Here is a 57,671-nt window from a genome sequence, read left to right as displayed (position 1 = left end):
CCGTGATAAGGCATTAAAAAAGCATGTCAGACATCTGAAACGCGGGACGGTCTTACGGGTTAAGAAGCTGGTTCGGTATCATTTAACCACGCGCTTGGTACTTAATGATGGCAGCTTTGTCACGAGTAATAAAATGAAAGTGTTAGAAAAATAAGGCTCACAAGAGGATCGTGGCAGCGATCATAGATTCAAAATAGCCAGTCTGGACATGTAAAATTCCAGGCTGGCTATTTTTAAGGCCAATAACGACTAATGTTTCATATGAAACAGTGATCGTGACTTGTGGAGAAGTGAATTTGGAGAAAAAGGTTGCGTGATGCTCGCTGTAAAACTCTAGGAACGTTGTCAGCACATTTCGATTCGACCTGCCCATGATCCCAAAACCTCCCCCCTAGTTAGTTTCTCTAGAGAGGAGGTTTTGATAGCTAATGATGACTTAGCATCACCGAATTAGTCTTGATCGTGGCGACGACGGCGTACGCCGAAGAACCAGAAGAAGGCAGCGGCAGCAATAGCGGCGACACCACCTAAAATATAGAGCTGGCGCTTGTCGTTAGCTTTGTTAGCAGCCGATTCGTTGTGTTTAGGAGCAGACGCTTGTTGCGTGGTCGTGCTAGTCGTTGACTCATCTTTGTTTGATTTAGACGACTTATTAGACTTGGCCTTGTTCTTAGAAGTGGTGTTTTTACCAGACTTCTTGGACGTGGTAGCGGCCTTCGCAACGGTCGTTCCAGTGAGTTGGTCGAGGCCACTATTAACGGCTGGGATGATGGCGCTTAAGGCACCTTGGGCTTGATTACCAGCAAAGGCTAAAATGGCTGTCCCTTGATAATTTCCGGACCGAGAAGTCGTTAATGAGGCACGACGGCCATTACTGATTGAAACGCCAGTGGTCGTTTTTGCTTTCTTGTCGGCCTTGGTGGCCTTCTTAACCGTCTTAGCGGGCTTCTTAGCAGGGTCAGTGGGATCCGTCGTCGCTGGGTCAGTGCCTGGGGTGCCTGGCTGAGTAGGCGTCGTAGTCCCGGTTTGACCGCCGTTATTGTGATTGTTATTTGCAGCAATTAGGTCGTCTAATACCCTTTGACGAACAGTGGCCAAATTTTGGTCAGCGGTCGTCTTGTCTAGCTTAGCTTGGTCGAGGGTATCCTTGGCTGTGGATAGGGTCTTCTGGGCCTCATCGAGATTGGTTTTTGCTGTAGCGTTAGCAGCTTTAGCCTTATCGAGGTTATCTTTAGCCGTAGTGACACCATCGTCAGCGTCACTAGCCGCACTCGATGCCGCGTTAAATTTATTTTGAGCGGCGTCTAAGGCATTATTAGCCAGAACGGCCGTTTCTTGAGTACTTTTGACGTTGGCGGCAAGAGCTGCCTGATTTTGATCTGCTGCTTGAGCATCAGTAGCTGCCTTAGCACTAGTAGTAGCGGCGCTGGTGGCTGTCGTCTGTGCTGTATTCGCAGCCTTCAGAGCATTATTGTATGCTGTGATCAGAGCGGCTAAACTGGTTGCGGTCGTTTGATCAGTGCCGACGGTCGATTGGAGAGCGTCTTGCCGGTTTTTTGAGGCGTTGAGTGTAGACGTCGCTGTTTCGACAGCGGTCGAAGCAGTAGCAACAGCCGTCTTAGCATTGGTTGCCGCGGTGTCAGCTTTGTCGCTAGCACTGGAAGCGGCATCCATAATTTTTTTCTTGTCTTCCGAATCCGTGTTGTTATCGTTGTTAATTTTGGTATCTGAGTTAACGACAGCTTGCTTGGCAGCAACGGTCTCTTTGGCTGTAGTTACAGCCTCATTAGCCGTCTCGAAAGCCTTTTGAGCAGTGTCAGCATTATTTTTGGCTTGCGTCTGTTTACTTTGAGCGGTTTCTAAGTCAGTAGCCGCTGTGGTGGACTTAGCTTGAGCATCAGTTGAGGCGATCTTAGCATCAGTCAAAGTCGTTTGTTCCATGCCAAGTTGCGTCTTCAAATCGTCGACCTTTTTCTGTGCGGCGGTGGCATCTGTCGTTGTGTCGATGACTGTGCTCTCAGTAGTATCAAACTTGGAGGCATCCTTAATGTAAGTTGAGGTGCCTATAACTTGTTCAAAGTGAATTTGTCCGAGAGAGTCGATTGCCAACCCAAAATAGTTAGCTGGAGAACTACTATCGTTATCGACGACACCTGCTAACGTGGTTGCACTGCCAAAGGCGGCATTTTGGTCATCAAACATCATCGTTTTAATGGTGTTATAGATACCACGTTTGACATCATCTAATGTTTTTGCACCGGTAAGGGCAGCCTTTGTTCCAGTGATTTCGTAGTAGTTACCACCATTGTTCAATCCATAGTCGCCGGCGGCAGTAGTGATGGCAGAAGTGTCGTGAACACTTGCATTATTGGGGTTGTCAAGGTCCCATTTGTCTGTATCATAGGCGTTCGCAATTTCTTTGGCGAAAGCCATCATGGTTGTTGTAAGTGTAACTGGTGTTTGTGCGAGCTGACTTCTTACCTGATTGATTAAAGAAACTGCATATTTTGCGAGATCTTGTAACTGCTCATTTGTTAATGATCCAGCAGTATATGGGATAGCTGCGTCGGTAGTACTTGATTGATATTGATTATTTGTATCAGTCAAACCAGGTTTGGCTAAGGCCGCTAGATTCGCGGCGGCCATGGTTACAGCGGTTTGATATGGAGACATTTTTGTGGAATCTGCGGACACTACTTTAGCGTAAGAATCGGCCGCGGACTTTGTAGCATCGGTTGAATTTGCTTTATCAGCTGCAATAGCTGCGTTCCATAAGGCGGTGTCTGCGACGTATTTTTGGAGATATGGTGCAAGTACATTATTCGCATCGGCCATATCTTTGAGAGCCTGTGCGGTCAGGCTCTCAGGTAATGTAATCGTGTTTGGCGTTTGAATTGCAGCTTCAGCAGTTGCTATGGCTGCCGAAGTTTTGTCAACGGCCGCTTGAGCAGCGGTTTGAGCGGTAGCGGCGTCTGTAGCAGCCTTGGCGGCAGTTGAGGCGGCTGAGGAATTGGCAGCCAATGTTTTATCAGCGTCAGATAAGGCAGCTTGAGATTTTGTGAGTGCACCACTTGCCAGATTAGCGTTATCAGTGGCTGTTTTTAAGTTGTCCTTTGCTGTGCTTAATAGTGTGTTGGCGTCATCCAGATCTAATTGTGAGCTAGCTGCCTTCTTTTGTGCGTCATTATAGGCATTTTGCGCAGCAGTTAAGTTGTTCTTGGCCTTTTCTAAGTGATCTGCTGTATTTGTAACATTTGTATTGGCTGTATCCAAGTTTGCGTTAGCCTCAGTCAAGGCTTGGCTTTGTTTTGGAATGTCAGTAGCCAGTGCGTTGAGAGTGGCAGTGTTTGTTTCGATATCTTTATTGAGCTTGTCAACTTCCTGTTGTAGGTTAGCAATAGAGGGTGCGTCGGAACCGGCATAAGGCTTATCTGCTGTGAGAGCGGCTTGTAGTGCATTGGAAGCCGCCGTACTAAGACTATCCGCGGTTGAACTCGCATCTGAAGCCGCTTTGGCCGCGTCAGATGCTGCAGTTTGAGCGGCCTTTGAAGCCGCTTCGGCAGCTAAACTACTTTTAACGGCAGTAGAACTGGCGTCATTGGCAGTTTGGGCATTGTTTTGGGCGTTAGTTAATGCTGTATGAGCGTCTGTTTTAGCCTTGGCAGCTGCCGTTTGCTTATCGATCGCGTCACTAAGGGGCGTTTCGGCATCGGCTACGGCCTGTGACGTTTGGCCGGCACTAGTTTGAGCCTTGATAGCGGCGGCGCTTGCCTTGGTTACATCGCCTTCTGCAGCAGTGACGGCTGCGGCCGCTGAGTCGGCGGCACTACTAGCAGTTTTAACTTCTGGTGAAGCCTCAACTTGCGGGTTTAAATTGTCTTGTGCCCCTTGGTTAACAGTAGTCGCGTCATTGGAGGCGGGTGTTGTGGCGGCATTAGCGATCACGTTACTGGTCATAACGGTACCAGCCAGAACTGCAGTTGTTCCCGCGACAATCTGAATAGTCTTTTTCATAAAAGAAAATCTCCCTTATAAATAAAAGTATATAAAACTTACTAGTGAGACGGATGACAACCGTTAACAATGCTAACGGTTACAAAAAAGTATGAAAAGTCCAACTAACTTCTCTAATGTCGGGATACGGCTGATTTCGATAGTTACAGGACAACTTCATGAGCAATACCTGAAAAAATGAATTGAGGCCGTTAGTCGTCACGACTAACGGCGTCCTAGTCGAGATTCCGAGATGATCATCGTGCTGCCGTTCTGACTAACTTAGAGGCTAAAAACATTTGCACTGTATATCACTTTTTGGATAAATATGTTTTGTTCTCAGTGTACACCTTTTATTCTTCATAATAAACACCATGTTTTGGTAACCAGTTGAAGTATTAGCATTCAGGACTGCTTACTATTAGTCTGAACTATGTGGCGAGGAAAGGCAGTCTGCGTCTGGATTATGACCAGTTGTGTGGAATTGGGAAAGTTAAATTGTGATAGTCAAGGGTCTGGTTTCCTGTGATGGCCGAACAAGTGAATGGTGGGGATTAGATAGTGGCTGGTAGATGTCACTGCTAAAGTGATCTCTGTCATCAGGACTGAAAAAGATGAGATGTTGCATGGGACTCTAGTTGTAATGCGATCAATTGCTAAATTATTTTTTTGGAGGGCTTGTCTTAGGTGGTGCCTGAACTGACACCTGTCATCTAAAAGTGGTCGTCCAAAATTTTTGGACGACCACTTGCTGACTATTGACAATGATTTCGTTTAAAAAAGAGTGATGCACATAGGATAAAGTCAGGGGATGGGCGTCTAATAGGGAACGTTCCGAGTTTACCCGAACGTGATCAAAATTCACATCCTAATTTGCAATTCCAAACGATATGTTGTATTATTTACTCATAGCCACTCCCCAAGTTATTGGGGGTGATCCAATATCATTTGGAATTGCTGAAGTATTCCCCACGGATGTAGGGACGAGTCATTGGTAACATGCGAAGTTTTGAGTTAACTTGCAACTTAAGACAGTCGGGGTGTGAGTTAACTTGGAGAAAGTATCAAGGACGGGAAAGGCTAGTCCTTTCCCGTCTGCAGGATTGGATCAATGCCCATAGTTGTATTTTGGTGAAGCTTTGTCTAGGGTCCTAACCGGGCTAGTCAGGCTGAATTCGAGGTGCTTATTAGCCCCAGTGTAGCACATTCACTGACAGTTGCGGGTATTTAGCTTTTAGCAGCGATGTACCCAATACAAGTCTGGACGACAAGTAAGAAGTATTGGAGGAGAGGTTTATGGATCAGGGAACCAAGATTTGTCCAAATTGTGGGACGAAAATGACGATTAATGCGGAAGTTTGCCCGAAGTGTGGCGCGATGCAGGCCCAGCCCATGGGGAGCTATGCAACTGGGCCCGCGTCAGTTCAGGAACAAGTACAATCCCGCAAAAGGGTTGGTATGTTCCTTCTTTGGGGATGGTTATCCGCAGTGGCTTCACTTTTTATTCCGATAATCGGGATCGCTTCGATAGTTTTGGGCGTGCTAACCATTAGGAACAAACACGTGTCCGCAGGGGTCGTTTTGATTGTCGTGGCGGCCATCTTTATCTTCTTGGGGATGACGGGCTTTGCCGAAGGATTTTTCGGGGCCCTATAACCTGAAAGACGGCAACTGAACTTGGGGTAAGATTAGTTGCGGCTTTTGTTACGAATACGGTTAATTCCTGCTGGTATGGTGGGGTGAGTCAAAAAGGGCGTTCAATTCTATTGGATGGCCTTTATTTTTGTTTGCTAAAGACAGGAGTGGCTGTCCTGCAGACTGGCTAATTGTATGGCCAGTGGTGATCAGGACTGATTGGTAGCCCATACTCACGGGAATAGTATGGTAGAAATAAAGGGGAATAACTAAGCCAGCGAGGTATATGTGCACACAATACATTTAATGTGTAACATAGCAACCGGGTTAATGTTATTAGAAAACACATATGGAGTTCATAAGTTTATCACATTTTGCTGTTATTCTAGGACTATTCAAGAAAACGACAGATCGCAACCCACTCGGATATGGAGGATTGCCCCATGAAAAAATGGCTACGAATTATCTCAATCATCGCTTGTCTCGTTGGTTTGACATCGTTATTGCGCATCCAGGCGCAGCAGCGGGACCCAGTCATGACTAAGGCAACTCTCCAGGACCAAACGGGTCGAGTTGCAAAAGAAGTGACCAGCCGCCAGCCACAGGACTTACAACTGGCACTGGACTTGACGCTTCCCGCTGGGGAAACGACCATCACGCTGGCCGAACAGGACCAGGCTAAGCTAGAACCAGGTAAGATCACTGACTTAGAAGTGGCTGAAGATGGCCAGGCTGATAACGTTACGGCAGAAGTTGATGAAAAACACCGTCTTTTGCTCAATAATGATCAAGATGAGGCACAACAGGTGAAGGTCTTGGTGCCAGTGAAGTTAACTGACCCCCTCCTCATCGCGAAGTTCCAACTTGAATTACACGTTGTCGACTCGACTGAAAAATACCAGCTTCGTCGCATCGCCGTCATCGCGGCCGAAGATGACGAAGAAGCCGAAAAGAATCAAGCGGCGAAGACGAGCAAAGTCGTCGACAATTCCCGAGTAGATTCGCAAACAGCGAGTAGCGCGGACGTGGTAACGGCCGACGACAGTAAGACGACTGACAACAAGCAAGCGACTGAAACAAGTGAAGCGGCGAAGGTAGATGATAACACCAAGGCAGATGACCAAACAGCGGATACGAACAAGGCCGACCGTTCGAAACAGCAACGGGTCTCTCTTCCAGCAATTCCCACTGAGGCTGGTGCTATCAAGATTCACCGGGGCCAGGTTAAATCGAATAATTGGTCCAGTGATTTACTGATTGGTGGGACCTTACTAGAGCAAGATGGCGTTAAGAAAATAACTAAAGCGCTCGCTAATACCGAACCTAAAGGCTACTATGGTGGCGATGAAAGCAATTACTTTAACAATTACGAAAAGTACTATCACTCATCCTACATGAGAGCTGACGGGGCGAAAGCCTATGCGATTTCGATGGATGGCGAGAAGCAACCGAAAGCAACTGACAACATTGTTATCTACTACGACAATGTTGGCGCCTACAAGGCTTCACCTACTGAGTCAAGTCTTGACCAACAGATGGGGGTTATCGTTGAAATCTCCAACATCGAATTCAATGAGTCGAAGTATATCCGGGGCGGACGAGCCTACATTGACTTCCCTAACAACTTCTACTCTGGTCTAGTCTACAGCGGGATTAAGTCTTTCACTATCGACATGACATTTACCAACTCAGATTGGACGAAGGCCCTTGAATTCCCAGATAAAGACAAGGATGACGACTATGGAACTTACTTCACGTTTGGATCACTAAACGGTCGTGAAGATAAATTGAACGAATGGGCCGGTACCGGATCAGGGCTACCAGCCAAAATAGCCGAAGGTGCCTTCATCAAACCACACCCAGAGGGCTGGTATGAAGGTATTGGGAATGGATCGGATAAAGGCAAGGAGACTGCGGACACGGACTGGGGCGACTACCTCGGATCTAGTAACTACGAACTTGGTGCCGTTTCCTTCCCCATGGTTGGGGTTAAGCAACCGTTCAAGTTGAGAAGTGACTTTGGCTTCACTTGGCAGTCATTCTCCACGGGGGTTCTCACGCCACTCAAGCCGCCGGCACCAACGAAGACGGTTGATAAGGATGAGGAACTTGATCGAGATAATAACGATTTAGATGGCGAGACGGTTGACCGGGACCATGCGGATCAGGAAACGCTGTTCTACACGGTTTACCAGCCGACGTACAATATTCCTGACCAAACTATCGTTAAGCCGAAGAGCATTACGATGACCGATCAGTTGCCGGCTGGATTAACCGTTGAGGCTGACAATGTTAAGTTGTACAACACGAATGGCCAGGAAATTCTCACAGATGGTAAGCGAACGGGTGAAGTCACTGTCTCTGACACGGGATTAGTCACGTACAAGCTCTCCAAAGCGGAAATCGAAGACTTGATTTTCGATGGCAGCAGCTTTGCTTTCCGAATGAAAGCGAGCGTTCACAAAGACTTCCTCGGCACTTTCAAGAATCGGGCGATGGTTAGCTTCGGACCCGGATGGGATCAACCGACGAATGAAGTGATTACGCACTATATTCGGGGCACGTACCAATTCCAAAAGGTGGATGGCACGACTGAAAAGCCACTGGCCGGTGCCGAGTTTATCATCCAAAACGAGGACCAACAGTACCTGACGTTTGACGACGAGGGCAAGTTCAAAGATGTTGTGAAAGACCAAGCAGCGGCAACGCGCCTAAAGGGCGACGAAAGCGGGAACTTTAAGGTTACGGGTCTCCCATATGGCAAGTACACATTGATTGAAACACAAGCGCCAGATGGCTACGTCATTGGCGATACTCATGACTTCGAGATTTCCAAGGAACAGCAGGCGCAGGGCGTCGATCCTGACCAGATCAAGAATGATCCGTACACGCTACCCGTTACTGGGGGACACGGGATCTTCTGGTTCCTGGTTGGCGGTCTCATGCTCATCCTAATTTCTCTCTCAATTTGGCGCACACACCCTGAAGGAGGTTAAGGCCATGAAATTCACGAGATTACGACAACTAATTGTCGCGACCTTCGCGATTTGCGGTCTCGCGTTAGGTGGCCAAACCGCCGCTCACGCTAGCACCAAGGCTCCAGATAAGGTCACGATTCAACTGCATAAGGTGGACAACGAAGCGACACAGATGATGCAAAACACTGGGGATGAAATGACACTCCAGAGTGGCATGTCCGTCTATGACGCGACCAAGTATGGTGATGTGACCTACAGCATCTACGATGTGAGCAGCCTCCTGAAGGACCGGGGCGTGGAGAATGGAAAAGTCACCAACGAAGCCTTTACCACGGAACGAGACAAGCTGATTCATGAAATAACGGGTGGCAAAACAGACCCAGCCGAAGTGCTCAAAGCGCAGCAGGCTTTCGTTGAGGAAAAGAAGCTGGACGCAGTGGCAACTAAGACATTGCGTGACAAGAGTGGCTTCCTGACGTTCGCCGACCTCAACAATCGCGGCTTCTACCTGATTATGGAAATGGCGGCGCCAACGCATCATTTAACGGGGCTCTCAGCACCGATGATTATCGGGCTTCCACTGAATGAAAAATCAGAGATTCACCTGTACCCCAAGAACCTCATCGCGCGAGATGTCGACCCGGAGATTCATAAGGTGGGGATCGATCCGAACGCGCCAACTAGCGACACGCACATCGCCCTTGGCCTTGTTGAATTCACCCTGGAGCGGGAAGATGGCGCAGGCGAGACACGGACGCTAGTCACTGACGACAAGGGGAACATCGAATTCGGTGGTCTGGAAGTAGGGACGGTCTATGTGTTAACGGAATCCTCAAATGCCAAGCACCCTTGGTACTACCAGAGTAGCGACAAAACACACAAGATTTCTCTGAAGTTCACGGTTGATAAAGCCGGTAATGTCGATCCGAAAGAGATGCTCCCAAGCGAGAAAGACTTCAAGATTAGCGGCACGAAGATTGGTATTTTGAACCACTTGATTCTGGGTGGGGCGCAGTTCCAAAAGGTTGACGCGACTGACACGGCAAAAGGCTTGGCCGGGGCCGAATTCAAAGTTCAAAAGATTGACCACGCCGGCAAGATCTTCTGGGCGGTATTCGATGGACAGACTTTCGTTAAATGGGTCAGCAACAAAGATAAGGCGACGGTCTTAACGTCTGACAAGGATGGTAAGTTCGACTTCAACGGCGTCCCTTACGTGTACGACAAGCGAGATGGCGCGGTGACTTACAATCTTGTTGAAACGAAGGCACCGAGGGGCTACGCGCTCCTGAAGCGGGCCACGAGCTTTAAAGTCAATGAACAGCAAGTCAAGAAAATTAAGAATACGAAGGACGTGGCAACTGGTAAGAATGGGAGCGGCGGTATCGGTGACAAAATCCGACGCGGTTTCCTCCCAACAACCGGAGGCATGGGTATCTGGTTCTTCCTTCTCCTCGGGGGACTCCTGATGGGTGGGGCCGGTTACCTGTACTACCGGCAACGGAAAGCCAAGTAATGACATCAGTCACTGAGCTATTGGCAGAAGGAGGACACTGACATGCGTAAATGGCTAGCGATTCTCATCTTCTGTTTAGGCTTGGGGGTCATCGGCTACCCAGCCGCCAATAACTTGGTGACTGGATGGCGTCAAGAGGGCGTTCTAAGCGCGTATAAGAGTCAATTAAAGACTGCGAGTGCCAGTCAACTCAGAGCACTTAAACGGGCCTTGCAGCGGCAGGAAACGGTCAATAAGAGGCAGGCAAGGGATCCCTTTAAGACCGGAACGGAGCGATTCTTGGAGACCACGCCGCTGGCTCTGGTGGCGATTCCGGGAATCGACGTGGAGTTACCAGTCTTCGAAGGAACGAGTGAAAAGGTCCTCCAGAAGTATGCCGGACTGGTTCAGGGGACGGACATGCCCCAGGGCAAAAAGAACCAGCACAGTCTGATCACGGCGCACCGAGGCTTGACGGGTAACCAACTCTTCACCGACCTTTGGCGAGTTGAGAAAGGTGACCGGTTCTACCTGAAAAATGCCTACGGGATGATGACCTACAAGGTGACGGGGGCTCGCAAGGTGAAGGCCAATACGAGCCGGCCCATCCAAAGAGACGCGACTAAAAACCAGGTGACCTTGATGACGTGTACGCCGTATATGATCAACACGCACCGACTCTTGGTGACGGGGCATAAGATTCCGAATGAAGTTGAAAAGATTCCTGAAGGCAAGCTGGTTTGGGATTGGTACAAGGTGATGTTGGTCGTTCTGGTAGGCATTCTCTTTGTTTGGGGGATGTGGGCTGTTATCCGGTACAATCATCGGGCGAAGGGGGAGATCTAAATGACGCCGCGTAAGCGCTGGGTTAAATGGGGATCCTTCGGGCTACTACTGATGTTTCTGGTTGGGTGCGGGCTGGTGTTGTTAGGCCTCACACAGAATTTCTCGGTGATCCATTTAGGCGATAAGGCCAAGCACGAGATGACAGCTGCAAGTGTTCAAAAGGCAACTAAGCAGGCTCGACGACGCGTGGCACGAGGCCAGACGGCTGCGTTTGACTACGGCAAAACGTCACAGTTAACACCACTCACGGTCGGCAGTTATGGCCTACGAGAGTTATTCGGGAATAGTGCCTATCGTGCGGTCGGTGAGCTACGAGTTCCCGCGGTTGGCCTGGATTTGCCGATCGGGGTTGGTGTGAGCGACGCCGTTCTGGTTCGCGGGGCCGGGACCCTTAAAGCTGATCAACGGATGGGCACAGGCAATTACGCCCTGGCTGGTCACTATATGACTGCCAAGCGCCTCTTATTTTCCCCGCTTGCGGGGGTTCGGGAGGGTAACAATATCTACCTGACGGATAAGCAGCAGACGTATCGCTATAAGGTCACCCGGGTCTGGGTGACGAATCGGTATCATGTCGAGGTTATCGACGATGTTCCTGGTAAAAAAATGGTAACGCTGGTAACCTGTGCCACGGCCAACCGGGGCGAGCAGAACCGCTTGGTGATTCGTGGAGAACGTCAAGCGGTAAAACAGGTCGCGGTGTAGACAGCGATGTTTCATGTGAAACATTAAAACGGTACTGAACACAGTAAAAAGGCATCGAATGGCCGTTAAGTGGTCGTTCGATGCCTTTGCAATGTCATAGGTTTTAATGAAACTTTCGGAGTCGAATGACTTCCTGAATAACAATTATGATGCCCATGCCGACCCCACTCCAGATGGAGACCCAGATGACGTGGGGTTGGGTGAGTGACTGGGTCAGGCTGGTACCATCAAACCAAAGGTTCATGACGGCTTGTTCCAAGTACATGAATAAGCCAAAGTAAATGCCCGTTGAGAGTCCCTTGCGGATGATATGGTGGTAGGCCTGTTTAGTCGTCCTGGCGTCAATTTCGTTATCGGTTAGGTGTGCGCGACGTGAAGCAAACATGATGTAGGTACAGACGATGAGAACGAAATAACCGAGCTGACTCAGCAATAGGACAGCCAACGTCATATCAGGATTCTTAATGGCGAAGATCCCCGCGACCGCGAGTGATAGTAACATGCCGGGAAAGTACAGCATGAAAGCATTCGCCGCAATTCGGTTGACTTCCTGACGCTTGTATTCGTCGAATTCCCCGGAAACGCCGAACCAATGTTTGAAGATCTTGTCGCGTAAATTCTCCCCTTTTTCCATGAGCTATTCCTCCCAGAATAAATGATTTAAGTCGGTCTTTAAGACCTTGGCCAAACGGATGCAGAGATCCAGTGATGGATTATACTTGTCGTTTTCGACGAGGTTAATGGTTTGGCGTGCAACCGCAATGGCCTGGGCGAGTTGAAATTGCGTCATCCCCGCCCGTTTCCGATACTCTTTGACTCGATTCAACTCGACACCTCCTAGGTAAGTGGTTGTTAAGATGTCATATATAATTGACATCATGAGCATAGTCCTTAAATTGAGATGTGTCAACTATATATGACTTTTTAAGCGAAATGGCCATTTTTGTTGACTATCACGCAACACGATAGTGATAGCCTTCAGTGACTTAAGGCGGTAGGTAGGTGGCAATAACCCATTGTATGTCGCACGGTGTTTGGTTCGCTTTGCTGGTGAAGATGTGGAGGAATGCCTTAAATGTGGCGATTAATGTGTTTCAGGTTACTAGAGTGTGATATTCATTTGGTGGAGGCCGTGACTTATCTGTCGTAGCCCCCAGGCCCAATACTAGCCCAGCTATAGAGGATCGTTTCGTAGCGCCCAAGGATCGACTGACCAAGGGCATGAGCGGAATGGAGAGGCTAAAAAGACAGGTGTAAGGGACGGAATTTTTTAATAATTAACAATTAATTACTAAATATTGGCCGCTAGATTAGTAATTAATTATTAATTACATTTTAATTATCAGAAGCTATCCACCGTTGTTAAACCCGTTCTACTATGACTTCACGTTACAGAGGCTAATTCTAATTGCGTGGAAAGAACCATTTAGGGTGGTGGCATGTATAATAAGTGATGACTAAGATCGCGTTAGGGGGAGAGATCATGATTTTTGTGGCGCTAGTGGTGATTCTGTTGTTGGCGGTTGGATTAATTGCAGGGATTCGGCATCGACAATGGTGGTTAGTTGTTTTGACCAGTGTGGTGTTGGTTGTGATTGTGGGCTACGCGATTGCGGGATTTATCGTGTTTGATGTGTTGGATAAATGATGGGACACCTGCTTGTATTTTATGGATAGGTTGCTGGAATCAAATTACGAGAATGTTTCATGTGAAACATTAAAAAGTCGTCACGATCGACTTCCCTTGAGAAGTCAGTCGTGACGACTTTAATGATCAGGTTACTTTTTAGTGATTTCTAGCAGGCGTTTCCGCAGCGCATCGTCGTAAGCCGTCAGGTACAGGCCATACTTACCACGCTTCATCAGCACGTTCAAGACGTTAGCAATGAACGTCCGGTACTCATCTTGCGTGAACTTCATATCCTTACGTTTCTTGAAGATCTCCTTGTGAGAGTACTTCTCGGGGATGATGGTCATGGTATCCGTTTGTGGATCGTAACCAAACGAAGGCCCGATAATCATACCAACGTAGTTCAGGTCGAAGCCTTGAAGTGTGTAAATAGTCCCAACTTGGGTAATGGATCCTTCTCGCTTGGCCCAGTGAGTTCGTTGCGGGTCCCATTCGTCCCATGGCAGGTTGAAGGAGTCCATTTCAACATTGTGCCGGCCATCGATTCGGGGGAAGCCAGAGGTGGCAACCATCCGGCTCATGCCGACTTCTTTGTTGCGTTTCTTGATGGTGTCAAACATCGCCCCAGCGGTATCGAACATCTTGAAGTCGAAGTCGCTGTTGTCAGGGAAGGGCTTCAGAGGCTTTTCAGCGGTCAGGTCGTCCATCCAGGCCACTTGTTCATCGCTAGCCACCATCCGGTACTGGAAGTTCATGTTGAACGATTTGTGGGGGTGAGAGCCAATCGTCTTGAAGAGTAGATCCTTGTCCCAGTACATCTTGGATTGGAAGACCTGATCGAAATCGTAAACCACGACGACGACTTTGGCTAAATCCATCAGGTCGGTCAGTTGGTTCTGCCCACGATAATGAGCGTAGGGTTCTGATTTCGAGTAGAGCAGATGCGCCTCGTCAACGAAAATGACGTCATACTTCTTGTGGTTCTTTTGGGCGTAGTTAATCAATGACGTTGGCCGGCGAATCGAGTTGACTTTCATGTTGGGAATTGATTCGGCGATGTCCTGGTAAGCCTTGTACAACTCGGGGTGGTTAACCACTAGGGAGGTCTTATAACGCTTGTCAGTCATGTATTGGCGAACCAGTTCCATCAAGACAACCGACTTCCCGGTTCCCGCAGCGCCTTCGATAATGGCGACGGAAGAGGTGTCGCCTTGCAGGCCTTGCTTGATGTAGTCGTTGATATTGGTGATGATCCGTTTCTGATCGTCGGATAGATCGTCGACGAAGAACTGGGTTTTTAGAATTTCATTCATGTTAGGGCTCCTAATTTAGTTTTTTAGCGTCATTGGGGCATTAGGCGCCTGGTAAATTCCGAGACATGAGGTGCCTGGTTTAAGCGTTAAAGGTGATGGGCGGACCATGTACTCGGATTTACTTCCAGCGGTGATTATATCATATTTTGGGGCGTGAATAACGGCTAGTGGGTGAGTGTTGGTAGGACAGTTCTAGATGGCCCATCGTAATCTAAAAAAATCTTGTTTAACTAAATCTGTGACAAGCACTCAAAAACTAGAATTCGCTAAAATTTTTCTGAGTGGTTACTTGGGTTATAGAGATGTGGTTGAAATTTACTATGGGGGTTCGAAAAATGCTACGTTTATTGTGATAGCTTAGCGTTCACTAGGAATTGGCATGTTGGCAGTTGAAGCCAGTTAGGTTATGCTATAGAGGTAAGTGGATTGTGAAATGCAAACCAACTAAAATAGGCTAGTTTGCAAATCTGAGATGCTGATATATCAAGGTTCTTTTAGTGTACTCCCCACGTATGTGGGGATGATCCCCACTAATACTGCTACCTCAACGACAACCAATAGTACTCCCCACGTATGTGGGGATGATCCTATCCCGTTGAGGTAAGAACCCCCGTGGGTCAGGTACTCCCCACGTATGTGGGGATGATCCCGAGTCGCCACCTTAGATACGACAACTGATACAGTACTCCCCACGTATGTGGGGATGATCCCTAGCAGTCACTCAGCCGGTTAGTCAGTGCTTTGTACTCCCCACGTATGTGGGGATGATCCCTTTTGGGACGGCAAGCCGCCGCCAAAAGAAAAGTACTCCCCACGTATGTGGGGATGATCCTATTTAGCGGCAAAGTTGTTGGGGACCCGCAGCGTACTCCCCACGTATGTGGGGATGATCCTTAGCGGCATACTGGGAAGAACTCACAGGCACTGTACTCCCCACGTATGTGGGGATGATCCTTTGCAGATGCAGACCCACGTCAGTTATCACAAGTACTCCCCACGTATGTGGGGATGATCCCTCACACCGTCGTCCAGTTCAACGGGCCAAAGTGTACTCCCCACGTATGTGGGGATGATCCTTATTGTCAGAACGATATTTACTTATTCACTATGTACTCCCCACGTATGTGGGGATGATCCCACCATCTTTACCGGCGGCGCCGGTTTCTCCCGGTACTCCCCACGTATGTGGGGATGATCCCCACTAGCTCTTTACACAATGGATTCGGTAATTGTACTCCCCACGTATGTGGGGATGATCCTTAACGCCGGCTGGTTATCCAAGCTGTCACCACGTACTCCCCACGTATGTGGGGATGATCCTTACTGGGCGGCCATTAAAGAGTTGCCAAAGGAGTACTCCCCACGTATGTGGGGATGATCCTAACCCTGACCACTGCCAGTGATTGTGATTACCGTACTCCCCACGTATGTGGGGATGATCCCAAGGATAATGTGACGGTTAGCGGCGCGATGATGTACTCCCCACGTATGTGGGGATGATCCCGTTAAAAACGACCCGTAATTACTTGACAAATTGTACTCTCCACGTATGTGGGGATGATCCCTCGCATCAGTAGCCATCATCCTCGTCAGAATCAGTACTCCCCACGTATGTGGGGATGATCCCCGCTCCAAATGGCTACCAAGTAATGTTTATCCGTACTCCCCACGTATGTGGGGATGATCCCACCAAGGAGACGGCGCTGTCACATATCGCTTTGTACTCCCCACGTATGTGGGGATGATCCTGACGACTACCACACGTCAATGCGTTACTATTTGTACTCCCCACGTATGTGGGGATGATCCTAAGTCAACTGGCTATGCGTCAGTGTAGCGCTGGTACTCCCCACGTATGTGGGGATGATCCTGACGCTGGGACGGCTGAGAAGGCCAACTTTGAGTACTCCCCACGTATGTGGGGATGATCCCGTTTCCATAGAGCGATGTATAATATTTGATTAGTACTCCCCACGTATGTGGGGATGATCCACAGAAGAAAACGGCAAGGTACTGGATGTTATGGTACTCCCCACGTATGTGGGGATGATCCTGGCTAAGGTAATGGACCACGTATCATACGACCGTACTCCCCACGTATGTGGGGATGATCCCGGAACAATCGAAATTGATAGTTCAACCAGTTTGTACTCCCCACGTATGTGGGGATGATCCTGATTGCCATAAGTGGCATCAAAGGCTTTAGGTGTACTCCCCACGTATGTGGGGATGATCCTGGACGAGATGAAGTTGCGTGGCAGTTCTGATGGTACTCCCCACGTATGTGGGGATGATCCTCAAATGTTTAGTGTGTACGTGACCAGCTCGGCGTACTCCCCACGTGTGTGGGGATGATCCCGATAATCAGTTAACCGGTCGACTTCCTAATTTGTACTCCCCACGTATGTGGGGATGATCCTGTAGTGGGCGACGAAATGGGATATAGCCGTTCGTACTCCCCACGTATGTGGGGGTGATTCGAAGTATCTTAATAGCACAGGTTAAAAAATAATATCATTGTATGATTGATAAGGACGTGTAGCTGTGATTGAGGGCCTGTTCATGTTGTTCATTGCCGGGTGTATGCTTTATTTAGCATTTGGTCTATTGTGGTCAACTTTTTTCTAGTCATGAGACATCAAAGGCTCTTTATTAACGAGCTACCAGACATAGAAAACTATGATAAAATAAATGAATACGATTACAAAAATAACAAAGATTAGTAAAAGGCATCAAATATTTTAAGTAATGTTATTTACTATTTTATAAGTCATCTATATTGAATTGGGGAGCGTTGATCTGTATATTCGAGGATATAACGTTCTTGAAATTCCGATTGTGAACCTTGAGGTAATGTGCATAGTTACATATAACACTTAATTGACAAAGGTTAAGAGGCTGTACATATGGGAATGAAAATATCCGATCAAGCAGCAGTGTTGTGGGCGAAGAAACGCAGTGAGGAAGGGTACCAGTATTGGTTGCCCTTGATTGTTCACTTGATGGACACGCAAAAGACGATTAATTACTTATTTACTCACTGGTTAAGCCCTGCACAGCAACGACTACTGGCTGGAGCGATGTCGGAAGAAGAAACACAAAAATTAGTCAAATTTGTCGGGTTTGTTCATGATATTGGCAAAAGTACCACAGCTTTTCAAATTAAAAAATCATACGATCATGACGATTCATTAGATGATGATCTCAGAGCAAGATTGGCCCAAGGTGGATTTCAGGGACTTGATGAGGTGCTGCTAGCCTCTGCAAACAAATCTCCGCATGCTTTGGCTGGTGAGGCCATCATTGAAGATTTAGGTGTTCCTGAGTCTGTTGGTGCCATTATTGGCGGACATCATGGGAAAACAGCTAAAGAAGCACCAGACGACCAAATTGATGTCTATACAGCGAATTACTATCAGGATGATGTCGATGCTAAAATTCAAGAGCCATGGAAGGCTGTTCAGGAAGAACTATTTAAGTATGGTTTGACCACCTCAGGCTACCAAGAGGCAGAGGATGTTCCTGATGTCACACAGCCACAAGCAGTTATTTTGGAAGGGTTGTTGATTATGGCAGATTGGCTTGCGTCTAGTGAATATCTAGATCGTGAGCAGACAAAGCCGTTGTTCCCTTTAATTGCGCTTGATCAGTCATGGCATGATATAGATGTGAATACTCGATTTAGAGATGCACTAGAAAATTGGTCAGTTGATGATGAATGGAATCCACAACGTTTCAATTCGAGTCAACGCAATAACTTCGATGCAATCTATATTGATCGTTGGAAATTCAAGCCGCGTCCGGTTCAAAAAGCCATGAGTCAAGCTATCGGTGAAGCGCTCGACCCAGGTATGGTGATTGTTGAGGCCCCAATGGGATTGGGGAAGACCGAGATAGCTCTGCTGGCAGTTGAACAGCTAGCTTATGTTACTGGTAGTGATGGCCTCTTCATGGGATTACCAACCCAAGCCACAACCAATGCCATGTTTGATCGCGTCGATGACTGGCTGGCCGTTTTAGCTAAATTACAACATGGGAATTTTCAGATTAAGTTGATGCATAGTAAGGCACAATTTAATAAAAAGTATCAAGATTTACCGGATGCTTCAAGCGTTTATGGCGATGAAGACAAACCTGGAGAAGTGGTGGTTAATGGCTGGTTTTCTGGCAAGAAGTCTATCTTGGCTAAGTTTACGGTTGGGACAATCGATAATCTCTTGTTGATGGGATTGAAACAAAAGCACTTGTTTTTACGGCACTTGGGGCTGAGTGGCAAAGTGGTCGTGATTGATGAGGTCCACGCCTACGATTCCTATATGAACCAATACCTGTATAAGGCAATCAACTGGCTAGGTGCATATCATGTGCCCATTGTCGTCCTGTCAGCGACCCTACCAAAGGCTAAACGTAATGAGCTTTTAGAGGCTTATTTAAAGGGAAAGTATGGCAAAAAGTACACGAAGAAACTGATCGCACCTGAAGGATGGAAAGAAACGCAAGCCTATCCATTACTGAGTATTCTAGATGGTAGTCAAATCAAACAGGTTACGTCGTTCCCAGGAAAAAGCGATCAACAGCCAACGCATCTGCAAGTTAAACGATTGAATCTTCCTGATGAAGATCTTATTGCCCATGTGGCTAATAAAATCAGTGATGGCGGTATTGCAGGAGTTATTGTTAATACCGTCAAACGAGCACAGAAGCTGGCACAGTTGGTGCCTGAAGACATTAAATTAATGGTGCTACATTCGGCATTTCTGGCCAATGATCGGGCAGCTCAGGAGACTAAGATACAGGATGCAATTGGAAGGCGTGGCACACGTCCGGAAAAAATGATTGTAATTGGAACGCAGGTTCTGGAACAGTCACTGGACATTGATTTCGATGTTATGTATACGGATGTCGCCCCAATGGACTTGATCCTTCAACGGGCGGGACGGCTTCATCGACACCGGATTGAACGGCCCGCGGCACTACAGAGTCCACAATTATTTGTCATGGGTATTGAGGGAACGAATGAATATGAATCCGGTAGTGGATTTGTTTATGGTCAGTACCTACTCATGAAGACGGACCACTTTTTGAAAGATGAGATCACCTTACCAGACGACATCTCACCACTAGTCCAAGCAGTTTACGATCCCAAGACGGATAGTGAAATTGCAGATATCGATGAGTCTAAAGCTAAATTTAAAGTGAAGCTTGAAAAGGAAAAGAAGAAGGCCCATGTTTTTCAAGTGGGAGAGCCTAAACTCAAAGCTGGTAAGACTATTCATGGCTGGTTAAGTCGTGATCAAGGAAACATTGGTAATGATGAACAGCAGGCTAGTGCAGCGGTTCGTGATATCAAAGAAACCTTGGAAGTTATTCTGGTTCAGCACACGGAGGAGGGGAACTTCTTGTTGGATGGTCGACCTTTGGCAGATGTTCATTCAAAGGAAATCGCCCAGCAGATTATTCGACTTCCCTTTGTGATTACACCGAATTCTGACAAGGTTGATCAGGCGATTAGGGATCTCGAGACGTTAACTAGTCGCTACTTCTCAGGCTGGCAAAGTGATGTCTGGCTCAAGGGGGCACTAGTATTGCCGTTAGACCAAGCCTTCTCAGTAACCTTTGAAGGCTGGCACCTCACGTATTCTTCAAAACTAGGACTTAAGTATGTACAGGAGGACGACAATCGTGGACAATGAAAGTTTTAATTTAACCACGGAACCGTGGATCAAGGTCATCACGCTAGACGATAATCAGGAACAAACGGTATCTCTGATTGATTTATTTGAAAATGCTCATCGCTATCGCCAATTAGCCGGTGATATGCGTAGTCAAGATCTGGCGATCTTACGGCTTCTGCTAGCTATCTTGACAACTGTCTATTCGCGATTTGATGCCGAGGGGAAGCTATACGATTGGTTACAGACAAATGAAAAAGCAGAAGTTAGCATCGACATGGATGAATTTGATGAAGACGATAGCGAAGATGATCTGTTCAAGACTTGGCAGAATTTGAGTCAGGCGGGTCAATTTTCACCAGTGGTGACGCGCTATCTAAAGGCGCACAGTGATGATTTTGATTTCTTTGGTCCTCGCCCGTTCTATCAAGTGACCGCAGAAGATTACGATGCCCTAGTGCCTGAAGCAAAACGTGTTGCCGGAGGTAAAGGTCAGGTTGCTATTAAACAGCTTAATCGTCAGGTCTCAGAGAGTGGAAATACACCGGCTATCTTTGCGCCAAGAGCGGGAGAAACTAAGAACGATTTACCACTGGATGAGCTGGTACGCTGGATCATTAGCTACCAAAACTTTACAGGTGTGACTGATAAATCCAAGGTTGTGACAGATGAAAAGTTCTCAAATTCAGCTGGGTGGATCTACCGAATTAATCCCGTATTTGCTAAGGGAAAGACGCTTTTTGAAACGTTATTGTTGAATTTGATTCTGGTGAACGACTGGCAGGACGAGATTGCATACACCTTGCCTAAGCCGGTTTGGGAATATAAGTCTGTCCGAGACTATGTGTCGCACCGGGAGGCTCAGCTTTTACCAGATAATTTAGCTGAGCTGTATACGACATGGTCGCGAATCTTACATATCGAGTGGGACGAAGCTGGAGCGCCTCATATCTTTAGTGCCGGTATCCCCATATTTGATTATGAAGATGCCTTGATTGAACCGATGACAACTTGGCGTTTTGATAAAAAAGAGCATGCTTATCGGCCGGCAGTTAAGGGATTAAGATCCTTAGGAATCGCGATGTGGCGCAATTTCGGTCAATATGTCAAGGCTCGACAGTCAGACGATGTCCATGAACCAGGAATTGTGGTTTGGCTACATAAACTGAAAAAGAGAAAATTGATTTCACGTGAGACCCCTTTGATTTTGAATTCAGTGGCCCTGATTAGTGACGGCGTTGCGACCTCGCAATCACCAGCGGCAGAAGTAGTTGATGATATGCAGTTACAGGCGGATGTCCTCTTTCCTAGCGATGACCAGAACGAGCCACTAAAACGGTGGCCAATGCGGATTGAAGACACCATTGGCCTCACACAAACGATCGGAACAGATTACTATCATTTTGCCAGTGACATCGGCACGATTCGTAATTTAGACGTTCGGCCGTTTGCTAGTGGAATGAGTGCGAAATTTTATGAACAACTGAATGATCCATTTAAGGAATGGTTAGAAGGTCTGACCGACCAGGATAACCGAGACGAAAAAATTACCTTATGGAAACAGGAACTTCAGGGAATTGTAGTAGCGTCAGTGAATGACGTGATGCAGACCAGTTCACCAAGAGATGTTAAGGGGATCTCTACTAAAAATGGGCCTTTGAATATCTTTACGGCCAAGAATCACTTGATGTCTAGCGTCTGGAAACATCTTGACTTAAAGAAGGAGTGATGAGGATCTATGGCAGATGAACTTAAGCAGATTGCCGGTCGAATAATTCACGCGATTTATCGAGATGGCGCGGTAGACAAGGCAGTGTTAGCAAATTTGAGAAATGCACCGACTGTGGCAAGTCAACGTTCGCAGAAGGTTTGGCCGATCTTAATGGCTAACCTAAGTGAGCAGCAGCTAAGCAAAAATGGCGTACCAACTCGAGAAGAAGTGGCCGTATACACGGCTATTCGGTTCTATGCGATCTACCAACAAGGCAATCAGACGATGTGTGTTTATGCGCCAGCCAGAGGTACGGATGCCAAAGGGCAAATGCTTTTTGGGGCCTTGGGTAACTTGCGAGGAAATGACGACTTACGAGTGGCCATGGATCGTCGTGTACAGCCACTTCTGGCCACTACCAACGTAGCAGGTGTGATCAACGAGCTTTCCCACTTGATTAGTATTTTGAAATCACATGGGAATAACCAGCAGATTGATTTTGCCCAGTTGGCACAGGATCTCTACTGGTTACAAGTGAGTTATGAACAGGCCAGCCGAGTTCGCTTACTTTGGGGACAACAGTATTTCAGACAAGCAGATAAAGCTAAGGGAGAGAAAAATAATGACTAATCAAAACCTATATGTTGATTTGAACGTGTTACAAACCGTGCCATCATCCAACATTAACCGGGATGATACCGGTGCTCCTAAGACGGCTTTTTATGGCGGTGTGACGCGGTCTCGAGTGTCCTCCCAAAGTTGGAAAAAAGCTGTTCGGGACCGATTCGATAAAGAAAATGTGGCTACTGGAAAACGAACGAAAAAGGCTGCTAGCTTGCTTGCTCATGAGTTAAAGACACTGGATCCCGCGCTAGATGACGATGCGGCAATGGGCAAGGTCGGCGACATCTTCAAGGCGGCTTCAATCAAGTTGAACAAGGAAAATGAGACGGGAGCATTGTTGTTTGTTAGCGAGGGTCAGCTTCGTAAGTTGGCACAATATGCCTTAGATAATGAAGAACTAGATAAAAAAGAAGTCAAGAAGGTTCTAAAGAGTGATCAATCACTAGATTTGGCCCTATTTGGTCGGATGGTAGCGGATAATCCAGAGTTAAATGTGGATGCCGCAGCACAAGTTGCCCACGCCGTTTCAACGCATGAAGTGGTTCCAGAATATGACTACTTTACGGCGGTTGACGATGCGCGAGCCGATGATACAGCTGGTGCTGCCATGCTGGGGACAATTGATTACAATTCGGCAACCCTTTACCGCTATGCCAACATAAATATGAATGAATTGGCCTACAATCTTAACCCAGAAGATGCCATTCATGGGGCAGCGGACTTTATTAAGGATTTCGTACTTTCAATGCCAACTGGTAAGCAGAATACATTTGCGAATAAGACCTTACCAAGCTATGTCATGGTTACGATTCGAACCGACACGCCAGTCAATTTAGTCTCAGCTTTCGAGAACCCAGTTCATTCAGACGGTGGCTATGTTGTCCCTTCGATTAAGCGATTGGACGATGAGTACCAACGCACAGAGAGTTTCGTTGAGAAGCCACTCGAAAACTTTATTTTAGGTAAGCCAGATTCACAAATTGGTGATAGCGTGTCCAATTTATCTGAGCTGTTAGACAAGGTCACTGAGACGTTATCGAAGGTGGTTCCAGATGAAAATACTAACGATTAAATTGACTGCGCCCTTACAGTCGTACGGGAATGAAGCCTCATTTACGCGGCGGACAACGAATGATTACCCTACAAAAAGTGCGGTGATCGGAATGATTGCCGCCGCGTTAGGATATCGCCGAAATGACGAGCGGATCTTGGCATTAAACGATCTAAGCTTTGCCGTCAGAATCGATCAAATTGGTCGGAAGTTGACGGACTTTCAGACGGTTGAATGGAAAAAAGAAACACGTAAGATTACCTATCGGGATTATATTCAGGACGCGGTGTTCGTTGTTGCGTTGGGCAGTGACGACGCCCAAATGATTGAAAACATCAATGTGGCCCTGCATCATCCGCGCTTCCAATTATTTCTTGGACGTCGCGCAAATGTTCCTGCAGGTCTTCTAATTACTCAGGTGTTCTCAGACGTGACTCCGGTGGCGGTGTTAAGAAGGTTCCCTTGGCAGGCCAATAAACGGTATCAGAGACGAAGTAAAAGTCATCGTTTAGAAATTGTAGCCGATGCAAGTCTGCTTTCAGACAAGCCAAGTGCCATGGTCAAGGACCGTGTGGTCTCCTTCGATCAACGTGATCGGCGTTACGGATTCCGAGCAATTGCAAGAACGACGGTCGATCTCACGCATTTAAATTCTCAAGAAAGTGAACCGGACACGACACATGACGCTTTCGGTGCTATCTAGGAAGGAGTAAGCATGTACTTATCAAGAGTTGAAATTGACGTGAACAATCGCGCTAAGACAAAAGATTTAACGCACCTTGGTGCCTACCATAACTGGGTTGAGCAGAGCTTCCCACAGGAGATTGAAGCGGGGCAACGAACGCGGCATTTGTGGCGAGTCGATCAACTAGGTGGCAAGAAGTACTTGCTAGTTCTTAGTGAATCAGCCCCAGATCTCGACCAATTGGCGACCTACGGGGTAGCTAAAACGGCGATGACCAAGTCATATGATCGTTTCTTAGACAGCATTCATGAGGGGCAGATTCTCCAATTTCGGTTAACAGCGAACCCCACGTATTCGATCATTAAGCCGGGCCAAAAGCAGGGACGAGTGGTTCCCCACATCACGGTAGCCCAGCAGCGAGGATGGTTGGTGCAAAGAGCTGAAAAAGCTGGCTTTCAGATCGTCAAACAAGAATCTGCTGATTCAGATGATCAAGACACAACGCTGGCTTTTGATATTGTCAATCGGGAGTGGCCGATGCTTCATCGAAAGGCCGGTCGCGGTGTGCGGCTGAGTCGTGTGACCTTTGAGGGCCTTTTGCGAGTGGCTGATGCGGACGAATTTAAACAAACGCTAACCAAAGGACTCGGACGTGAGAAAGCCTTTGGCATGGGGTTAATGACGGTGATTCCGGAGGCTTGATAGAATGGGTAAGCAAGTTGGGGCAGAAAAACCAAAACGACGCGAACTGGGTCGAGTGGGTGATCGAACAACTTTCTTATATTTGGAGCATGCCAAGTTAAATCGACGAGACAGTGCCATCCAGGTGATGGATTCCCGGGGGATTGTCTATGTTCCCGCGGCGATTATCAGTGTACTGATGCTGGGACCTGGTGTGGATATGACCCATCGCGCCATGGAGTTGATTGGTGAAGCCGGATTAGGTGTGATTTGGGTCGGGGAACGCGGGGTGCGGCAGTATGCTTATGGTCGGCCATTGAACCACTCCTCGGCTTTAATCGAGGCCCAAGCTCGGCTTGTTTCGAATAAACGCACCCGGTTAATGGTCGCTAGACAGATGTATCAGATGCGATTTCCTAACGACGATGTTTCGAAATTAACGATGCAACAGTTGCGGGGAAAGGAAGGCGCACGGGTTCGTCGCGTCTACCTAGAACAGTCTCAGGCGACAGGGGTGGCGTGGTCACATCGGGAGTATAATCCAGATGACTTCGACTCAGGGACGCCGATCAACAAGGCGTTGACAGCTGCACATCAAGCTATTTATGGGCTGAGTTATAGTGTCATTTCAGCGTTAGGCGCCTCAGCTGGGCTGGGATTCGTTCATACTGGCCATGATCTTTCCTTCGTTTACGACTTTGCCGATCTTTACAAAGCTGAGTATTCTATTCCGATTGCCTTTCAGGTGACAGCTAAGTTTGGTCATGACCCGGATATTGGGTCCAGAACTCGGCGGGCCATGCGCGATGCCTTCGTGGATGGTAAGTTACTAACGCGCATGGTACGAGATTTAAAAGCCTTGTTGGGCATGACGGAAGATGAGAGCGACATTGACGTCGTGAGCTTGTGGGATGATCGGATGGGACTCCAGAAGTTTGGGGTACAATACCATGAACTTCAGGAAGATGGTCATTCATGATTGTGGTGACGTTAACGAAGGTTCCTAGGTCGTTACGAGGTGACCTAACCAAGTGGTATCAGGAGATCCAGACAGGGGTCTACGTCGGGAATGTGAGCGCCAGAATCCGAGATATGTTGTGGGATAGAATCCTGAAGAATATTGGCCGTGGTGAAGCCACCATGGTCTATAATTCGAATAATGAATTAGGGTATAGGTTCCGTACAACACGTAAAGATCGCTCGGTGATTGATTTCGATGGTATACCATTGATGATGCATTTAAATGAAGCCACTGGCCCGGTTAAACATGGATTCAGTAATGCCGCTAAGTTCCACCAGGCTAAGGTTATGACGCGTAAGCTAGCCAATAAAAAGCCAGTGGGTGTGCCTCAAGCTATGATTGCGATTGATCTTGAGACCACTGGTTTGGATCCAGCCAAGGATGAAATAATGGCGATCGGTGCTGTTAAACAGGTTCAAGGTAAGATTAGCGAGAGCTTTTACCAATTGATTCAGATTGATAAGTCAATTCCTAAAAACGTTGTGCGTCTAACTGGAATAACTTCTGAATTATTAAACGAAAAAGGAGTTAGTTTGGCCGTTGGCCTGCAGGGCCTTAAAACGTTTATTGGGGATATGCCGTTGATTGGGTATAACTTACACTTTGATGAAACTTTCCTGACAGCTAGTTTTAAAAGAATTGGATCGCTGGATCTAGGTAATCGAATGGTAGATCTGATGCCAGTGGTGAAGAAGGCAAATAAATTTTTAGATAATTATCGTTTGGAGACAGTGTTGGATGATTATGGTATCGAGAATAAAACACCTCATCAGGCGTTAGCTGACGCTCAGGCGACGTTGAACCTAGCAATCAAACTGAATGAAACAGGCGTTTTGAAAATTTGAGAATCGCGGTATGACTGCGTTTGTTTAGTGTACTCCCCACGGATGTGGGGATGATCCTCCCAGAACTATCTAATTTTACGTACCCATCGGGTACTCCCCACGGATGTGGGGATGATCCTCCAGACACCAAAAAGTTCCTGGGACAATTTGTGTACTCCCCACGGATGTGGGGATGATCCCTGTGGGGCAGTGACCAAGAGATGGCTATGTCGGTACTCCCCACGGATGTGGGGATGATCCTCATAGAAGCAGTTTGGTAGATACCAGTCATCGGTACTCCCCACGGATGTGGGGATGATCCTTTAAAATAAATAATTTATTATTTATAATTTATGTACTCCCCACGGATGTGGGGATGATCCTCAAATAACCAGTAGTTACCTTCTGATCTAAAAGTACTCCCCACGGATGTGGGGATGATCCCCTCAAAACTTCTCTTGACGGCACAATTACTGAGTACTCCCCACGGATGTGGGGATGATCCCTTAACGTACCCATCGGCTTCACAATCGTAGGTGTACTCCCCACGGATGTGGGGATGATCCGTCTCGTCTAAGCTGTCTTGGGCCCAAATCAATGTACTCCCCACGGATGTGGGGATGATCCTCTCAGCCACCCAGTTGTCATAGACTTTTCCACGTACTCCCCACGGATGTGGGGATGATCCCACTGCTGGATAATGGTTTTGTTGCCTAACCCAGTACTCCCCACGGATGTGGGGATGATCCATAATGACTCTGCGACAGTCGATGAGTCATCCTGTACTCCCCACGGATGTGGGGATGATCCTAAGCATCCAGATAACTTAGATATCTTTAATTTGTACTCCCCACGGATGTGGGGATGATCCCTTTGAAGACTGTACTCTAATTTCATTGGGTGAGTACTCCCCACGGATGTGGGGATGATCCTGACCTAGGTTTTTCCAATGGCACGATAAATAAGTACTCCCCACGGATGTGGGGATGATCCCATCTAGCCTGTAGTTATCAGTCAATAGCGGTGGTACTCCCCACGGATGTGGGGATGATCCTTAGACACCAATGACGAAGAGCTGCAGCCAAATGTACTCCCCACGGATGTGGGGATGATCCCTTGGGCGAGCAATCGGATTTGAATTTTTCGGCGTACTCCCCACGGATGTGGGGATGATCCCCGCTTACGAATTGAGCGCGAAAAAAGAGGCTGGTACTCCCCACAGATGTGGGGGATGATCCCATGAATTAGCCAGGTAACTCTTGCCAAAGTACTCCCATGTCGGGATGTATTTTGTTCTCTCAAGCAGCCTAATAAAATCAGCAGGTAACTTAGATACCACAAAGGGATCTTCTGATGAGAACAGAATAGTTTTAGAAATAAACACAATTACCAGTAAGACTTCTGGATTAATGAAGAAGTTTTACTGGCTTTTTTGTATGTCATGGTAGATTGTCACATTTTACGAAACACGTGTAACTATAATTACGAATTCACTCCAAATTAAATGATGTGAAACATTGATAATGATGAATTGAGTAGTACTGACAGTATTTCATACAAACGCTGTAACAACAGTAAATAAAAGCTAAATTTGACAAAAAATTTCAATTCTTATTTTTTGAATTTAAATTAAATAAAACCCGTCTGAATCCCTGACGTGTCGCTAATTTGTTAATTTGTACTGCTGAAATATATATAAAGTAAGCGTTCACGGTGTTGATTAAAACAGTTAACGGTGTTATATTAAATGTGAGGTTTGAAATATAGTACATATACTGATTGATAGCGACTAGGGCAACGTCATTAATGACAGGGGACTTAGAAATGAAAACAGATCAAAAAAAGGCAAGGAAACAATATCAAAATCGGTGGCTACTCACGAGTGCTGTTGCATTAACTTTGGGAACTGTGGGGTTCACAACGGAAGTGGCCCACGCTGATACCTCGACAGGGACTGGTGATTCAGCGGGGCAGACAGTTTCGGGACAAGAACAGCAACAGCAACAAGCTGTTTTGCGTAAGACTTCCGCTCCGGTTTCTCAGTCTGAATCGGATCCTACTGAGGCGCCAGCCAGTGATGCTGATCCGTCGACGCCTAAAGATGATACGCTCAAGGATGAAGAACCGGGTGAAAAAACGGCTGAAGATCCCGTGGAACCAGCGAAGAAGGTGACTGAGGAATCGTCTGCGTCCGATCAAAACTTGGAGACGACCCCAAAACCTACAGAAGAGCAGCAGTCTACGGGCAAACGAGCGAATACCTTATTGAGATCTATGCCCGTTCCAGAAGCTGCTACACCAACGGTAGACGATCTTATTCCAGATAAGAATCTCCAGCAGGTTGTTTTATATGCCATTCAACAGACGCATCCTGAAATCACGTCTGTCTCACAGATTAATACGGATCTTCTAGGGGAATTGACTAAGATTGATTTGTGGAGTAACGATGCGAAAATTAAGCAACAGGATGATAGAGATTTCTATAATGCGGTGATCAACATTAAATCTCTGGAAGGGCTGCAGTACGCTAAGAAATTAACCACGTTAGCCATTTTGCCTGACGCTACTGCCAGCAAGAATTTTGGCAAAGTTGGCCAACATGGTCAGCTCTCGGATATCTCCGCGCTTAAAGGGCTCACGCAGTTGACCAACTTAAACCTAAGCTGGAATCAAATCACGGATGCAGATACGCCGGCCTTAGCTGATTTGACAAATCTTACATCGTTGAATTTATCTTATAACGATATTACCGATCTCTCATTCATGTCAAAGTTAACAGCATTGAATACCATTAATTTTTCGCAGCCTAAGGACAGTACTTATAAAGTGACGAGCTTGAAGCCATTGGCTAAGCTGGTCAAACTATCGAATATTTCCTTTTCATATAACAACATTTCTGATCTTTCTCCATTGCGTAACATTACGGCGGATCCTGGGTTTATGACGTTTACGGGTAATCATATCTTTGATATTACGCCCTTACTGGGGTTAAATTGGCAACCATTCCTTGGAAGTATTTCTTATATGATTTCCGCAGGTGGTCAGACTTGGACATCGGATCAAGTCGTGCTGAATCCCAATACAACAAAGCTTTCGATGTGGTCTTTCGCCTATGATAATTTGTATAATTTCAATGAGTTTATGGATGGCGATGTCAGCAATATTCTGACCGGGTTACAGTCGACGGGAAAGGCATCATCGATCGGTGCTAGTCGTTGGTGGACTTGGCACAATTTGACGACGGGACCTGACGGTACTGGTTATTTGTACGCTAACTGGGATAGTAGCCGTCACAGTGATCTGTCCGAACCGGAAGCGCCTAACGGGATGACCTTCAATGGGACTGTCACCGTGCCATATACTTTAGATGCGAGTGTGGGGGCGGTTACCGTCGCCTATCAACTCGATGGTGGGGTGAAGATTGCGCCGTTTACCATTCTGAGTGGTAAGACGGGATCGACGCTAGATGTTCTGAATGATCCAGCTATTCAAAAAGCGATTGCGGATCTTGAGGATCGCGGCTTTGCCTACGAAAAGCCAGTTAAATATGTGCCTAATCTTACGGCGACATCCGAGAGTTCCTCGGTGACTTACGATGGCGATGCACAAAACATCACGTTGCTTTTCAGCCCGCTCCAAAAGATCTATCTGGTCGATGAAAATGGCAACGCGATTGGCGATAAGGTTATCAAAGAATCTGGAAAGACGAATACGGTTTGGAACGTTACCTTACCTAAGATCGATGGCTACGACTTCGATCGTGTTGAAGGAGATGGCACATTAACGGATCAGAACCTGAGTGGAACGATTCAGGATATTAACCATGATATTTATGTTTATTACAAGGCTAATGGTAAGCCGGTAACGCCCGTTGATCCGGGACAACCCGTTACGGATGGAACAGTGACGGTTCATTACCAGACAGCAGCAGGCAAGCAACTGGCTCCTGATGACACGTTGACTGGGACGGTTGGTCAGGCTTACACAACAACACCTAAGAAAATCAACGGTTACAAGCTGGTTACAGCATCAGCGAATGCCAACGGTGTTTATACATCGGCTAGCCAAGACGTGATTTACACGTACCAGGCTGTTGAGAACGGTGGCAAACCCGCGGTTGTGGCACCAACTAAGCCGACGAAACCTACGAAACCTGCGAAACCAGCTGCTGGTGGTCAGGCCGATAAAGTCACGGGTCAAACAGTAACGAAGCCGGGGTCCCATGGTGGCCAGGCAGTTCAACTGACAACTGGGAATAATCAAGCGAAGTCACCAGCGACTCAGGCGACAACGTTACCACAAACCAACGATCGCCAGGTTTCTTCCTGGTGGGGGCTGGCATTATTGGCAGTCATTGGATCGTTATTTGGCTTTAAGCGTTCTAAGCGCTCTCGTCAAGATTAAGCGAATATGCTTCTAAAAAAGGATCTTCAACTACGATTAAATTGTCGTAGTTGAAGATCTTTTTTGCAGGCTTTATGAAGTTATTTATGTGGCGTTTTGATTGACGTTGCGCCAGATACTGGGTATAGTGATTCTAACAAATGATTACAGGTGATAATAATTATCTTAATAAACAGACTGGACGTGAGTCTAGGCTTGGAGGCGAAGAGAGTGATTAAATTCGGTAAGGGAATGCTGATGGCGCTGACAGTACTCGTAATCGGTGGTACAGTCCCGACATCAGCTAGTGCATCCCACTGGCATAAGGGGAGTCCCAAAGCGTTACGGGGAAAGTTTCAATATAAAAGGCAATCGACGGCGGAAGGCTTTGGCGCCATGTATGAAGTGACAAAGTGGCATGTTGGAATTGGCATTTCCAACATGCCCAGCCAGACAATTTCTCGACTCAGGTATAAAAAGATTGGGTCACACCTTTATCGACTTAAGGGGCATGTTGCGAAGAATGGTCTGGTTCATGCAGCGAATGTCGACTTTGCTGTTTATCGTAAAGGGAAGACCTTTGCTAGTATTGATTACGGTTATCATAAAAAACACGGATTCACCAAGGGCAGTTATGCCAGACAGGTGAAACATTTTAAGAGTGGTGGACCGGTTATTAAATAAATCAGAAATTAAAAGTGATGACTTAGAAAACAGCAAGTTATCACTTTTTGTTAGGTTAGGCTGAGGACAATTTTCCCTCGAGCATGGCCGGTTTTTAGGGTCGTCAAGGCTTGATCGAGTTCGTGAAAGGGAAAGGTGCGATCGATGATCGGTCGAAGTTCTTGTGCTTCTATTAACCGGGCTAACGTTGCCAGTTCCGCCCCACTGGGCCACATGAAGAGGAAATGATAGGTTGTATCCGTTTGTTTCTGTAGACGGGTTAGGCGGTGTGTGACGACGCCAAACAGGGCTTGTTTCCATCGTGGCAGGCCATATTCCTGGGCAAATTGGCGATCGGGCAGGCCAGAAATACTGACGATTTGACCACCGGGCTTCACAATTGAGAAAGCTTGTTCCAAGGCATGGCCGCCTAAGGTATCGAAGACGGCATCATAATTTGTCAGCAGATCGGCAAAATTCTGCGTGTGGTAATCGATGATCTGCTCTGCCCCGAGACTTCGGACAAAGTCCACATTGGCGGCACTAGTAGTGGTTGCGACGGTGGCGCCTAGCCGCTTAGCAAGCTGAATGGCTAGCGTACCGATTCCCCCGGCCCCTGCTTGGATTAGAACTTTCTGACCAGGGTGAAGCTTTAGAATATCATGAAGTGCCTGATAGCTCGTTAAGCCCACTAAGGGAACCGCGGCGGCTTCTTCATAGCTAAGATTGCTGGGCTTCAGGGCAATCTCTTGGGCATCAATCGCTAAGTATTCTGCAAATGACCCAATACGAGTCTTCCGGGGTCGTCCGTAGATGGCATCGCCAACCTGAAATTGAGTGACTCGTGAGCCAATCGCGACAATCTCACCTGAAAAATCACTTCCGATAATCAGCGGCATGTCATAAGTTAAGAGGGGTCGTAAGCCGCCCGCCATGGTTTTTAGGTCAATTGGGTTGAGACTGGCAGCTTTAATCTTAACCAGCACATCGGTCGGCTGAAGTGTGGGGATTGGGACGGATTTAATCTCTGGTGAAGTTTGTTTATAGTGAGTAATGACGGCAGCTTGCATAAGTTTTGGCATTCTAAACGCACACTTTCTTAGTTCATATTTTTAAACTATTAGGATGGATAATACGTTATTGGTTTAAAATTGTCAACCAATAAAAATCGATCAAATGCCTAGTTCTATCGAGTTGACATCGAACGTGATAAATGATTTAATGGTTTAAAATATTAAACTAAGAAGGTTGAAAATGTCAAACTTAACCAAACTAAAACATGAATTTGCCAATGCGAGTGAGTTTCTCGTGGCGCTGGGTGATCAGAAGCGTCAGGCGATTATCATTGCTTTACTCGATCAGAAGGTCGTTCACCGGGGGCTACAGGTGACCGATCTCATGGGGGTCACGGGACTTTCGCGGCCGGCAGTCTCTCATCATCTAAAGCTACTGCGTGAGGTCAAATTGGTGGATTATCGGCCAGAAGGTACGAAGAACTTCTATTACCTTACGCACCAGACCAAGCAAATCGACCAGTTAAAGACCCTTTTAGACCATGTGATGGAGGTGATGACGTGCAATCAACAACTGTAAAGAAAATTTTGATAGTGTTGACCAATACAACCCGTTATGGCGATCGACCTGAGGCGACCGGTCTGTGGTTGGGCGAGGCAACTGAGTTTGCTTTGATCATGCAGAAAGCGGGTTATCAAGTCGATTATGTCAGTCCCAAAGGGGGATTCGTACCTTTAGACCCCCGCAGTATGAAGTATGTGGATGAGGAGATTATGGCGTTTTACGAAACGACTGACTTCCAACAACGGGCGTTGACCCACTCTCTGAAGCCAGCGCAGGTTGACCCAACAGCGTATGCGGCGATTTACTATGCTGGTGGCCACGGCGTCATGTGGGATTTCCCCGACAATCCCGAGTTACAGGCGATTGCTACCCAGATTTATGCTCAAGGCGGTTACGTCACTTCTGTCTGTCACGGGATTGCCGGATTGTTAAATATTAAGACGGCCGCCGGTGATTATTTGATTGCCGGTCGCAAGGTTACTGGATTTACCAAAGCAGAAGAAGTTTTAGCGGGCAAGAAGGGGATTGTCCCGTTCTTCAATCAAGATGTGGCAGAGCAGCGGGGAGCCAAGTTCCTGAAACGCCGAGCCTATCGTGAATATGCGGTACAAGACGGTCAATTGATTACCGGGCAGAATCCCTTCTCGGCTAAGGCGGTGGCCCGAGTCTTGGTTCAAAATTTAGCAAAGGTTAATTAAAAAAGGCCTTTTCACGGTCAATCCGTGGGAAGGTCTTTTGCGTTGTCCCTGTTTTCTGACTTACGCTGTAGCCGACAGGGACTTGTAAAGAATACGACAAGGTCGCCCAAACTGATCATTTTGGCGGTCGATCAATTGGTAGTCTAAGTGTTCGTAAAGGCCAACGTGCTGGGTCACAATGTACAAGCCGGAAATGTCAGCAACGACTGCCGCCTGTTCGGCAGCCCGGACCAACTTTAGGCTAATGCCCTGTTGGCGGTAGGCCGGATCGACGTAGACCGTGCTGATAAAAGGTGTGTAGTCAGTTGCCGGCACGATATCATTGGCTAGCAGGGCGCAACACCCCACGAATTGGGCACCGTCCGTAGCATAAACGACCCGTTCCCAAGGCTGCCAATCGGCCGTGGTCATCACCTTAGCGAGGTGCGGCCCCGCAGACCAAGAGATGGCGCCAATCTGAGCGGCCGCAGTTGCCCAATTGGGACTTGTCGGAGTTAAGATCTGAATGGTGATCATGCTTTGGCCCTCCCTTCGGCTAGGTTACCCAATGCTTTCGGATCCGCACCATCTGCCACTAACTTATCAAATTCGGCGTGGACCGCGGGATCAACATGGTTGGTGCCTGGAAGGTAGTGAATTTGTTCTGTTCCAGCCTGTAGGGCTGTCTTATAGTACCATTTTTTCCAGCGAAGGAAATCCAAGGTATGTTGCAGACGAGCCATCTTATCTTCTAATTTGGCTTCGTGTTCACTTAAGAAGTCATAGCGATCCTGCAGCGTGGTGTCACCGGTCATACAAAGGTCGATAAAAGTCCCGATCTGTTTGACAGGCACGCCAGCCTCCTTGAGGCAAATGATGACCTCTAAAAAGTTAAAGTCGTTGTCCTTAAACCGACGTCGGCCAGCCTGATTACGATCGACAAAGGGCAGGAGTCCCTCTTTATCGTAGTAACGCAGGGTGTAGGGACTGATCGATAGTTTCTCGGCAACTTGTCCAATTGAATAGCTCATGGCAACTTCTCCTTTAATTTAAATTAACGCTTGACCTAGAGTTAGCTCTAGATTCTATACTACCATTATTGCTTGTGATGTGGTGCTGAATTCATGGCACTCACTGAACTGAAAAATTAGGAGGAGTCAGCTTATGACTAATACGAAACCTTTAATCGTCATCACCGGGGCCAGCTCAGGATTTGGGGCCGAAGATGCCAAACTCTTTAACGCGGCAGGGTACCCGATGTTGCTCTTAGGACGACGGGATGAAAAAATCCGTGACTTACCCTTAAACTTTGACAACATCATGGTTGCTGCCGTTGATGTAACCGATCAGGAAGCCTTAGCGGACGCAATTCATGCTGCCGAAGCCAAGTATGGTGAAACAGATTTATTGATTAATAATGCCGGGGTCATGCTGCTGGGGAATGTCCAACGCCAAGATCCTAAGGAATGGCAAACGATGTTAGATACTAACGTAATGGGCGTTCTCAATGGCACTCAGATCGTCTTGCCAGCGATGGTTAAGCGCCACCATGGTACCATCATTAATATGTCTTCAATTGCCGGATTCAAGGCATTTGCCAACCATGCAGCCTACGTTGCCAGTAAATTTGGGGTGCACGGTTTATCCGAAACGATTCGGCAAGAAGTGGCCAATGACAACGTCCGGATTTCCCTCGTGGCCCCAGGAGCTGGTGAAACGGAGCTGTTGACGCATGTGACTGATGCAGCGGCCTTGAAGGACTACCAAGCCTGGAAAGAGACCATGGGTGGGCTAACCTTAGATCCCAAGTATGTCGCCCAGACGGTTAAATTCATTTATGATATGCCACAAGACGTTAATGTTCGCGAGATTGACCTAGCGGCAACCCGGCAGGATAGTTAAACGCAAGTTGTTTCACGTGAAACAGGACGGTGATCAGCCCTTGGGGGGGTCATCGTCCTGTTTTTAAATCGTTGGTTTTGCGAGCGCCTGCAGTGCGGTCATGGTGCCGGACTGGAACGCTGCCAGGAGGTCGTGCATCGTCATTAACGATTCTTGTTGACCATTGAGTAACCATTCTCGCCAGAGGCGGTAAACTCCGGCAGACATGAACTGAGTCCAATATTTCTGCTGCGTGGGAGTGGCTCCGTCCCAAGTCATCGTAACCGCGTAGAAGTGTTGCATATTAGCCTCAAAGAGCTGTTGAAAGACGGGTTCAAAGCCGCGATCAGCTGCTAGTTTTAGGGTAGGGCCTAGTTTGGAAAAGAATTCGCCGAGCGCGATTAGTTTCTGTTCTTCTGGCGCATGGCGGAGGATATCAGAGAAGCCACTTGCCATGATCGGGGTGAAATGAGCCGTGAGCACGTCAGCTAATGTATCGAAATGGCGGTAGAAGGCCATCCGACTGACGCCAGCACGTTTGACGACCTGAGTAACGGTTAGATCATTGAGGTCATGGTTTTTTAAGAGATCGAGGAGGGCGATTGCAAGGTAGTCTTGGGAATCCTGTTTAATTAATTGGGCATGTTTTGTCGCTGCCATAACACTTGCTCCATTCTGTCAGAGATGCTGATTTTCCGCTTGAAAGGCGGTTAACGCCATTGTATGCTACTGACACAGACGTTACAAGTGAAACGAAAGCGAGAGTGAAAAAATGTCAAAACAATTAGTCGTGGTTACCGGTGGTAGTGGCTTTATTGCCAGTCACATTATTTGCCAATTAGTCCAGCAGGGGTATGCTGTCCGGACGACGGTGCGATCATTAAAAAAACGGCCATTGGTGTTGGAGATGCTGACAGCCGGTGGTGTTCAGGATCTCAGTGCGGTGTCCTTTGTTGAGGCAGATCTCACACACGATGCCCACTGGTCCGAGGTGATGGCGGGGGCCACCTATGCGATTCACGTGGCATCACCGACGCCTAATCGGATCTTCAAGGATGAAAATGAGATGATTCAACCAGCGGTAGAGGGTGTTCGGCGTGTCTTAACGGCAGCCAGAGACGCAGGGGTCAAACGGGTCGTCTTAACCTCGGCTTATGGGGCCATATTTGCCGGGCATCCACACCGGACGACGCCCTACACGGAAGCCGATTGGTCGAACTTAAAGGCTAAGGGCATTCACCCGTACCAAAAGTCCAAGACCCTCGCCGAGCGGGCGGCTTGGGCGTTCATTGCTCAGGAAGGTCAAGGAATGGAATTAGCGACGGTCAATCCCGTTGGTGTTATGGGGCCCGTCTTAGCCAGTGATTATTCGCACTCAAATGTTCAGGTACGCGAGCTGCTCGAAGGCCGGGTGAAGGCAGTTCCTAACGTGTCCTCAGGCTATGTGGATGTGCGCGATGTCGCGAGTTTACACCTACTGGCGATGACCTCCCCCAAGGCTGCTGGCGAACGTTTTCTAGCCACGACCGGCGAGACGTTATCGATGCTCGATGTGGCCAATGTTTTGCGCGCGGCCTTTCCCCAATTCGCGCCACGGTTGCCGACCCGAACCATCCCTAATTTAGCCGTTAAGATGGCGGCGTTAGTCAAACCAGAATTGAAAATGTTGTCAACACTGGTCGGTCAATATGCGGAAACCAGTAATGAAAAATCTCGGCGATTGCTCGGATGGCAACCACGTTCGGCTGCGGAAGCTATCACGGCAACGGCCCAGTCTATGATTGATTTAGGCCTGGTGACGGCTTAGTGGGTGGAACAGGTTGTGCTTGCATGACCGCAGTGAGATGCGCTACAATTTGAGTAACTTAATACACTATCGGAAGACTATTTAGTTAGATAAGATCCCCATCAGGGGTATCGGAGGGTTACGGCCAGATAAGATGATCGTTCATCTTATTTGGCCTTTTTTGTCTTTCAGGGAGGAATAATCACATGCAAACTTCGTACTGGAGTCGTAACTTTATTTTGATCTTAATCGGGAATGCTCTGTTATTCATGGTTTACAACATGCAGGTGCCAGTCCTACCACTCTATGGGAAATATTTGGGGATGTCTCCCGCGCAGATTGGTATTTTCGTGGGGGCAATTATGTTTGCAGCCTTGATTACGCGGCTATTTGTTCCGTGGTTTTCTGGCCGGTTTAGTAAGAAGATCCTACTGGTCGTTGGTATTTTGCTCTATCTCTTAGCGGCGGTGGGGTACCCCTTACTGGGAAGCTTTGGGTTGCTCGTCTTATTACGATTATTCAATGGGTTAGGCCACGGGATCACCACGACCTATTTCGCGACGTCGGCCGCGGCAGAACTCCCCAACAACAAGATTGGTGAAGGGATGGGGTACTTTGGTATCGGGACGATGGTGACGGCTTCCTTGGCGCCGCTCTTGGCTCTGGATCTCGTCCAACGGCACGGGTTTTCCGCCTTTTTCTTAGCCTGCATCGTCATTCTTTTTGCGGCAATGCTGGCCATCTTTGGGACCAGTAAGCCTACGCAGCGTCCCGTTGAGACGGAAGCGAAGGCACCGGTATTTGACAGCCAATTTCTCCCCCAATGTGGGTTGGTCTTCATTCTTGGCGTTCTAATGAGTGGGGTCATGACCTTCACGCCAATTTACGCACAGATGCGTCATTTGAGTGTCATTTCGGGTTTCTTCTTTATCGCGGCAATTGCCGGCGTAGTCATTCGACCAATCGTGGGTCGAACCTTCGACCATCAAGGGCCACGGGTGATTCTTCTCTTGAGCACCGTCTTACTGACTGGTGGGATGGTCGTGCTTGCCTTCATGGATCACAACTGGCTATTGTTAGTCGCAGGGGTTCTATACGGCGTAGCTGATGGTGCCATTTATCCCACGTTACAAGCCTGGATTTTTAAGGAAACGACGCTGGCTAACCGAGACACGGCGACAGGAATGTTTCTGAATTCTTACGATCTAGGGATGGGCTTAGGTGCCGTCGTCTTAGGCTGGGTTGTTGAAGCCGTGGGGTATCAGGCCATGTTTCTGGTGCTCACAGCGGTTGCGGCTGTTTACATTGCCTTAGCGCTAGTGTTGAGTCGGCATTTCCGCGAATTAGGAACCGTTTAAGCACCACCACGTCTCAGGCCGGTCGAAACTTGACCGGCTTTTACTGATCCGACGAGCAAAACCCGGTATAATTGAGAAGATATTGGGATTAACGTCAGAAGATGAGACCATTAAAGAATCAGTAAGAAGAAGGGAGTCATGCCTCATGCCAAAAATCACAGCGGGAATCGTCGCCCACGTCGATGCTGGGAAGACGACGCTTTCGGAGGCCCTGCTATATCAAACAGGAGCTGTACGGGAGTTAGGCCGCGTCGATAACGGCGACGCCTTTCTGGACTCGGACACTCTCGAGAAGCAACGGGGAATTACCATCTTCTCCCATCAAGCCAATTTGACGATGCAAGACTTAACGCTGACACTCCTCGATACCCCGGGACACGTGGACTTTGCCTCACAGACGGAGCAAGTGCTTAGCGTGCTGGATTATGCCATCCTAGTGGTTTCAGCCACCGATGGCGTTCAGGGGTACACACGGACACTGTGGCGATTATTGGATCACTACCACGTACCCACTTTTATTTTTGTGAATAAAATGGATGCCATAACGGCCGATCGCGATCGGGTACTGAACCAACTGCAGACGACCTTTTCACCAGGATGCTTAGCCTTTGACGGTGGGGAGAATGCAGCCCTTCCGGAGGCGACTTATGAAGACGTGGCGATGCAAGACGACGCCGTATTGGCACAATTCTTGGACACGGGAGCGGTAGCCGACCAGACCGTTCGGCAGTTGATTCGCCAGCGTAAAGTATTTCCCTGCTACTTCGGATCGGCCTTGAAATTAGAAGGGGTGTCGGCCCTTCTAGCAGGATTGGACCATTGGACCAATGATCCCGTGACGACGGCAGACTTTGGTGCCAAGGTCTTTAAAATTTCTCATGATGACAAAGGCGTCCGGCTGACTTGGCTGCGACTTACCGGGGGTCAGTTGGCAACTAAGACTGTCTTGCTGGGTGAGCAGAAAGTCAATCAATTGCGGGTGTATAACGGCACGAAGTTTGACGTTCGACAGAGCGTTTCGGCCGGTGAAGTCTGTGCGATTCCAAATCTCACGGGGACGTATCCCGGACAAGGTTTGGGCAATGTCTCTGATGAAGGGACACCGGAAATCCAACCGGTCTTAACCTATGCGGTGGATCCGCGGGGCAACGACCTACATGCCTGTCTCACAATTTTTCAACAATTGGCGGATGAAGATCCGCAGCTGCATGTCACGTGGTCCAGTCATCTGCAGGAGATTCGCGTTCAGATCATGGGGACGGTTCAATTGGAGATTCTTCAACAGATTCTGCATGATCGGTTCCAACTAGATATTGGCTTCGATGCCGGAAGCATTCTCTATAAGGAAACTGTCACGAAGGCGGTTGAGGGGGTCGGTCATTTCGAACCCCTGCGGCATTACGCGGAGGTCCACCTGTTGATTGAACCGGCGCCTCGAGGCAGTGGCCTGACCTTTGCGGCGGATTGTTCCTTAGAAATCTTGGGTAAAAATTGGCAACATCAGGTGTTGTCAAATCTGCGGGCCAAGGAGCAGTTAGGCGTTTTGACAGGAGCACCACTCACTGATGCGAAGATCACGCTCGTGACGGGTCGTGCCAGTATTGTACATTCGGTCGGTGGCGACTTCCGTGAGGCCACGTGGCGCGCGGTTCGTCAGGGCCTAATGATGTTGCGTGAAAATAACGGTCTACAGCTCCTGGAGCCGTGGTATCATTTCCGATTGGAAGTAGGTCAGGAACAAGTGGGTCGTGCCATGACAGATATTCAACGAATGAGTGGCACCTTTGATACACCGACGGCAGCGGGCGAGATGACTGTTTTGACGGGCACGGCGCCGGTATCTGCGATGCAAGATTACGCGCAGGAGGTCAATGCGTATACGCATGGTAAGGGCCAATTAGAGTGTCTGATCGATGGCTACCGGCCGTGTCACAATGCTGATGAGGTGGTGGCAGCACAAGCTTACGATCCAGTAGGCGACTTGCCGAATACGCCGGACTCGGTGTTCTGTGCGCACGGTGCCGGGTACCCCGTTCCTTGGGATGAGGTTCCGAGGATGGCACACGTGGATTATGCCTATTCGGCAGGGATGTTTCATGTGAAACACGACAGTAATTAACAACTTGAAAGGGCCACCACGATTAGTTTGCGACTAGCCGTGGTGGCCCTATTTTTGAGTTGTTCTAAACTAATAATCACATTCCGGATTACTTCTTGTCTGAAACGATCTATGAGGCGTGTCGGATGTGTTGTGTCAGCATTAAGGGGAACCAACACAAAAACCGTCCCAATTGGCTTGCTGCTGATTGAGACGGTGCTAAATGATTTTCACTAATTGAAGGTGACGACCACTTTATCCGCGGCACCAGGGGTTCGCGCCATCTTTAAGGCGTCGAGGGCCTGGTCGAATGGGAAGGTATTGCTGATAATTTTCGCATATTTGTCAGGGTGATCGATAATGTCGTCGGTGACTTCGAAGATTTCCGTCGGGTAGCCCATGGACCAGACCACGTGGAGTTCTGACGTCAGGACGTTGGCGAAATTCAGTTCCACCGGTTTGGTATAGACAGCAACGACCCCCAGAGTGGCGCCGTGCTTGGCAATGTCGAGCACGGTCTGGAAGACTGGGGCGGCCCCAGCGGCATCGAGATAAATATCAGTGGCGGGATGGACGCCTCGCATGAAGCCACTTGCACCGTTCCCTTGTAGGGTTACTAGCCGTTCGCCGACATTTTCCTTGGCGGAATTGATGACGGCGTCGGCCCCGATTTCTAGGGCTTTATCCAAGCGAGACTCGAGAATGTCCACAACCACGACACTGGCAACGCCCTTGCGTTTGTAGCTGAGGAGGGCACCTAGGCCGATCGGACCGGCGCCAAATACCACGACTTTGTCTCCTGGTTTGGGTTGCGTCTGATTAACGGCGTGGGCCGCGACGGCCATGGGCTCATTTAAAGCCGCGACCTGCCATGGAATGTCCTTGGGGATGACGCGGAGCTGTTGCTTTGGCTGGAAGTCTTTGACTAAGACGAAGTCGGAGAGGCCACCCTGAGCACCACCACTCCCTAATAGACCATCCGTGAATTTCAGGGTGTTAATGACCACGTGATCCCCCACGGCAATACCACTGACGTGGGCCCCAATCTGGCTAACCTCTGCCGCGGGTTCGTGGCCTAGAGGGGTGGCACCCTGACGTGGTGGAATTCCACCGATTCGAGTGTACATGGCATCTGATCCACAGATACCACAGGCTTTCATCCGCAACAGCACATCATTTGGGCCCACTTGGGGGTCGTCGATGGTTTTCCAAGCGACTTGACCAGGACCTGTAACATAAACAGATTTCATGCTGAAACCTCCTTAATTGACTAGGGTTGGTGCCTACATGTGAATGTTAGCACAAACGTTTCGACTGTGAAAGGGCTTTCTGATGTGGTGACATGGTTGATATGCTTCGGTTGGTGAGTTTTTTCTTGCATGCTACGTTTCCCTCCCGTAAACTATCCTAATTAGATATTATTTTTGCGGGTAAGTGGTTAAAGTAAAGGAGAATCATCTTGAAAATTAGTAAAATGCTCTGGGTCGATGCCGTCGGGGTCGGCCTCTTCACCTTAGTCTACAGTCTGATCATGAGTGGTTTTTCGCTGTGGATGGGATCGGCGGCCTTTATCGCGGTGTCGTATTTCTTTGGGGCCGGGTTCCCAAAAGACAAGGTTTGGAATATCCTGCTGAGTTTTGCGTTAGGGATTGGTTTTGGGCTGATGACCTATCGCCTCATGCAGATTCCCTTTCTCGGGCAGATGTGGCCCAGTGCCATCATGTTTGGTATTCTGACCACGATTGTCTTGTTACTGCAGGGAACCATCATGAAGTTTACGCTGGTACCGGCCTGGTTGATTGCGTGGGGGACGACGATGCTCATCATTACCAATGTTCCGGTTCATCACTGGGGGCTCTTCGTGGGTCAACTGTACGGGTCAATGATTCTGGGAATCTTTGTGATCGGCTACGCTTCCGATTACTTTTATCGCGCAGTTTTTAAGCTCTTTCCGGATCGGAAGCCGACGGATAGCGACGCAGAATAGCGGTATAATAGGCGCAAAGTGAGGTGCCGTCAATGACTATTCAAGAAGGCTTTATGCCCTTTCACAATTATCAAACGTATTATCGGATCGTTGGAGACCTAAACGCGGGTCAAACGCCGTTACTTTTACTGCATGGTGGTCCCGGGTCGACGCATAACTATTTCGAGGCCTTTGACCAACTGGCCGAGACTACCGGCCGGCCGATCGTGATGTACGATCAGCTGGGGTGTGGGCGATCATCCATGCCAGATGATCCCAGTCTCTGGCGTGCTGAAACCTGGGTCGCTGAACTTAAGGCGTTGCGCGATTATCTGGGACTCAAACGCGTCCATTTATTGGGACAATCTTGGGGTGGCATGTTAGCGATCATTTATCTCTGTGATCACCGGCCACAAGGGATTCAGAGCCTGATTCTAGCCAGTACCTTGTCCTCTGCCAAGCTGTGGCAGCAGGAACAGCATCGGTTGATTGGGTTCATGTCAGCGGCAGACCAGGCTGCGATCGCTCAGGCAGAGGCCAGTGGCGACTTCACGACGCCAGCCTATCTGGCGGCCAATCAACGTTTCATGTTGAACCACGCTGCGGGGTCCGTCACGGCCGATTCTCCCGAATATCTCCGGCGGTCCAAGCAAAGCGGAACAGTGGCTTACACGACCGCCTGGGGCCCTAACGAGTACTGTCCGACGGGTACTCTGGGGCAATATGACTATACAGCCAAATTAGCTCAGGTCACGACACCAACGCTGGTAACCAGTGGGGTCAATGACCTCTGTACGCCACTCATCGCCAAAACCATGGTAGATCAGTTGCCACATGCCGAATGGACGATCTTCGCCCACAGTCGGCATATGGCCTTCGTGGAAGAAACGGTGGCTTATTTTGACCGATTGAGACAGTGGTTAGCAGAACATGACGCTGAATAAAAACGTGGCACCCCGTTATTCTTGGCGGGATGCCACGTTTTAGTAGACTCAAATCTCTGGGATATCCATTTCGCGAATTCTGCCGTGGCGTCGTGCGTAGAATAGGATGCCCATGCCTGAGAAGGCTAGCCCGATGAGGAGCAAGACAGCCATGTCGGGTAAGGCGCTATTTCCAATCATCAATGTTTGACGTAGCCCAGCGACTGAATAGCTCATGGGTAACCATGGATGAAGATCTTTGAAGAAACCGTTAGTCAACTGAAGTGGGTAAGTTCCGGCGGATCCGCCGAGTTGGAGAACCAGAAGGACCATACTGAAGAAGGCACCAGGCTTACCGAAGACCAAATTCAGCCAGTAGACAATACTCATGAAGGCCCCACCGGTAATCAACAACATGAGAAATGTTGCCCATGGGTGAATCGGAGCTAGACCATCAATGCTAGCGAGTAGCCCCGTCATAAAGAGGGCCTCTCCAAGAACGAAAGCACTCATGATGGAGGATTTACCTAACCACCAGCCCCAACCACTACGCGGGTATTTGCGGGGGGTGTACATATCAAACATCAAGTTGAAGGCTAACGCGCCGACGAAGAGGGAGACAGACATCATGTAAGGAGCCATCCCTGTCCCGTTGTCCGGTGCGTCATCGTGATCGGTGTGCGTCGTTGCCGTTGGCTGGGCGAATTGTTGATAGGTTAGATGGGACGGTTGTACGGCGGCCTTGTGACTGGCTTGAGTTAACGACGAGGCCAACTGAGCATTTCCTTGTTGAACGCTATTAGCTCCGGTCATTGCCTGAGTAGCGCCGTTGGCCAGTCGGTTGGTGCCGGTCGCCAGTTGGTGACCCCCATTAGCGGCCGTTTGCATGCCTGCCGCGAGCTGAGGCCCTTTCGTGGCCAAGGTGACGAGGCCGGTATTGAGGGTATTAGCCCCGTCTGCCAGGCGAGTGACGCCGCTGGTCAGTTGTGGTGCCTGGGCATTGAGACTGACGAGGCCCTCTGCTAATTGAGCGGCACCAGTTGTGAGGGTGCCACTCTTGGCAGTGAGTTGTTGGGTTCCCGCGGCGAGTTGCGAGTTGCCATTGGCTACTTGTTGGGTCCCATTGGTGAGCTGAGTTCCTTGAGTTGTTAAGCGTTGGATTCCGGTGGCCAAGGTATTGGCGCCAGTTGCAATCTGGTCAACTCCGGATGCCAACGCTGGTGTCTTAGACCGAAGGGTTTGAATGCCGGTATTCAGGCTAGTCAGAGCCTGATTGGCTTGTTGTAGACCACTAGTTAGGGATGCGGCGTTCGTAACCAGCGTCGCGATTCCCGTGGCTAAGTCACTTTGGGCAGTGGTGGTCGTGGTTAAGGTTCGTTGTAAGCCGCTCAACGTGTTACGCGAGTCGTCAAGATTACCCAGGTCACTATTGAGTTGTTTGGATGCCGTTTGCGTAGCCGTGATGGCGGAACTATCGTTGCTTGTCGTAACCGCTTTAATCATAGCTGCTTTTTGCGTTGCGGTTAGCTTCTGAGCATCGGCCGCCGCCGCAATTTTACTCTGAAGATCACTAGTCTGAGTACTGGTGAGAGCGTTCAAGGCTGTTTGAAGGCGATTGGCATCGTTCTTAATGGTCTGAGTACTCTGATCAGAGGCAGAGAGCTTAGTGAGGGCTTCTTTCAAGGTGGCTTCTTGGGTCTGTGAAGCCTGTAGACCAGCTTGAAGGTGTTGCAACCCGCTGGTAAGGGCGGCACTTCCGGTAGTGAGATGGCCAAATTGGGTGGTTAGTGTTTGGGTTCCAGAACCCAAAGCCGCCACGCTATTTCCTAATTGTTGGGTATTGGTAGTTAAAGAATCCAGGTTAGACGTGAGTTTCTGTGCGCCAGAGTTAGCAGCAGTCACACCGCTCACGTACTGGGTGGTACCATTCAGAGCGGAACGACTCCCATGGGCTAACTGGCCAGCGGCGGTATTGATTTTACCCGCTCCAGTCGTGTAGGCCGTGACGCCGGTAGAAACTTGTTGTCCGCCAGCTGCCAATTGCTGAATGCTGGTGATGAGGCGATTAGATTTGCTGAGAAGCTGGTCGAGTCCAGTTGTTAGCTGTTGACTGCCAGCTTGGGCCTGCTGGACCCCAACGACGTACTGATTGAGCTTGTTGGACAGTGTGTGTACGCCATTGGTCAGCGTCAGAGTGCTCGCCGCAAGCGTGTTAAGACCCTGTGAAATTTGTGCGTTGGCCGACGTCAATTTTTGGCTTCCCTGAGCCAACTTCTGGCTCCCGTTTCCAGCAGCTTTTAGGCCAGTTCCCAGCTGCTTGATGGCTGCAAAGAGGGTCTTGGCATAGCGTTTTGTAACCTCGTCACCCACGGATTGTGCAGCCTGCTTTGCCGCCGTGGCCGTCAGCTTGGAAGCCGTGTAGTTATGGCCGGCACTAGTCTGGTAATGTAGAATCATTTTCTGTGGATGTTTGGCCATTAGCGTGGTTGCATCGTGAGAAAATGCTTTCGGAATGGTTATAACCATATAGTATTTTCCAGCTGTGAGGCCGTGGGTCGCCGAGGCTTCGCTGGCAACCGGCGTGAATTTCATGGCGGTGGACGCCTTGAGGCTTCGCGTGAGCGTTTGCCCCGCTGCTAGGCGAGTTCCCTGATAAGAGACCGGTTGATCTTGATTAACGACTGCAACCGGCAAGTCTGAGAGCTTACCATAAGGATCCCACATTGACTTTAGAAAGGTTACCGCATAAATTGATGGGATTAACATAACTACCACTAAAACAACTAACAATAATTTGTGTTTGATTAAATAGCGCCACTCTGCTTTGATCATCGGCGCCGCCCCCCCGTTTCTATGATATGCTGAAGGTAAATCCACCTCAGGTGTGGCTAAATAATAGCGAGGTTGTGGGTTGTGATCCACAACAAATTAAGTGGAGATGGGGATTAAGCCCCACTTCTGCCACATCTGGGGTCTAATGGGAGGAATTCGATGACTGATCGACGCGTTATCCGAACAAACCAAGCTTTGCGAAAAGCGTTTCGTAAGTTGGCCCAACAATATCGATTTCATGAGCTTACCGTTCAACAGCTCACGGCAGAAGCCAACATTAATCGTAAAACTTTTTATTTACACTATGATTCAATCGACGATCTGGCGGATAGTTTTACTGCTGAGATTGCTGATCATTTGTTGGCCCTGCTCTTGAAGGCGCAAGATCCATTGACCCATCCTGGAGCTTGGTTCGAGCAGCTCAATGACTTCTTTGAACAGGCGCCCAAGTTCTATACCTTTATGCTGAATTCTGACGACTATAGTTCCCTATCGCGGCGGGTGAAGTACCGTGTCGCCAATGGCTTGGTCGCAAGCTTTCAGGCCGAGTATCAGTTAAGCGTGGCTGATGCCAAATTAGGCGTCACTTTCCTAATTGACAGTACATTGACACTGTTTCGGCTATACATCACGGGCCAATTAGACATTTCATTGGCGGATTTTAAGGAGCGATTGGCCACTTTGAACCTTGGGGGTCTACAAAGTTTCTTAGATCAGTACGGAACGAATCGACCTTGACGACGGTGATCGTGAGCGGGTTCGTTTTGACAAGTCTCGAGTCATGGAAGGACCTAACAAATTGTTGGGTAAAGAGGTTGAAAGTAACCAGCGGGTCGCCTAATTTTGGGCGATCCGCTGGTTTAGTCACTTTATTTTATGCTAAGGATCAGTGGCTTGTTAGTGAGTCAGTATCGTCGACAGTCATGACGGACCCATACAGATCCGCGAGAGAAGCGTGTGGGGGACCTGCCAAGTTATGGTCGATGAATGAAGACGAGGCGATTTGTTTGTGATTCGGCTGGGGCGTATTGCCAGTCGGGATGATCGAAGCGGGTCACACCGGAGATGGTCGTCACGTTGTTTTCGGCTAAGTAGCGGACCATGGCACCTCGAGCCATCTTGGCTAGGGTCGCTTTGGTCTTGAGGTGACCATCGACGACGCTGGCAAAGACGACGGTTACTAGCGGTTGGTTGGGCAGTAGGTAGGGTTCTATGGCCTGGGTGTATTCTTGTGAAGCCAGGTTAAGAATAGGACCCGTGTCCTTAGATAGAGCGGTATAGAGACGTTCTCCCCAGAAATCATATAGCGTACGATAGTGATCAACTTTCAGTTTAGTCTGCATCTCTAGGCGGTAGGGGACGACACCATCGAAAGGCCGCAGAATACCATAGAAACCGGAGAGAATTCGTAAGTTGGCGCGGACGTAGTCGAGAGCGGGAGCCGTAAATAAGTCCGGGGCCATGTACTGATATTGAATGCCACTGAAGGCCAGTAAGGCCGGCGTGAGAACACGTGTCAGTTCTAGTTGTTGAAGCCAATCATAGTTTGGTTGAGCGAGTTTGTCGCTACAGTGCCAGAGAGCCTTGACTTCGGAATAAGATAGTTGACGGAGCGTATTTAAAATCTCAGTCGTTTGTGGCAAATATTGGGGAAGCTGCTCAACGGCAAAGGTGTCGGTATCGACGACCATCTTTTTGGCCGGTGCGATAATGATTTTCACGAAGAAACCTTCTTTCACAGAGGTAGTGCCTTTAGCGTAGCATGTCAAGAAGGGAAAGCAACGGTGGATTTTAGTCGGACCAATGTTTTATGTGGACCATCTTAAAAGGGGTCACCCACTGATTATTAATAATTAAATTTAATAATTAAATATAAAAAAACAGCCCTACGCAAAGCGCAGAGCTGGTTTAGTGGTGAGGTGCGGCGACCTTCGGAATGCTTGCGCACCGATCGCGTACCCCCACCTTGGTTTGGCACCAGGAGTAGTATCGCACGTTGACTCCGGCACGTCAACCTTATTTTTTCGGGTCGATCAGATAACGGAGCCAGACGAAGTTGTCATGTGCCTCGACATTCTTCAAGGTAAAGGTCCGTGGCGACGTTGATGAGAGCCCGGGAACCGCGGAGAAGAGCGTTGGGGTATCGGTCGACCCATCGGCGGCGTTGCTTAAGACGAGGCTGAGTTCATCGCAGAGTCCTTGTTGGATAAAGGACCAATTGAGCACGCCCCCGCCTCCCAACATGACGGTTTCCATGTGGAAGAGGTCTTTGAGCTTTTTCATGGCTAGCGGGGCATCTAACTCGGTATCACCCGCGATAATGTAGGGAATGTCGAGTCGGCGCAGAAAGGCCTTGTAGGCGTTGCTGGCTTGGTTGGTCAGGACTTCCAAGACATGAGCTGTCGTGGCCATGAACGTCATTTGATTGGTAGTCCAGGCCAATTTGCCGTGGGGATCAATCGAAATGTAGTATTGTGGCGCGATGGTCGTGGGGATGAAGTCGCCAGCGGGAACCGGTGCAGCATGTTCATCCAGCTGTGGTTTGGCATAATGCGTGAAATTGTCGTCGGTCGTCGTCCGCCCGGACAGCCAGCCCTGGGGATGGTAGTAGCCATCATCGTCAAAGGCAATGTGGTAGAAGAGATCGCCATCACCCTTGTAGTTGTCATCGGCGGCTTGCATAAAGGGACCGGTGATCTTGCCATCTAGTGACGTTTCCATGTGACAAAAAATATAAGGTCGATCCAAATTAATCGACTCCTTTCTATGTGTTTACCCTTTCAGTATAAGGGGTTGAGGCTGCTCTAAGGCAAGCAAAGTGCCCAACCTTTTCGCTGAACTGGGACCTTCGCCAAGATTTTTGGCGAAAAGTGTCTCCGGTCAGTGAGGTTCGTAAGGTCACTCTCCTGAGTGGTGGTCTGGTCTGGGGTCAGCTGATGAGTAGGAGGTTAAATGGAGTTGAGGAGGCGGATCAGAGATGACTGATGAAGAAAAATTACAACGTGTTTATGCTGCGGCGAGTGAACTGTTCATTCAACCGGGCTATCATGAAACACAAATGCAGATGATCGCACAGCGGTCACAGTTGGCAGTGGGAACGCTTTACCGGCTATTTGCCAGTAAGGCGGCGCTGTTAGATTATGTCTTTTTGTCAACACTTCCCACGCAAACACCGGCGACACTAGACTTTCCGTTAATGTCGGTGGACTTACGTGAGTTGGTCAAACAGACCGAACAGGCCTATGCCGTTTGGAATCATCAGTTGGCGGATCAACATATTCAATCGTTGGATGATCTCCTAACGGTACTGTTCGGGGCCTTTCAACGGTATGGACGTTACTTCTTGATTTTAGAGCATAACCCTACCCTTAACCCCGCACTGACGGCTCTGTACCGGCAACAGCGGCAGACCTTGTATCAACGGGTCGGTGAATTTCTGGAACACCTTCAGCCAGACCTGAAGGATCCCTTACGAAATGGGGTTGTTGTGGTCGATCTGATTTTTTGGTGGTGTGCGCACAAACGGTTTGACAGTTTTGAAAAGGAAATGGCAAGTGGCACGGAGACCGAAATGCTGGCAGTTGTACGGGAACTTCTGTTACGTAGTTATCACTAATCATTGTAATTTCACCAACCAAACATGGCCGAATAAAGTCTGAACACGTGAGCTTGGGCTCGTGGTGATTAGACTGATGGCAATTTGAATGAATGATTCGTTCATTCGGTTTGGGAGATGAGAGATATGAAGTTTAAGGAATGGCAGTATTTACGGGAACATCCAGCAGTTTGGCGGATCTTATTGGGAATTATGGTGATTCCACTGGTTTATGCCGCAACTTTCTTGGCGTCAGTTTGGAATCCTTATGGGGAACTTCACCGATTGCCAATGGCGGTAGTGAACCAAGATCGCCCGGTTAAGGGGTTAGAATGGGGGAATTCCGTCACCCGGGCATTGGTCCGAAACCATACGTTACAGTTTCATCGCTTTACTGAAAAGCGCGCCTTACAAGATCTTCACTCTGGCAAGGTTTATCTGATTTTGCGAATTCCGACCGGCGCTTCTTGGCGTCTGAGTCATTTAGGAAGTCGAGCACAAGTCTTGAAAGTTACCTATGAAACAAACGCTGGGCAAAGCGCAGTTGCGGCTAAGATGGGGAACTCGGCGATGCAAAAACTTCAGGCAACGCTCAATCAGGAAGTTGTTCAGACTGAATTCAATCAACTACAGATGGCGTCAGCTAAGCTGGGACAACAGCTCGGTGAGACCTCTAAAAAGTTATCACAAACCACACAGGCCATGGCAGCGGGGATGGTGAGTCCACAGATAACCGCTGCTGACTTGGCAATTAGTCAGGGCCTGCAACAAGGGAGTCGCCAGATTGGCGCGCAGGGGCACACAGTGGCAAAGTTAAAGATCCTGTCCGCCCCAATTAAGTTGGTTCAACATGACGTTGCGCCCATTGCCAACAATGGGACGGGGATGGCACCATACTTTATGGCAATTTCACTATTCGTCGGTTGTATTACATTAAATATTATCTACGATGCAGGTAAACGTCATGGCCACTCACGAAACTTTCTGACGGCCTGGTTGGATAAGATGGCGTTTCTCTGGGGATTTGTTATTTTGGCAGCCTCAGGTATGTGGTTGGGGGTCTGGTATATCAATGGTTTGCGGCCACTAGCACCGGTTAAGACTTATCTATTTGGTCTACTAGTCATCGTGGCTTTCTTCAGCATTGTGACCTGTTTCCGGCTGTGGCTAGGCCTCACGGGGGCTTGGTTGATGCTACTCTTCATGCTCTTTCAAATCGGCTGTTCAGGTGGGACCTATCCGATTGAACTGACAAACAAGCTGTACGAGATCGTTCATCCTTACTTGCCGATGACGATTGCGATGGCGGGGTTCCGCCACACGATCTCATTGGGCGGATCGATTGCGTCGATCGTCGGCATCTTAGTGGGAATTATCATTGTCTTTAGTCTGGGAACGTTGGGATACTTCTACGCACACCGACAAGATCCAGTTGATGATTAGACTGGCTAAGGGATCTCGCATTTGTAGGCATAATATGGAATAATGACGATAAATGACGAGATTGAAAGGAAGACATTCTCATGGATTTGACGACTACCCAGTGGACATCAGAAAACTATACCAAATTTCTCACGTTCCTAGAGTTAAAGCGCAATGATAAGGCCCAGGCACGAGAAGCTAAGATTGTCCGGACTAACTATCCGATTTTAGGGATTTCGATGGCCGAACTTAAAGTCTGGGGAACCGCCATTAGTCAAGGGGATCCGATGGGATTTCTCGCAGTAGCGGGTACTGAGGTTTACGAAATGATTCTGGTTCGAGCCATCGTTATTAGTCGGCTACGGTTTAATTTGGCGGATTTTATCGCGATCTGTGACCACTACTTTGCGACCGCCGATTGTTGGGCCATTTGTGATATGGCGATTCATTTTAAACAAGTCAAACGGTATCCTGCAGAATTTTTGACGACCATCGCGCGTTACCTGAAGAGTGATCACCCGTGGTTTCAGCGAAGTGGGTTGGTGTTCCTGCTAAAGTTCTACCTGACGCCGGAATTTCGCGATCAGGCCTTTACACTGGCTTTAAGTGTGACCAGTGATGACAACTACGTTCAATTGGGACAGGCCTGGTTCTTAGCAGCGGCTTTCAAGGACGATCCGAATCGAGTATATCAGGTTCTAGAAACGATGCCGGTGCCCCTGGTCCAACGAACTGTCCAGAAGATCAAGTCACTCCGGCGAACGACGCCAGAACAAAAGCGGACATTGACGGAAATCTTGGCTCGGCGGCGAGCAGAGTAGGCAATCTAAGATATCAAAAAAGACTGATCAGCTGATCAGTCTTTTTATAAATGTAAGTTATTTGTGATAGCGTTGTGCCAGGATCTTAACGTTAGTGCCTTGCCAAGGACGGCCCATGATGAAACGGTTGACCTTAACCTTCATGGTGTTATCGCCATCGCTGAGCGTGAGCGTGTAACTAAGTCCGAAGCCTTTGAAGGTGATTTTTTCCAAGTCAGCAAACTTAATGAAGGCATTTTCACCCGTAAAATGGGAGGTAAGGTCCATGCCTAAGAAGAGAACCCCATCGTCTTCAAAGCTAATCATGTCATACTGGGTTGCGAGAACGCCGACGACCCCAACGAGCAGGGTCAGACCCGTATCGAGCATATAGCCGTAAACGACGGGGTTGCCTGTGCTGGTGTAACCCAAGGCTTTACGGTAACGATCAATATTTTCGAGATTGGGGGCTTTACCAAAGCTGCGGGGATCGGGGACTTGAGATGGGTTTTGTGAGCCTGATTCGGGTGAGTTAGTCATAGCGAGGTTTACTCCTAAATTAGTTTAGTGAAGTCTGTGAAATGGTTTGATTCGTTTTCAGTATAGCATAGTCGAATGCCGCGACGCCGTTTTTTTCATAAATGACAATGGTTGGAGTTTCTAAATACTAGGCGCGGCCGAGTTATCAGTACTCAGACCGATAGCGATCCGAAAAAGTCGGTGTGCGCGGGCTTACGATCTCATGGTAAGATAAGCAGTGAAAGCATTTCGGGGAAACGGAGCGTCAGGGTGACCCCGGCCCTTGTTCGGTAAATGTTGTAAAAGAGGTAATGCGTCATGAAGAGATTGGCACCCTTATTTGTTGCGGTTGGGGCGGTAAGTTTTGGGATCTCCGCGTCGATTGTGAAGATGGCTGGAAACGCTGGAATCACTAACGGACCACTACTATTCTGGACGTTTCTGAGTTCGGTAGTGTTACTGGGAATCGTCCACGTTGGTCGACAAAATTGGCTCAGTCATCAGCATACAAGTTGGCGACAGGTGATTGCCGTTATCGCCGCCGGCACGACGTCGGGGATAACGGAAACCCTTTACATTGCCGCTCTTCATTATATTTCAGTGGCGATCGCGGCGGTGATGCTGATGCAATCAGTCTGGCTATCTGTTCTAATCGGAGCGGTGGTCCAGCGTAAATGGCCGTCTCGTCTGCAGATTATCAGTATTATTTTGGTATTGGCCGGAACGGTTCTCGCGGCAGAACTCTTCCCGATGACGCAGGCCGTCTCATTGTGGGGGCTGTTCCTATGCTTTTTGTCGGCAGTTTCCTACGCCTTAACGATGCAGTTTACCGCTAGTCTCGGGAACAATTTGGATCCTTTAACCAAGACTTGGTTGATGTGTATTGGGGCGCTGGTTCTGGTCACCGTAGCCTGGGTTCCACAGTTGCTAAGCACGCCGGTCACCTGGTCTGCCGTGGGTTGGGGCGCTCTGTCGTCAATCTTCTCGATGACGTTACCTTTGATGTGCTACTCGATCTTTATGCCAATGCTCAAGTTGGGTGTCGGGCCGATCCTATCTTCATTGGAATTGCCAGCCTCAGTAGTTTTCGCCTTTCTTCTTTTAGGTGAGGGCGTTACTTGGCTACAGATTGTGGGGGTTCTCGTGATTATCGGTGCGGTCATTCTGAGTAATGTCGGAGACAAGGCTATCACAGAACGTGAGATGCAACAGGCTTCGAATGAACAATGATTGAGGAGACGATTCTTTGAAGAGATTAGCCCCATTATTCGTCGCCATTGGGGCGATTAGTTATGGGATTCCGGCGTCCTTATTCAAATTAGCCGGACGAGATGGGGTGGCTAATGGGCCACTCCTCTTTTGGTCCTTTCTGACGTCTGCCGTGGTCCTGACTGTGGTTCATTTGGTTCGCGGGCGACGTCTGTTGACTCAGACCACGGGTTGGCGTCAGATCCTTTTGGTGACGATGGCCGGCACCACCTCTGGGCTGACCAACACCTTTTATATCACGGCATTGCGGTCGATCCCGGTGGCCGTAGCGGCGGTCATGTTAATGCAGTCCGTCTGGTTGTCGGTGTTATTAGGGGCAGTCATTCATCATCGTTGGCCATCGCGGTTACAAGTGATTAGTATTGTTTTCGTTCTGGGGGGCACGGTCTTGGCGGCCGGGCTCTTGCCAATAACGGGAAGCTTGTCGTTGATGGGGATGTTGCTGAGCTTCCTAGCGGCGGTGGCCTATGCCGCTACGTTACAGGCTACAGCTAGCCTGGGCAATAACCTTGATCCTCTGAGTAAGACCTGGCTAATGACCGTCGGGGCCTTCATTCTGATTGCCATTGTTTGGGGACCACAACTCTTGCGAGTCCCTCTGACAGGAATAGCGATAGGTTGGGGTGCGTTGGTCGCGGTGTTCTCGATGATTCTGCCTCTGGCCTGTTATTCGTTCTTTATGCCGCAGTTGCTTCCTGGCGTGGGTCCTATTCTGTCTTCATTGGAACTTCCGGCGTCGATTGTCGTGGCCTTTTTGTTGCTAGGTGAACGGGTATCGATAAGCCAGTTGCTGGGTGTTCTTATTATTATCGGGGCGGTTACACTCAGTAATGTTGGGTCACGACTCTGGCATCATTAACCATAGAGAAAATAAAAAATGGCAGGCCATGTGGTCTGTCATTTGATTAACCAAAGTGGGAGCGCACTCGCAATCGTGCCCCAGTGACGAAGACAGATGCTGGCGGTGGCTCCTAGAATGAGAATAGCCAAGATGAGTTTTATCACCCGCTTATTCACGGCCAGGCCTCCTTCGAGACTTTTGTCTTCAGTATAGCATCTCTGCAGGATAGGGCTAAACGAAAGGTGACTGACGAGTCGTATTTTCTCGTCAGTCATCTTCTTAATTAACCGCTGATACCATCATAACCAATAAACGTATAGTACTGTTTATCATCTATTAGGTATAGACTATTAAAAGTTCCCGCGATTCCGGCATCCTCATTGCCCCAGGTATGTTGTGGGGTATGTAGATTCTTCAAGGTGAGCTTGTACTGCTGATCACCCGTCAGAGACACGTGCTTGAGATGGAGTCCACGAATGGGTTTCTTGAAATAGAGATCACGATAAGGATCATGGAAGTCGGTCCGGGTGATCTTGGCCATCCCGGTTGGTTGCTGCATGAAGCCTAGACCAGGATTGACCGTGTCATCATAGGTGATGTATTCCAAGTAGCCATCGGGAGTGATGCGAATGCTTTGGCTGTCAGGTTCTTGGGAACTGAGCGCCGACTTTGCGCCACCCAAGTAGAGATCACCGTGACTATAGGCCGGCATGTACTTTGGGGCAGGGACGCGTTTGAAGGCTGAGAGCTTGTCCGTGGCTCTCAACGTGACCTGAGCATCGTAGGCACCAGCGCCCGGGTCAATTGTGTAGCCCATGGGTGCTTCACGATGAATCAGAGGGTAACTGAGCCGTGCCAGGTAGAGTTGCAGGGTTGGCACCAGAAAGTCCCCAGACTTGGTCGTCGTGAGAGAACCGGCGACGATTGTTCCTTGGGGCAGGGTCAGCGTTCGCCGTAGCGGATGGCCAACCTTGGTGGTCGGAACGTAGTTAACTTTGACCTGTAATGGACTGGTCAGCTGAAAGTATTGACTGAGATTAAGAAAATCGGTACTGGCGGCATACTGGCCGACTTTGACAATGGCACTCGGTTTCTCGGTTTGTGCCCGAGCGGCGGACCAGCTCCCGATGAGAGCGATCACGGCTACAATAAGACCGGTACCAAAGCTGAACCATCGTCGTTTCGTTGTCAAAACCTCCTTTGATGAAGACTTATTAATGTCTAGTATACCGAATTTTAGAATTAAATGAACGGGAAAATTGAATGGATTAGTCGTAGACCAAGACCGCTCACAACCCGGGTTATATTTTGGTGAATTCTTTTCCAAAATGGGAAATTTTCGAGTTTGAATAATTCGACGGTGTGCTGTTGCAATTAAAACCACAGATGATAAACTGGATAAAACGGATCGAGAGGAGCGGTTTCCATGAAGTATTCTTATAAGTTGAGTGATGCCGTCCATATTTTGGCGTACATCGAGATTGCGCCAACGGAGGCGTTGGATAGCGTCACCATTGCCACCAGTGTGGAAGCCAATCCTAGTGTAGTTCGGCGACTAATGGCTAGCTTGAAGAGAGCTGGCTTACTGGTTAGTCGGGCCGGGGCGGCGACCCCTTATCTGGCACGACCAGCGAGTGAAATTAGTTTACTTGATATTTTTAAAGCGGTAGAGGTTAATCAGGATCTCTTACATGTTGATCCCAAGACGAATATGGCTTGTCCAGTGGGCGCACATATCCAGCAGACGTTGGACCAGGCCTATGATCGGGTACAACAGGCAGCTGAGGCCGAGATGGCCCAACTGACCTTGCAGATGATGATTGACGATCTGCGGCAACGACAAGCGACTACGCCGGCGGGTTAAAACAAATAAAGGCCCACTTCGATTATTTCTGCACTAGTACCTGTCAAGTTGACAGTTGAAATAATATAATTTTTAGTATTGCTTAGGCGGCTTCATCGCGGTATTCATTCGCGGTGGAGCCGTTTCTTTGTGCTGTGCGATCAATATAGTTGAAATAGTAAATGCCTGCCTCAATCAGTTTCACTAATTCTTCCCTTGTCTTTGGCATTGGGTGACTATCCAACCAGTTAAGCTTGAATTCATTCCACCAACGCTCCATTGGCGCATTATCGTATGGTGTTCCTGGACGTGACATGCTTCTGATCACTTCGTGATCAGTCATTAAATTATTGAAAGCTTTTGACGTGAATGC

47 protein-coding genes and 2 CRISPR repeat arrays (1 of these 49 running past the window's edge) are annotated in these 57,671 nt (G+C 48.6%); of the genes, 32 read left to right on the top strand and 15 right to left on the bottom strand.

The window, feature by feature from the left end; translation table 11 throughout:
* On the top strand, positions 1–154 hold the end of the coding sequence (locus tag EKM71_RS06400) for a DUF5776 domain-containing protein (protein WP_125573795.1). 1,676 nt of this gene lie to the left of the window's left edge; only the last 154 of its 1,830 coding nucleotides appear in the window; its start codon lies beyond the left edge, outside the window; it ends in the stop codon at positions 152–154.
* A gap of 296 nt (positions 155–450) precedes the next feature.
* Here EKM71_RS06400 and EKM71_RS06395 read toward each other — a convergent pair whose 3' ends face one another.
* Positions 451–4,014 carry an SEC10/PgrA surface exclusion domain-containing protein gene (locus tag EKM71_RS06395; RefSeq protein WP_125573794.1) on the bottom strand — a complete coding sequence of 1,188 codons (3,564 nt, stop codon included), beginning with the start codon at positions 4,012–4,014 and terminating at the stop codon, positions 451–453.
* A gap of 1,275 nt (positions 4,015–5,289) precedes the next feature.
* On the opposite strand from EKM71_RS06395, the gene EKM71_RS06390 reads away from it, so the two are divergent.
* From EKM71_RS06390 to EKM71_RS06370, 5 genes are all read left to right on the top strand, one after another.
* A complete protein-coding gene (locus EKM71_RS06390) occupies positions 5,290–5,649 on the top strand; it encodes a zinc ribbon domain-containing protein (protein ID WP_125573793.1) in 360 nt (119 codons plus the stop codon).
* A gap of 422 nt (positions 5,650–6,071) precedes the next feature.
* Positions 6,072–8,624 (top strand): SpaA isopeptide-forming pilin-related protein, encoded by a 2,553-nt coding sequence (locus tag EKM71_RS06385; protein ID WP_125573792.1) that lies wholly within the window; start codon positions 6,072–6,074, stop codon positions 8,622–8,624.
* Between the two features lie 4 nt (positions 8,625–8,628).
* Positions 8,629–10,122: a SpaA isopeptide-forming pilin-related protein gene (locus tag EKM71_RS06380; protein ID WP_125573791.1), complete on the top strand. Its 1,494-nt coding sequence runs from the start codon at positions 8,629–8,631 to the stop codon at positions 10,120–10,122.
* Positions 10,123–10,164: 42 nt separating this feature from the next.
* On the top strand, positions 10,165–10,947 hold the full coding sequence (locus EKM71_RS06375; protein ID WP_125573790.1) for a class C sortase: 783 nt from the start codon (positions 10,165–10,167) through the stop codon (positions 10,945–10,947).
* Positions 10,948–11,652 carry a class A sortase gene (locus EKM71_RS06370; protein WP_125573789.1) on the top strand — a complete coding sequence of 235 codons (705 nt, stop codon included), beginning with the start codon at positions 10,948–10,950 and terminating at the stop codon, positions 11,650–11,652.
* Positions 11,653–11,755: 103 nt separating this feature from the next.
* Here EKM71_RS06370 and EKM71_RS06365 read toward each other — a convergent pair whose 3' ends face one another.
* Both EKM71_RS06365 and EKM71_RS06360 read right to left on the bottom strand, forming a co-directional pair.
* Positions 11,756–12,286 carry a DUF3278 domain-containing protein gene (locus EKM71_RS06365; RefSeq protein WP_125573788.1) on the bottom strand — a complete coding sequence of 177 codons (531 nt, stop codon included), beginning with the start codon at positions 12,284–12,286 and terminating at the stop codon, positions 11,756–11,758.
* 3 nt (positions 12,287–12,289) lie between these two features.
* A complete protein-coding gene (locus EKM71_RS06360) occupies positions 12,290–12,478 on the bottom strand; it encodes a helix-turn-helix transcriptional regulator (protein ID WP_125545623.1) in 189 nt (62 codons plus the stop codon).
* Positions 12,479–13,135: 657 nt separating this feature from the next.
* On the opposite strand from EKM71_RS06360, the gene EKM71_RS11060 reads away from it, so the two are divergent.
* On the top strand, positions 13,136–13,300 hold the full coding sequence (locus tag EKM71_RS11060; protein WP_164504740.1) for a hypothetical protein: 165 nt from the start codon (positions 13,136–13,138) through the stop codon (positions 13,298–13,300).
* A 131-nt stretch (positions 13,301–13,431) separates the two neighbouring features.
* Here the strand turns inward: EKM71_RS11060 and EKM71_RS06350 are convergent, their stop codons facing one another.
* Positions 13,432–14,595, bottom strand: coding sequence for a DUF2075 domain-containing protein (locus EKM71_RS06350; RefSeq protein ID WP_125573787.1), 1,164 nt, complete (start codon positions 14,593–14,595; stop codon positions 13,432–13,434).
* A 499-nt stretch (positions 14,596–15,094) separates the two neighbouring features.
* Positions 15,095–17,075: direct repeats of the CRISPR family, unit length 28 nt; unit sequence GTACTCCCCACGTATGTGGGGATGATCC.
* 432 nt (positions 17,076–17,507) lie between these two features.
* On the opposite strand from EKM71_RS06350, the gene cas3 reads away from it, so the two are divergent.
* From cas3 to EKM71_RS06300, 10 genes are all read left to right on the top strand, one after another.
* The gene (gene cas3, locus EKM71_RS06345; RefSeq protein WP_191986194.1) at positions 17,508–20,288 is read left to right on the top strand and encodes a CRISPR-associated helicase Cas3'; all 2,781 of its coding nucleotides are present in this window, start codon (positions 17,508–17,510) and stop codon (positions 20,286–20,288) included.
* Positions 20,278–21,996 carry a type I-E CRISPR-associated protein Cse1/CasA gene (locus EKM71_RS06340; RefSeq protein ID WP_125573785.1) on the top strand — a complete coding sequence of 573 codons (1,719 nt, stop codon included), beginning with the start codon at positions 20,278–20,280 and terminating at the stop codon, positions 21,994–21,996. The genes cas3 and EKM71_RS06340 overlap by 11 nt, the downstream gene beginning before the upstream one ends.
* Positions 21,997–22,005: 9 nt before the next feature.
* On the top strand, positions 22,006–22,608 hold the full coding sequence (gene casB, locus EKM71_RS06335; protein ID WP_125573784.1) for a type I-E CRISPR-associated protein Cse2/CasB: 603 nt from the start codon (positions 22,006–22,008) through the stop codon (positions 22,606–22,608).
* Positions 22,601–23,674 (top strand): type I-E CRISPR-associated protein Cas7/Cse4/CasC, encoded by a 1,074-nt coding sequence (cas7e, locus tag EKM71_RS06330; RefSeq protein WP_125573783.1) that lies wholly within the window; start codon positions 22,601–22,603, stop codon positions 23,672–23,674. The genes casB and cas7e overlap by 8 nt, the downstream gene beginning before the upstream one ends.
* Entirely contained in the window at positions 23,655–24,356 is a 702-nt protein-coding gene (gene cas5e / locus EKM71_RS06325) for a type I-E CRISPR-associated protein Cas5/CasD (RefSeq protein ID WP_125573782.1), read from the top strand. The genes cas7e and cas5e overlap by 20 nt, the downstream gene beginning before the upstream one ends.
* 12 nt (positions 24,357–24,368) lie before the next feature.
* Positions 24,369–25,040, top strand: a complete 672-nt coding sequence (cas6e, locus tag EKM71_RS06320) for a type I-E CRISPR-associated protein Cas6/Cse3/CasE (RefSeq protein WP_125573781.1) — start codon at positions 24,369–24,371, stop codon at positions 25,038–25,040.
* A gap of 4 nt (positions 25,041–25,044) precedes the next feature.
* On the top strand, positions 25,045–25,998 hold the full coding sequence (cas1e, locus tag EKM71_RS06315) for a type I-E CRISPR-associated endonuclease Cas1e (protein WP_125573780.1): 954 nt from the start codon (positions 25,045–25,047) through the stop codon (positions 25,996–25,998).
* On the top strand, positions 25,995–26,885 hold the full coding sequence (cas2e, locus tag EKM71_RS06310; protein WP_125573779.1) for a type I-E CRISPR-associated endoribonuclease Cas2e: 891 nt from the start codon (positions 25,995–25,997) through the stop codon (positions 26,883–26,885). Before cas1e ends, cas2e begins: the two co-directional genes overlap by 4 nt.
* Before the next feature lie 29 nt (positions 26,886–26,914).
* A CRISPR array of direct repeats spans positions 26,915–28,040; the repeat unit is 28 nt; unit sequence GTACTCCCCACGGATGTGGGGATGATCC.
* Between the two features lie 648 nt (positions 28,041–28,688).
* The gene (locus EKM71_RS06305; RefSeq protein WP_164504739.1) at positions 28,689–31,268 is read left to right on the top strand and encodes a MucBP domain-containing protein; all 2,580 of its coding nucleotides are present in this window, start codon (positions 28,689–28,691) and stop codon (positions 31,266–31,268) included.
* Between the two features lie 210 nt (positions 31,269–31,478).
* Positions 31,479–31,931 (top strand): hypothetical protein, encoded by a 453-nt coding sequence (locus EKM71_RS06300; protein WP_125573777.1) that lies wholly within the window; start codon positions 31,479–31,481, stop codon positions 31,929–31,931.
* A 50-nt stretch (positions 31,932–31,981) separates the two neighbouring features.
* Here EKM71_RS06300 and EKM71_RS06295 read toward each other — a convergent pair whose 3' ends face one another.
* Positions 31,982–32,992, bottom strand: a complete 1,011-nt coding sequence (locus EKM71_RS06295; RefSeq protein WP_125573776.1) for an NADP-dependent oxidoreductase — start codon at positions 32,990–32,992, stop codon at positions 31,982–31,984.
* Between the two features lie 172 nt (positions 32,993–33,164).
* Between EKM71_RS06295 and EKM71_RS06290 the strand changes: the two genes are divergently transcribed.
* Both EKM71_RS06290 and EKM71_RS06285 read left to right on the top strand, forming a co-directional pair.
* Positions 33,165–33,503 (top strand): ArsR/SmtB family transcription factor, encoded by a 339-nt coding sequence (locus tag EKM71_RS06290; RefSeq protein WP_125573775.1) that lies wholly within the window; start codon positions 33,165–33,167, stop codon positions 33,501–33,503.
* Positions 33,485–34,186, top strand: coding sequence for a type 1 glutamine amidotransferase domain-containing protein (locus tag EKM71_RS06285; RefSeq protein ID WP_125573774.1), 702 nt, complete (start codon positions 33,485–33,487; stop codon positions 34,184–34,186). The genes EKM71_RS06290 and EKM71_RS06285 overlap by 19 nt, the downstream gene beginning before the upstream one ends.
* A 60-nt stretch (positions 34,187–34,246) precedes the next feature.
* Here EKM71_RS06285 and EKM71_RS06280 read toward each other — a convergent pair whose 3' ends face one another.
* Both EKM71_RS06280 and EKM71_RS06275 read right to left on the bottom strand, forming a co-directional pair.
* Positions 34,247–34,702, bottom strand: a complete 456-nt coding sequence (locus EKM71_RS06280; RefSeq protein WP_125573773.1) for a GNAT family N-acetyltransferase — start codon at positions 34,700–34,702, stop codon at positions 34,247–34,249.
* Positions 34,699–35,196, bottom strand: coding sequence for a MerR family transcriptional regulator (locus tag EKM71_RS06275; protein WP_125573772.1), 498 nt, complete (start codon positions 35,194–35,196; stop codon positions 34,699–34,701). Before EKM71_RS06275 ends, EKM71_RS06280 begins: the two co-directional genes overlap by 4 nt.
* Before the next feature lie 133 nt (positions 35,197–35,329).
* Between EKM71_RS06275 and EKM71_RS06270 the strand changes: the two genes are divergently transcribed.
* Complete coding sequence (locus EKM71_RS06270) at positions 35,330–36,067, top strand: SDR family oxidoreductase (protein WP_125573771.1); 738 nt, start codon at positions 35,330–35,332, stop codon at positions 36,065–36,067.
* Positions 36,068–36,130: 63 nt separating this feature from the next.
* Here EKM71_RS06270 and EKM71_RS06265 read toward each other — a convergent pair whose 3' ends face one another.
* Positions 36,131–36,706, bottom strand: coding sequence for a TetR/AcrR family transcriptional regulator (locus tag EKM71_RS06265; RefSeq protein WP_125573770.1), 576 nt, complete (start codon positions 36,704–36,706; stop codon positions 36,131–36,133).
* A 112-nt stretch (positions 36,707–36,818) separates the two neighbouring features.
* Here EKM71_RS06265 and EKM71_RS06260 point away from each other — a divergent pair, with 112 nt between their 5' ends.
* The 3 genes from EKM71_RS06260 (at position 36,819) to EKM71_RS06250 (ending at position 41,309) form a co-directional block, all read left to right on the top strand.
* A complete protein-coding gene (locus tag EKM71_RS06260; RefSeq protein ID WP_125573769.1) occupies positions 36,819–37,853 on the top strand; it encodes an SDR family oxidoreductase in 1,035 nt (344 codons plus the stop codon).
* A gap of 185 nt (positions 37,854–38,038) precedes the next feature.
* A complete protein-coding gene (locus tag EKM71_RS06255) occupies positions 38,039–39,190 on the top strand; it encodes an MFS transporter (protein WP_125573768.1) in 1,152 nt (383 codons plus the stop codon).
* Positions 39,191–39,335: 145 nt separating this feature from the next.
* A complete protein-coding gene (locus EKM71_RS06250) occupies positions 39,336–41,309 on the top strand; it encodes an elongation factor G (protein ID WP_125573767.1) in 1,974 nt (657 codons plus the stop codon).
* A 212-nt stretch (positions 41,310–41,521) separates the two neighbouring features.
* On the opposite strand, the gene EKM71_RS06245 is transcribed toward EKM71_RS06250, so the two are convergent.
* Positions 41,522–42,538 carry a zinc-dependent alcohol dehydrogenase gene (locus tag EKM71_RS06245; RefSeq protein ID WP_125573766.1) on the bottom strand — a complete coding sequence of 339 codons (1,017 nt, stop codon included), beginning with the start codon at positions 42,536–42,538 and terminating at the stop codon, positions 41,522–41,524.
* A gap of 209 nt (positions 42,539–42,747) precedes the next feature.
* Between EKM71_RS06245 and EKM71_RS06240 the strand changes: the two genes are divergently transcribed.
* Positions 42,748–43,275: a DUF1097 domain-containing protein gene (locus EKM71_RS06240; protein ID WP_125573765.1), complete on the top strand. Its 528-nt coding sequence runs from the start codon at positions 42,748–42,750 to the stop codon at positions 43,273–43,275.
* Between the two features lie 32 nt (positions 43,276–43,307).
* Entirely contained in the window at positions 43,308–44,198 is an 891-nt protein-coding gene (gene pepI / locus EKM71_RS06235; RefSeq protein ID WP_125573764.1) for a proline iminopeptidase, read from the top strand.
* A 48-nt stretch (positions 44,199–44,246) separates the two neighbouring features.
* Here pepI and EKM71_RS06230 read toward each other — a convergent pair whose 3' ends face one another.
* Positions 44,247–47,009 (bottom strand): YhgE/Pip domain-containing protein, encoded by a 2,763-nt coding sequence (locus EKM71_RS06230; RefSeq protein ID WP_125573763.1) that lies wholly within the window; start codon positions 47,007–47,009, stop codon positions 44,247–44,249.
* A gap of 159 nt (positions 47,010–47,168) precedes the next feature.
* Between EKM71_RS06230 and EKM71_RS06225 the strand changes: the two genes are divergently transcribed.
* Entirely contained in the window at positions 47,169–47,747 is a 579-nt protein-coding gene (locus EKM71_RS06225) for a TetR/AcrR family transcriptional regulator (protein WP_125573762.1), read from the top strand.
* Positions 47,748–47,983: 236 nt separating this feature from the next.
* On the opposite strand, the gene yaaA is transcribed toward EKM71_RS06225, so the two are convergent.
* Complete coding sequence (gene yaaA / locus EKM71_RS06220) at positions 47,984–48,730, bottom strand: peroxide stress protein YaaA (protein WP_125573761.1); 747 nt, start codon at positions 48,728–48,730, stop codon at positions 47,984–47,986.
* 295 nt (positions 48,731–49,025) lie between these two features.
* Positions 49,026–49,757: a dihydrofolate reductase family protein gene (locus tag EKM71_RS06215; RefSeq protein WP_125573760.1), complete on the bottom strand. Its 732-nt coding sequence runs from the start codon at positions 49,755–49,757 to the stop codon at positions 49,026–49,028.
* A 229-nt stretch (positions 49,758–49,986) separates the two neighbouring features.
* On the opposite strand from EKM71_RS06215, the gene EKM71_RS06210 reads away from it, so the two are divergent.
* The 3 genes from EKM71_RS06210 to EKM71_RS06200 all read left to right on the top strand — a co-directional run bounded on the left by EKM71_RS06210 (position 49,987) and on the right by EKM71_RS06200 (position 52,847).
* A complete protein-coding gene (locus EKM71_RS06210; RefSeq protein WP_125573759.1) occupies positions 49,987–50,625 on the top strand; it encodes a TetR/AcrR family transcriptional regulator in 639 nt (212 codons plus the stop codon).
* Between the two features lie 126 nt (positions 50,626–50,751).
* Positions 50,752–52,047: a YhgE/Pip domain-containing protein gene (locus tag EKM71_RS06205; protein ID WP_125573758.1), complete on the top strand. Its 1,296-nt coding sequence runs from the start codon at positions 50,752–50,754 to the stop codon at positions 52,045–52,047.
* Positions 52,048–52,127: 80 nt separating this feature from the next.
* Entirely contained in the window at positions 52,128–52,847 is a 720-nt protein-coding gene (locus EKM71_RS06200; RefSeq protein ID WP_125573757.1) for a DNA alkylation repair protein, read from the top strand.
* 57 nt (positions 52,848–52,904) lie between these two features.
* On the opposite strand, the gene EKM71_RS06195 is transcribed toward EKM71_RS06200, so the two are convergent.
* Positions 52,905–53,366: a hypothetical protein gene (locus EKM71_RS06195; RefSeq protein ID WP_125573756.1), complete on the bottom strand. Its 462-nt coding sequence runs from the start codon at positions 53,364–53,366 to the stop codon at positions 52,905–52,907.
* 297 nt (positions 53,367–53,663) lie between these two features.
* Between EKM71_RS06195 and EKM71_RS06190 the strand changes: the two genes are divergently transcribed.
* Together EKM71_RS06190 and EKM71_RS06185 are read left to right on the top strand one after the other, a co-directional pair.
* Positions 53,664–54,575 (top strand): EamA family transporter, encoded by a 912-nt coding sequence (locus EKM71_RS06190; RefSeq protein WP_125573755.1) that lies wholly within the window; start codon positions 53,664–53,666, stop codon positions 54,573–54,575.
* 16 nt (positions 54,576–54,591) lie between these two features.
* Positions 54,592–55,473 (top strand): EamA family transporter, encoded by an 882-nt coding sequence (locus EKM71_RS06185; RefSeq protein ID WP_125573754.1) that lies wholly within the window; start codon positions 54,592–54,594, stop codon positions 55,471–55,473.
* Between the two features lie 265 nt (positions 55,474–55,738).
* Here the strand turns inward: EKM71_RS06185 and EKM71_RS06180 are convergent, their stop codons facing one another.
* Positions 55,739–56,647, bottom strand: a complete 909-nt coding sequence (locus EKM71_RS06180) for a hypothetical protein (protein WP_191986192.1) — start codon at positions 56,645–56,647, stop codon at positions 55,739–55,741.
* A gap of 234 nt (positions 56,648–56,881) precedes the next feature.
* On the opposite strand from EKM71_RS06180, the gene EKM71_RS06175 reads away from it, so the two are divergent.
* Entirely contained in the window at positions 56,882–57,319 is a 438-nt protein-coding gene (locus tag EKM71_RS06175; protein WP_125573753.1) for an Rrf2 family transcriptional regulator, read from the top strand.
* 82 nt (positions 57,320–57,401) lie between these two features.
* Here EKM71_RS06175 and EKM71_RS06170 read toward each other — a convergent pair.
* Positions 57,402–57,671, bottom strand: a 270-nt coding sequence (locus tag EKM71_RS06170) for an integrase core domain-containing protein (protein WP_164504738.1), incomplete at its 5' end; no start/stop codon positions are given.

The organism is Levilactobacillus huananensis, from assembly GCF_003946145.1.
GTDB classification, from domain to species: Bacteria; Bacillota; Bacilli; order Lactobacillales; family Lactobacillaceae; genus Levilactobacillus; species Levilactobacillus huananensis.
Note: the sequence above shows the minus strand (reverse complement) of the source record. Positions and strands in the feature narration are given on the sequence as shown.

Bases quoted from the DNA above. Each gene is read 5' to 3' on its own strand.
- EKM71_RS06395 (WP_125573794.1), bottom strand. From the start codon at position 4,014: ATGAAAAAGACTATTCAGATTGTCGCGGGAACAACTGCAGTTCTGGCT.
- EKM71_RS06390 (WP_125573793.1), top strand. From the start codon at position 5,290: ATGGATCAGGGAACCAAGATTTGTCCAAATTGTGGGACGAAAATGACG.
- EKM71_RS06385 (WP_125573792.1), top strand. From the start codon at position 6,072: ATGAAAAAATGGCTACGAATTATCTCAATCATCGCTTGTCTCGTTGGT.
- EKM71_RS06380 (WP_125573791.1), top strand. From the start codon at position 8,629: ATGAAATTCACGAGATTACGACAACTAATTGTCGCGACCTTCGCGATT.
- EKM71_RS06375 (WP_125573790.1), top strand. From the start codon at position 10,165: ATGCGTAAATGGCTAGCGATTCTCATCTTCTGTTTAGGCTTGGGGGTC.
- EKM71_RS06370 (WP_125573789.1), top strand. From the start codon at position 10,948: ATGACGCCGCGTAAGCGCTGGGTTAAATGGGGATCCTTCGGGCTACTA.
- EKM71_RS06365 (WP_125573788.1), bottom strand. From the start codon at position 12,286: ATGGAAAAAGGGGAGAATTTACGCGACAAGATCTTCAAACATTGGTTC.
- EKM71_RS11060 (WP_164504740.1), top strand. From the start codon at position 13,136: ATGATTTTTGTGGCGCTAGTGGTGATTCTGTTGTTGGCGGTTGGATTA.
- EKM71_RS06350 (WP_125573787.1), bottom strand. From the start codon at position 14,595: ATGAATGAAATTCTAAAAACCCAGTTCTTCGTCGACGATCTATCCGAC.
- cas3 (WP_191986194.1), top strand. From the start codon at position 17,508: ATGAAAATATCCGATCAAGCAGCAGTGTTGTGGGCGAAGAAACGCAGT.
- casB (WP_125573784.1), top strand. From the start codon at position 22,006: ATGGCAGATGAACTTAAGCAGATTGCCGGTCGAATAATTCACGCGATT.
- cas7e (WP_125573783.1), top strand. From the start codon at position 22,601: ATGACTAATCAAAACCTATATGTTGATTTGAACGTGTTACAAACCGTG.
- cas5e (WP_125573782.1), top strand. From the start codon at position 23,655: ATGAAAATACTAACGATTAAATTGACTGCGCCCTTACAGTCGTACGGG.
- cas6e (WP_125573781.1), top strand. From the start codon at position 24,369: ATGTACTTATCAAGAGTTGAAATTGACGTGAACAATCGCGCTAAGACA.
- cas1e (WP_125573780.1), top strand. From the start codon at position 25,045: ATGGGTAAGCAAGTTGGGGCAGAAAAACCAAAACGACGCGAACTGGGT.
- cas2e (WP_125573779.1), top strand. From the start codon at position 25,995: ATGATTGTGGTGACGTTAACGAAGGTTCCTAGGTCGTTACGAGGTGAC.
- EKM71_RS06305 (WP_164504739.1), top strand. From the start codon at position 28,689: ATGAAAACAGATCAAAAAAAGGCAAGGAAACAATATCAAAATCGGTGG.
- EKM71_RS06295 (WP_125573776.1), bottom strand. From the start codon at position 32,992: ATGCCAAAACTTATGCAAGCTGCCGTCATTACTCACTATAAACAAACT.
- EKM71_RS06290 (WP_125573775.1), top strand. From the start codon at position 33,165: ATGTCAAACTTAACCAAACTAAAACATGAATTTGCCAATGCGAGTGAG.
- EKM71_RS06280 (WP_125573773.1), bottom strand. From the start codon at position 34,702: ATGATCACCATTCAGATCTTAACTCCGACAAGTCCCAATTGGGCAACT.
- EKM71_RS06275 (WP_125573772.1), bottom strand. From the start codon at position 35,196: ATGAGCTATTCAATTGGACAAGTTGCCGAGAAACTATCGATCAGTCCC.
- EKM71_RS06270 (WP_125573771.1), top strand. From the start codon at position 35,330: ATGACTAATACGAAACCTTTAATCGTCATCACCGGGGCCAGCTCAGGA.
- EKM71_RS06265 (WP_125573770.1), bottom strand. From the start codon at position 36,706: ATGGCAGCGACAAAACATGCCCAATTAATTAAACAGGATTCCCAAGAC.
- EKM71_RS06260 (WP_125573769.1), top strand. From the start codon at position 36,819: ATGTCAAAACAATTAGTCGTGGTTACCGGTGGTAGTGGCTTTATTGCC.
- EKM71_RS06255 (WP_125573768.1), top strand. From the start codon at position 38,039: ATGCAAACTTCGTACTGGAGTCGTAACTTTATTTTGATCTTAATCGGG.
- EKM71_RS06250 (WP_125573767.1), top strand. From the start codon at position 39,336: ATGCCAAAAATCACAGCGGGAATCGTCGCCCACGTCGATGCTGGGAAG.
- EKM71_RS06245 (WP_125573766.1), bottom strand. From the start codon at position 42,538: ATGAAATCTGTTTATGTTACAGGTCCTGGTCAAGTCGCTTGGAAAACC.
- pepI (WP_125573764.1), top strand. From the start codon at position 43,308: ATGACTATTCAAGAAGGCTTTATGCCCTTTCACAATTATCAAACGTAT.
- EKM71_RS06230 (WP_125573763.1), bottom strand. From the start codon at position 47,009: ATGATCAAAGCAGAGTGGCGCTATTTAATCAAACACAAATTATTGTTA.
- EKM71_RS06225 (WP_125573762.1), top strand. From the start codon at position 47,169: ATGACTGATCGACGCGTTATCCGAACAAACCAAGCTTTGCGAAAAGCG.
- EKM71_RS06210 (WP_125573759.1), top strand. From the start codon at position 49,987: ATGACTGATGAAGAAAAATTACAACGTGTTTATGCTGCGGCGAGTGAA.
- EKM71_RS06205 (WP_125573758.1), top strand. From the start codon at position 50,752: ATGAAGTTTAAGGAATGGCAGTATTTACGGGAACATCCAGCAGTTTGG.
- EKM71_RS06200 (WP_125573757.1), top strand. From the start codon at position 52,128: ATGGATTTGACGACTACCCAGTGGACATCAGAAAACTATACCAAATTT.
- EKM71_RS06195 (WP_125573756.1), bottom strand. From the start codon at position 53,366: ATGACTAACTCACCCGAATCAGGCTCACAAAACCCATCTCAAGTCCCC.
- EKM71_RS06190 (WP_125573755.1), top strand. From the start codon at position 53,664: ATGAAGAGATTGGCACCCTTATTTGTTGCGGTTGGGGCGGTAAGTTTT.
- EKM71_RS06175 (WP_125573753.1), top strand. From the start codon at position 56,882: ATGAAGTATTCTTATAAGTTGAGTGATGCCGTCCATATTTTGGCGTAC.